The organism is Vibrio floridensis, from assembly GCF_021852965.1.
In the GTDB taxonomy this organism is placed as follows: domain Bacteria; phylum Pseudomonadota; class Gammaproteobacteria; order Enterobacterales; family Vibrionaceae; genus Vibrio; species Vibrio floridensis.
In genome coordinates this window covers 114,753-172,423 of the sequence record NZ_JAKGCY010000008.1, presented here as the reverse complement: position 1 = coordinate 172,423, position 57,671 = coordinate 114,753, and the positions used below count along the sequence as shown (strand labels likewise).

The 57,671-nt window shown below is 47.0% G+C and carries 50 protein-coding genes and 1 tRNA gene (2 of these 51 cut by a window edge); 28 read left to right on the top strand and 23 right to left on the bottom strand.

Annotation, left to right across the window (positions count from 1 at the left end):
* A protein-coding gene (locus LZU85_RS13795) for a diguanylate cyclase (protein WP_176299635.1) crosses the window boundary here: on the top strand, nucleotides 1-1,648 show its 3' portion. The gene continues 233 nt to the left of window position 1, outside the view; only the last 1,648 of its 1,881 coding nucleotides appear in the window; its start codon lies beyond the left edge, outside the window; its stop codon occupies nucleotides 1,646-1,648.
* A 479-nt stretch (nucleotides 1,649-2,127) separates the two neighbouring features.
* Here the strand turns inward: LZU85_RS13795 and LZU85_RS13790 are convergent, their stop codons facing one another.
* Nucleotides 2,128-2,793 (bottom strand): GntR family transcriptional regulator, encoded by a 666-nt coding sequence (locus tag LZU85_RS13790; RefSeq protein ID WP_176299634.1) that lies wholly within the window; start codon nucleotides 2,791-2,793, stop codon nucleotides 2,128-2,130.
* A 167-nt stretch (nucleotides 2,794-2,960) separates the two neighbouring features.
* A complete protein-coding gene (pykF, locus tag LZU85_RS13785; RefSeq protein WP_237287282.1) occupies nucleotides 2,961-4,373 on the bottom strand; it encodes a pyruvate kinase PykF in 1,413 nt (470 codons plus the stop codon).
* 427 nt (nucleotides 4,374-4,800) lie between these two features.
* Between pykF and LZU85_RS13780 the strand changes: the two genes are divergently transcribed.
* The gene (locus LZU85_RS13780) at nucleotides 4,801-5,562 is read left to right on the top strand and encodes a DeoR/GlpR family DNA-binding transcription regulator (RefSeq protein WP_176299632.1); all 762 of its coding nucleotides are present in this window, start codon (nucleotides 4,801-4,803) and stop codon (nucleotides 5,560-5,562) included.
* 69 nt (nucleotides 5,563-5,631) lie between these two features.
* A complete protein-coding gene (gene glmS, locus LZU85_RS13775) occupies nucleotides 5,632-7,461 on the top strand; it encodes a glutamine--fructose-6-phosphate transaminase (isomerizing) (protein WP_237287281.1) in 1,830 nt (609 codons plus the stop codon).
* Nucleotides 7,462-7,509: 48 nt separating this feature from the next.
* Here glmS and LZU85_RS13770 read toward each other — a convergent pair whose 3' ends face one another.
* Nucleotides 7,510-8,589 carry a TRAP transporter substrate-binding protein gene (locus tag LZU85_RS13770; protein ID WP_237287280.1) on the bottom strand — a complete coding sequence of 360 codons (1,080 nt, stop codon included), beginning with the start codon at nucleotides 8,587-8,589 and terminating at the stop codon, nucleotides 7,510-7,512.
* 262 nt (nucleotides 8,590-8,851) lie between these two features.
* A complete protein-coding gene (locus tag LZU85_RS13765) occupies nucleotides 8,852-10,609 on the bottom strand; it encodes a lysophospholipid acyltransferase family protein (protein WP_237287279.1) in 1,758 nt (585 codons plus the stop codon).
* Between the two features lie 400 nt (nucleotides 10,610-11,009).
* On the opposite strand from LZU85_RS13765, the gene LZU85_RS13760 reads away from it, so the two are divergent.
* The gene (locus LZU85_RS13760; RefSeq protein ID WP_237287278.1) at nucleotides 11,010-11,726 is read left to right on the top strand and encodes an SIMPL domain-containing protein; all 717 of its coding nucleotides are present in this window, start codon (nucleotides 11,010-11,012) and stop codon (nucleotides 11,724-11,726) included.
* A 113-nt stretch (nucleotides 11,727-11,839) separates the two neighbouring features.
* On the opposite strand, the gene LZU85_RS13755 is transcribed toward LZU85_RS13760, so the two are convergent.
* From LZU85_RS13755 to rpsU, 5 genes are all read right to left on the bottom strand, one after another.
* A tRNA-Ile gene (locus LZU85_RS13755) sits at nucleotides 11,840-11,915 on the bottom strand.
* A gap of 145 nt (nucleotides 11,916-12,060) precedes the next feature.
* Nucleotides 12,061-13,941 (bottom strand): RNA polymerase sigma factor RpoD, encoded by a 1,881-nt coding sequence (rpoD, locus tag LZU85_RS13750; protein WP_237287277.1) that lies wholly within the window; start codon nucleotides 13,939-13,941, stop codon nucleotides 12,061-12,063.
* A 99-nt stretch (nucleotides 13,942-14,040) separates the two neighbouring features.
* A complete protein-coding gene (dnaG, locus tag LZU85_RS13745; RefSeq protein ID WP_176298403.1) occupies nucleotides 14,041-15,804 on the bottom strand; it encodes a DNA primase in 1,764 nt (587 codons plus the stop codon).
* Between the two features lie 86 nt (nucleotides 15,805-15,890).
* Nucleotides 15,891-16,334, bottom strand: a complete 444-nt coding sequence (locus tag LZU85_RS13740; protein WP_176298404.1) for a GatB/YqeY domain-containing protein — start codon at nucleotides 16,332-16,334, stop codon at nucleotides 15,891-15,893.
* Nucleotides 16,335-16,364: 30 nt separating this feature from the next.
* A complete protein-coding gene (gene rpsU, locus LZU85_RS13735; protein WP_001145625.1) occupies nucleotides 16,365-16,580 on the bottom strand; it encodes a 30S ribosomal protein S21 in 216 nt (71 codons plus the stop codon).
* A gap of 228 nt (nucleotides 16,581-16,808) precedes the next feature.
* Between rpsU and tsaD the strand changes: the two genes are divergently transcribed.
* Nucleotides 16,809-17,828: a tRNA (adenosine(37)-N6)-threonylcarbamoyltransferase complex transferase subunit TsaD gene (gene tsaD / locus LZU85_RS13730; protein ID WP_176298405.1), complete on the top strand. Its 1,020-nt coding sequence runs from the start codon at nucleotides 16,809-16,811 to the stop codon at nucleotides 17,826-17,828.
* A gap of 121 nt (nucleotides 17,829-17,949) precedes the next feature.
* On the top strand, nucleotides 17,950-18,768 hold the full coding sequence (locus LZU85_RS13725) for an alpha/beta fold hydrolase (RefSeq protein ID WP_237287276.1): 819 nt from the start codon (nucleotides 17,950-17,952) through the stop codon (nucleotides 18,766-18,768).
* Between the two features lie 89 nt (nucleotides 18,769-18,857).
* Here LZU85_RS13725 and plsY read toward each other — a convergent pair whose 3' ends face one another.
* Nucleotides 18,858-19,469, bottom strand: coding sequence for a glycerol-3-phosphate 1-O-acyltransferase PlsY (gene plsY, locus LZU85_RS13720; RefSeq protein ID WP_011078709.1), 612 nt, complete (start codon nucleotides 19,467-19,469; stop codon nucleotides 18,858-18,860).
* A 123-nt stretch (nucleotides 19,470-19,592) separates the two neighbouring features.
* Here plsY and folB point away from each other — a divergent pair, with 123 nt between their 5' ends.
* Genes folB through LZU85_RS13705 form a run of 3 tightly spaced genes read left to right on the top strand, consistent with a single transcriptional unit; the run spans nucleotide 19,593 to nucleotide 21,250 of the window.
* Nucleotides 19,593-19,952: a bifunctional dihydroneopterin aldolase/7,8-dihydroneopterin epimerase gene (folB, locus tag LZU85_RS13715; protein ID WP_011078708.1), complete on the top strand. Its 360-nt coding sequence runs from the start codon at nucleotides 19,593-19,595 to the stop codon at nucleotides 19,950-19,952.
* On the top strand, nucleotides 19,949-20,431 hold the full coding sequence (folK, locus tag LZU85_RS13710; RefSeq protein WP_237287275.1) for a 2-amino-4-hydroxy-6-hydroxymethyldihydropteridine diphosphokinase: 483 nt from the start codon (nucleotides 19,949-19,951) through the stop codon (nucleotides 20,429-20,431). The genes folB and folK overlap by 4 nt, the downstream gene beginning before the upstream one ends.
* A gap of 15 nt (nucleotides 20,432-20,446) precedes the next feature.
* Nucleotides 20,447-21,250: an undecaprenyl-diphosphate phosphatase gene (locus LZU85_RS13705; RefSeq protein ID WP_011078706.1), complete on the top strand. Its 804-nt coding sequence runs from the start codon at nucleotides 20,447-20,449 to the stop codon at nucleotides 21,248-21,250.
* Between the two features lie 63 nt (nucleotides 21,251-21,313).
* On the opposite strand, the gene LZU85_RS13700 is transcribed toward LZU85_RS13705, so the two are convergent.
* The gene (locus tag LZU85_RS13700; RefSeq protein ID WP_176298495.1) at nucleotides 21,314-22,537 is read right to left on the bottom strand and encodes a multifunctional CCA addition/repair protein; all 1,224 of its coding nucleotides are present in this window, start codon (nucleotides 22,535-22,537) and stop codon (nucleotides 21,314-21,316) included.
* Between the two features lie 98 nt (nucleotides 22,538-22,635).
* Between LZU85_RS13700 and LZU85_RS13695 the strand changes: the two genes are divergently transcribed.
* Nucleotides 22,636-24,792 carry an AAA family ATPase gene (locus LZU85_RS13695; protein WP_237287274.1) on the top strand — a complete coding sequence of 719 codons (2,157 nt, stop codon included), beginning with the start codon at nucleotides 22,636-22,638 and terminating at the stop codon, nucleotides 24,790-24,792.
* Between the two features lie 70 nt (nucleotides 24,793-24,862).
* Here LZU85_RS13695 and LZU85_RS13690 read toward each other — a convergent pair whose 3' ends face one another.
* From LZU85_RS13690 to LZU85_RS13680, 3 genes are all read right to left on the bottom strand, one after another.
* Nucleotides 24,863-25,474 carry a TIGR04211 family SH3 domain-containing protein gene (locus tag LZU85_RS13690; RefSeq protein ID WP_176298409.1) on the bottom strand — a complete coding sequence of 204 codons (612 nt, stop codon included), beginning with the start codon at nucleotides 25,472-25,474 and terminating at the stop codon, nucleotides 24,863-24,865.
* Nucleotides 25,475-25,657: 183 nt separating this feature from the next.
* Nucleotides 25,658-26,917, bottom strand: coding sequence for an inorganic phosphate transporter (locus LZU85_RS13685; protein WP_176298410.1), 1,260 nt, complete (start codon nucleotides 26,915-26,917; stop codon nucleotides 25,658-25,660).
* A 136-nt stretch (nucleotides 26,918-27,053) separates the two neighbouring features.
* Nucleotides 27,054-27,734 (bottom strand): TIGR00153 family protein, encoded by a 681-nt coding sequence (locus tag LZU85_RS13680; protein ID WP_176298411.1) that lies wholly within the window; start codon nucleotides 27,732-27,734, stop codon nucleotides 27,054-27,056.
* Nucleotides 27,735-27,939: 205 nt separating this feature from the next.
* Between LZU85_RS13680 and LZU85_RS13675 the strand changes: the two genes are divergently transcribed.
* Nucleotides 27,940-29,457 (top strand): CYTH and CHAD domain-containing protein, encoded by a 1,518-nt coding sequence (locus LZU85_RS13675; RefSeq protein WP_176298412.1) that lies wholly within the window; start codon nucleotides 27,940-27,942, stop codon nucleotides 29,455-29,457.
* Nucleotides 29,458-29,490: 33 nt separating this feature from the next.
* On the opposite strand, the gene LZU85_RS13670 is transcribed toward LZU85_RS13675, so the two are convergent.
* Complete coding sequence (locus tag LZU85_RS13670) at nucleotides 29,491-30,243, bottom strand: potassium channel family protein (RefSeq protein ID WP_176298413.1); 753 nt, start codon at nucleotides 30,241-30,243, stop codon at nucleotides 29,491-29,493.
* A gap of 117 nt (nucleotides 30,244-30,360) precedes the next feature.
* Here LZU85_RS13670 and LZU85_RS13665 point away from each other — a divergent pair, with 117 nt between their 5' ends.
* The 3 genes from LZU85_RS13665 to hldE all read left to right on the top strand — a co-directional run bounded on the left by LZU85_RS13665 (nucleotide 30,361) and on the right by hldE (nucleotide 36,059).
* Nucleotides 30,361-31,617, top strand: a complete 1,257-nt coding sequence (locus LZU85_RS13665) for a methyl-accepting chemotaxis protein (RefSeq protein WP_176298414.1) — start codon at nucleotides 30,361-30,363, stop codon at nucleotides 31,615-31,617.
* Between the two features lie 105 nt (nucleotides 31,618-31,722).
* Nucleotides 31,723-34,575 carry a bifunctional [glutamate--ammonia ligase]-adenylyl-L-tyrosine phosphorylase/[glutamate--ammonia-ligase] adenylyltransferase gene (glnE, locus tag LZU85_RS13660; protein ID WP_237287273.1) on the top strand — a complete coding sequence of 951 codons (2,853 nt, stop codon included), beginning with the start codon at nucleotides 31,723-31,725 and terminating at the stop codon, nucleotides 34,573-34,575.
* A gap of 53 nt (nucleotides 34,576-34,628) precedes the next feature.
* Nucleotides 34,629-36,059: a bifunctional D-glycero-beta-D-manno-heptose-7-phosphate kinase/D-glycero-beta-D-manno-heptose 1-phosphate adenylyltransferase HldE gene (gene hldE / locus LZU85_RS13655; RefSeq protein ID WP_237287272.1), complete on the top strand. Its 1,431-nt coding sequence runs from the start codon at nucleotides 34,629-34,631 to the stop codon at nucleotides 36,057-36,059.
* A gap of 111 nt (nucleotides 36,060-36,170) precedes the next feature.
* Here hldE and tolC read toward each other — a convergent pair whose 3' ends face one another.
* On the bottom strand, nucleotides 36,171-37,493 hold the full coding sequence (gene tolC / locus LZU85_RS13650; protein WP_237287271.1) for an outer membrane channel protein TolC: 1,323 nt from the start codon (nucleotides 37,491-37,493) through the stop codon (nucleotides 36,171-36,173).
* 227 nt (nucleotides 37,494-37,720) lie between these two features.
* Here tolC and nudF point away from each other — a divergent pair, with 227 nt between their 5' ends.
* The 6 genes from nudF (at nucleotide 37,721) to parC (ending at nucleotide 44,646) form a co-directional block, all read left to right on the top strand.
* On the top strand, nucleotides 37,721-38,356 hold the full coding sequence (nudF, locus tag LZU85_RS13645) for an ADP-ribose diphosphatase (protein WP_176298418.1): 636 nt from the start codon (nucleotides 37,721-37,723) through the stop codon (nucleotides 38,354-38,356).
* Nucleotides 38,356-38,805 (top strand): DUF1249 family protein, encoded by a 450-nt coding sequence (locus LZU85_RS13640; RefSeq protein WP_011078693.1) that lies wholly within the window; start codon nucleotides 38,356-38,358, stop codon nucleotides 38,803-38,805. The genes nudF and LZU85_RS13640 overlap by 1 nt, the downstream gene beginning before the upstream one ends.
* 18 nt (nucleotides 38,806-38,823) lie before the next feature.
* On the top strand, nucleotides 38,824-39,648 hold the full coding sequence (gene cpdA, locus LZU85_RS13635; protein ID WP_176298419.1) for a 3',5'-cyclic-AMP phosphodiesterase: 825 nt from the start codon (nucleotides 38,824-38,826) through the stop codon (nucleotides 39,646-39,648).
* 1 nt (nucleotide 39,649) lies between these two features.
* Complete coding sequence (gene yqiA / locus LZU85_RS13630) at nucleotides 39,650-40,240, top strand: esterase YqiA (RefSeq protein ID WP_176298420.1); 591 nt, start codon at nucleotides 39,650-39,652, stop codon at nucleotides 40,238-40,240.
* Nucleotides 40,241-40,476: 236 nt separating this feature from the next.
* A complete protein-coding gene (gene parE / locus LZU85_RS13625) occupies nucleotides 40,477-42,357 on the top strand; it encodes a DNA topoisomerase IV subunit B (protein ID WP_011078690.1) in 1,881 nt (626 codons plus the stop codon).
* Nucleotides 42,358-42,360: 3 nt separating this feature from the next.
* Nucleotides 42,361-44,646, top strand: coding sequence for a DNA topoisomerase IV subunit A (parC, locus tag LZU85_RS13620; protein WP_011149492.1), 2,286 nt, complete (start codon nucleotides 42,361-42,363; stop codon nucleotides 44,644-44,646).
* Nucleotides 44,647-44,721: 75 nt separating this feature from the next.
* Here parC and degS read toward each other — a convergent pair whose 3' ends face one another.
* The 3 genes from degS to zapG all read right to left on the bottom strand — a co-directional run bounded on the left by degS (nucleotide 44,722) and on the right by zapG (nucleotide 47,894).
* On the bottom strand, nucleotides 44,722-45,789 hold the full coding sequence (degS, locus tag LZU85_RS13615) for an outer membrane-stress sensor serine endopeptidase DegS (RefSeq protein WP_011149493.1): 1,068 nt from the start codon (nucleotides 45,787-45,789) through the stop codon (nucleotides 44,722-44,724).
* 131 nt (nucleotides 45,790-45,920) lie between these two features.
* Entirely contained in the window at nucleotides 45,921-47,288 is a 1,368-nt protein-coding gene (locus LZU85_RS13610; protein WP_011078687.1) for a DegQ family serine endoprotease, read from the bottom strand.
* 156 nt (nucleotides 47,289-47,444) lie between these two features.
* The gene (zapG, locus tag LZU85_RS13605; protein ID WP_237287270.1) at nucleotides 47,445-47,894 is read right to left on the bottom strand and encodes a Z-ring associated protein ZapG; all 450 of its coding nucleotides are present in this window, start codon (nucleotides 47,892-47,894) and stop codon (nucleotides 47,445-47,447) included.
* Between the two features lie 159 nt (nucleotides 47,895-48,053).
* On the opposite strand from zapG, the gene zapE reads away from it, so the two are divergent.
* From zapE to sspB, 8 genes are all read left to right on the top strand, one after another.
* Entirely contained in the window at nucleotides 48,054-49,157 is a 1,104-nt protein-coding gene (gene zapE, locus LZU85_RS13600) for a cell division protein ZapE (RefSeq protein WP_237287269.1), read from the top strand.
* A gap of 253 nt (nucleotides 49,158-49,410) precedes the next feature.
* Complete coding sequence (gene rplM, locus LZU85_RS13595; protein WP_011078684.1) at nucleotides 49,411-49,839, top strand: 50S ribosomal protein L13; 429 nt, start codon at nucleotides 49,411-49,413, stop codon at nucleotides 49,837-49,839.
* Nucleotides 49,840-49,854: 15 nt separating this feature from the next.
* Nucleotides 49,855-50,247, top strand: coding sequence for a 30S ribosomal protein S9 (gene rpsI / locus LZU85_RS13590; protein ID WP_011078683.1), 393 nt, complete (start codon nucleotides 49,855-49,857; stop codon nucleotides 50,245-50,247).
* A 330-nt stretch (nucleotides 50,248-50,577) separates the two neighbouring features.
* Nucleotides 50,578-51,168 (top strand): ubiquinol-cytochrome c reductase iron-sulfur subunit, encoded by a 591-nt coding sequence (gene petA / locus LZU85_RS13585; RefSeq protein ID WP_176298425.1) that lies wholly within the window; start codon nucleotides 50,578-50,580, stop codon nucleotides 51,166-51,168.
* Entirely contained in the window at nucleotides 51,168-52,433 is a 1,266-nt protein-coding gene (locus LZU85_RS13580) for a cytochrome b (RefSeq protein ID WP_176298426.1), read from the top strand. Before petA ends, LZU85_RS13580 begins: the two co-directional genes overlap by 1 nt.
* Entirely contained in the window at nucleotides 52,430-53,167 is a 738-nt protein-coding gene (locus LZU85_RS13575) for a cytochrome c1 (protein ID WP_176298427.1), read from the top strand. Before LZU85_RS13580 ends, LZU85_RS13575 begins: the two co-directional genes overlap by 4 nt.
* Nucleotides 53,168-53,264: 97 nt before the next feature.
* A complete protein-coding gene (sspA, locus tag LZU85_RS13570; RefSeq protein WP_176298428.1) occupies nucleotides 53,265-53,900 on the top strand; it encodes a stringent starvation protein SspA in 636 nt (211 codons plus the stop codon).
* Nucleotide 53,901: 1 nt separating this feature from the next.
* Nucleotides 53,902-54,378, top strand: a complete 477-nt coding sequence (gene sspB / locus LZU85_RS13565) for a ClpXP protease specificity-enhancing factor (RefSeq protein ID WP_176298429.1) — start codon at nucleotides 53,902-53,904, stop codon at nucleotides 54,376-54,378.
* Between the two features lie 75 nt (nucleotides 54,379-54,453).
* Here the strand turns inward: sspB and LZU85_RS13560 are convergent, their stop codons facing one another.
* The 4 genes in view from LZU85_RS13560 to LZU85_RS13545 are tightly spaced (at most 3 nt apart) and all read right to left on the bottom strand, a layout consistent with a single transcriptional unit that may run on beyond the window.
* A complete protein-coding gene (locus LZU85_RS13560) occupies nucleotides 54,454-55,047 on the bottom strand; it encodes a BON domain-containing protein (RefSeq protein WP_237287268.1) in 594 nt (197 codons plus the stop codon).
* A 2-nt stretch (nucleotides 55,048-55,049) separates the two neighbouring features.
* Entirely contained in the window at nucleotides 55,050-55,640 is a 591-nt protein-coding gene (locus LZU85_RS13555; RefSeq protein WP_011078676.1) for a phosphoheptose isomerase, read from the bottom strand.
* 3 nt (nucleotides 55,641-55,643) lie between these two features.
* The gene (locus LZU85_RS13550; protein WP_176298431.1) at nucleotides 55,644-56,012 is read right to left on the bottom strand and encodes a YraN family protein; all 369 of its coding nucleotides are present in this window, start codon (nucleotides 56,010-56,012) and stop codon (nucleotides 55,644-55,646) included.
* A protein-coding gene (locus LZU85_RS13545) for a penicillin-binding protein activator (protein WP_237287267.1) crosses the window boundary here: on the bottom strand, nucleotides 55,999-57,671 show its 3' portion. The gene runs 139 nt beyond the window's last position; 1,673 of the gene's 1,812 nt are visible here — the last part of the coding sequence; its start codon lies off the right edge, out of view — the gene reads right to left on this strand; its stop codon occupies nucleotides 55,999-56,001. The genes LZU85_RS13550 and LZU85_RS13545 overlap by 14 nt, the downstream gene beginning before the upstream one ends.

Sequence of the window (57,671 nt, the reverse complement as noted above, 5' to 3'; positions counted from 1 at the left end):
CATCGTCGATCCCAATCCTCAATCGGAGCGGGCATTAATGTCTTTGTGGGAATCTGTGGTGGTTAACCAAAAGTGGTATACCGAAATCCGTCTGTTGGACATGGAAGGGATGGAGCAGCTGCGCCTCAACTACGATGTCAGTCGCAATTATTTTTTCCCAGCGGTGAAGAAGCAACATGATGCAAAAGAAGCTTATTTTATCTATGCCAAAACACTTGAAAATAGCGAAATCGGGGCGTGGGGAATCACGTTAGATACGCGAGACGAGCAGTTAATTAAACCTTATGTGCCAGTTATTTCTATGTTTACTCCGGTCACGATACGCGGTGAGCGCAAAGGATATTTGGCGCTAAATCTGAATGTGGATTACATCGCCGATCGGCTGAATTACTCACCCGTGAAAGATTTTAATATTGAGATCGTCAACGACCGCGGTTACTTCGTCATTAGTGAGGAAGAAGAAAAGCAGTTCGGTGACCTTTTGCCAGAGCGCGCAGCCTTTCGTTTTAGCGATCAATATCCGCAAGCTTGGCTGCAGTTTAGACACCAGAAAGCAGGTTACAGCTACGATGAGCAGGATTTAGTGGTTCATAACGGTGTCAGCTTTGGCCAAGATAGGGATCTCTACTTGCTGATCGATATGGATCAACAGCAGTTAATGGAACGCTCGAAAATTGCCGTGAATGATCTTACGCGTGAAGCACTCTTTGTGTTGTGTTTGATCCTAGTTGTCGCGCTGCCCTCTCTGACGATTGTACTGCACTATCGCCAGCGCAATTTAGAAAGTAAATTGGCCAGAGCGGCGTTGAATGGCATGACCGCCGTGATGATTTCAGACACTTCTCACCGGATTATTCTCGTGAATCATGAGTTCGAAATGATGTTTGGTCATCAGGGGGATGAGATTGAAGGGAAAAGCGCTCAACAACTGATCTTTTTGAATGACGAATTAGAAACCGTTATCAAAGCATGGAGTGCGTTGCAGAAGAATGAAGTATGGGAAGGGGAAATTCGTTGCCAAACCAAGCTCAACCACATCATCACGGTGATCATGCGTATTCAAGCAGTGAAAAACTCTCTCAACCAAGTGAGTTATTACATCACCTCGCTGGTGGACATCAGTGCGCGCAAAGAGCTTGAGGAACGCTTGAGAAACTTAAGTGAGCGTGATGAACTGACACAAATCTGGAACCGACGTAAGTTTGAACAGCAACTTGCTCAACATACCAGCTTGATCGAGCGTTATCCAGCGACCCCTATGGCATGCTTAGCCTTAGTCGATATCGATTATTTTAAGCGGGTCAATGATGAGCAGGGCCACGATGAAGGCGATCGAGTGATACGCGAAGTGGCTAAGATTCTTCAAAATGGCTTGAGAAACACCGATCTTTTAGCGCGCGTTGGTGGAGAGGAGTTTGCCATCATCATGCCCCACACCACCGTTTCTGCCGCGGAGGTGGTGTTAAATCGCCTTCGTGTCGCGGTGTCGATTTCCAAACAAGTCGATGTCACGATTAGCGTAGGTTACACCGAACTTACCTCCAACAGTACTCTCAGTTACAAATGTGCCGATATTGCTTTGTACGACTCTAAGAGCTCAGGCCGCAACAAAGTCTCCCTCTGCTACAACGATGAAGATCTCGCTTAATCCGCTACGATGGAATTGTAATGAGATATATACAGTTAGACTAAAGTCTAATATGTGAGCAAAATTGAACTAAAATGGTTATTAAGTAAACTGTCACCCCTAAGTGGTTTTGCTGTGATTGTTGTCATGTTTTGTGATGATAAACAGCAAGATCGGTTCAGTGCAGTTTGCCCTTGTCTTGAACGGAAACGTCGCGCGTTGCGTGTTTATAAGGAAATACTCAGTTCGGGCGCTAGAGGCAGAGTATGTTAAACCATTTTTTAGTTAGATTGACCATTGGAACCCTAGTGGTACTTGGATTTAAATTGAGCGCAATTTACTTCTTATTGTTGATCCTTTTGCTCAACACGCATCACAAAGAGTTCTTCGGTTGGTAGATGCAAACACATCAACTTGAAGCCGCAACTTCAAGTTGTTGGGTATCACTCAAATAAAAAATCGGGGAAAATCCCCGATTTTTTGTTTCTGTAAAATGAAAATTAAGCGGCCTGGTGGATAGCGGATTCAACCATTTTCATCGAGCTATTAAGATGACTGTCTAAAAGACGTACCGCTTCTTCGGTGTTTTTTGCCAAAGCAAATTTCATGATCATTTCATGCTCTTCAAGATCAAACAGAGAGTGATGATTACCTTGGTGTTGAGAGAGGGCAAAATAGCGGTAGCGTTTGATTTGGTTTATCAAATCACTAAAGAAAGCATACATGTTTTTTGCTTCAGCACCCGCAAGCAAAGTGGTAAAGAAATGTTGTTGACGTTCTTCCCATTCGCTCCAGCTGTCTGGGATCTCAATGTTCTTTGCACGAGAAAGTTTATGATAGGCTGTCAGCAGGTCTAGCTCCCAGCCCTCGCTACTGCAAGCGATTGCTTTTTTTAATAATACTGGTGATACAACACGAAGGCTTTCGTATAAGTCTCTCAGTTCATGTTCGCAGAATGGGGAAACCCAACACCCTTTTTGCGGTTCGAGCTTAACGTACTTAATCCATGATAGTTGAACCAATGCTTCTCTGATTGGTGATGCGCCAACGCCATATGTTTCTTTAAGATCTGCAACAACTAGTTTTTGACCCGGTTTGAGTTTGCCTTGAAGAATATCTTGGCAGATCATTTTGGCTACTTTGTCTGTTAGGGTTGGGCTAGGCACAAATTACCTCATAGATAACAATATATTATGCTTATTTTTCAGTACGTTTATTTTAACGGTATGCAGTTCTGGTTGATAATATAGCGTACTGATTGTTATCGCAAGCCATTTCATAAAAAAAGAGGGCCGAAGCCCTCTATTTATTATTTACAAATTGTAACGACTTTTTATAGTACGTGTACTGAAGCCGTGTTAGTTGTACCAGAAGCAACAAGAGCACCAGATACCATCACAACGATGTCGCCTTTGCTACCTAGGCCAGACTCAAGAGCAAGCTCTTTACCTGCTACGTAGAATGCATCCGTGTTGTCGATTGAATCAACAACAACAGGTGTAACGCCTTTAGTCAGGACAAGTTGAGCTGCTGTTTTCTTGTTGGTCGTTAGCGCAAGAATGTTTGCAGTTGGGAAGTACTTACGTACAGAACGTGCAGACTTACCACCTTCAGTGGCAACGATGATCAGTGGTGCTGCGAGTTTCTCAGCTGTGTCTACTGCACCTTTACATACCGCTTCAGTGATACGTAGGCGTGGGCTGTCTAGACGAGAACCTAGCTCTGCTTTTAGTACAGAATCAGTACGGTTAGCGATTTGCGCCATGATAGTTACCGCTTCTACAGGGTACTTACCTTTCGCTGTTTCACCAGAAAGCATAACTGCATCAGTACCGTCCATGATTGCGTTCGCAACGTCACCCGCCTCTGCACGAGTTGGACGTGGGTTCTTGATCATAGAATCTAGCATTTGAGTTGCAGTGATAACCACTTTACGGGCGCGGTTACATTTTTCGATCATCATCTTCTGTGCGAAAATAACTTCTTCTGCAGGGATTTCTACACCTAGGTCACCACGAGCAACCATGATACCGTCAGAAAGCTCTAGGATTTCGTCAAAGTTATCAACACCTTCTTGGTTTTCGATCTTGGAAATGATCTGGATGTTCGCGCCGCCGTTTGCTGCTAGAACTTCACGGATCTCTTTCACGTCAGATGCTTTACGGATGAAAGATGCTGCAACGAAGTCAACGCCTTGCTCACAACCAAATTTAAGGTCGTTTTTGTCTTTTTCAGATAGCGCAGGTAGGTTTACAGAAACACCTGGTAGGTTAACACCTTTGTTTTCGCCTAGAGCACCGTTGTTCAGTACTTTACACTTAACTTCAGTCGCAGTCGTTGCGATAACTTCCATCTCGATTAGACCATCATCAACAAGGATAGTGTTACCAGTAGAAAGGTCAGCAGCGAAACCTTGGTAAGTTACCGCTACGATGTCTTTGTTACCAACCACAGAAGTATCAGTGGTGAAAGTGAACTCTTGACCAGCTACTAGTTCAACGTCATCGCCGTTTTCTAGTTTAATAGTACGGATTTCAGGACCTTTGGTGTCTAGAAGGATAGCAAGTTGCTTACCTGTGTTTTCCATTACTTGGCGGAAGTTCGCGATACGAGTGCCGTGCTCTACGTAGTCACCGTGAGAGAAGTTCAGGCGCATTACGTTCATACCTGAGTTGACTAGCTCAGTCAGTTTTTCTACAGACTCAGTTTTTGGGCCAATCGTACATACGATTTTGGTCTTTTTCATGGAAGATACTCTCCGGTCAATATAGTTACAATTTGAAAGTCGGTGTTTGTAGCCTAATGTCTTTATGTGTCCCACTTTTTAGCTTCAGTGCGGGCTTATCAACAACAACTTAATGACATCAGGGTTGAAAGTCTTTCATCAAGTTTAGTCATTTTATGACCAACTCAATAATTCAAAATTCTCTATTTTTGTGACTTTCTCCACTTTATATGAAAAAAGTTGCAAAAAAATAACGGTCAATTCTGTAATAAATTTTCTTTTCGGAGGCGAATTCTACCACTGAATTCAGTCAATATCACTGTCTAAGAATTGTCTTAGGACAAGGTTTCAGCGCTATTTATTAATTTTTTGGATCGAAATAAATGGACTAAAAAGTTTCACTTCAACTATAATTTCTTTCAAGTCGAAACTTAAAGCTAGAAGTTAAATGTCAAAACGAAACACTCAGCTAAGAAGACACAGTATTTCTAAACTGGTTAATGAGAAAGGTGAAGTCAGCGTTGACGAGCTTGCTCATAAGTTTAATACCTCAGAGGTCACGATTCGAAAGGATTTAGCGTCATTAGAAAAGAATGGTCAATTGTTGCGCCGTTACGGTGGCGCGATTGCTATTCCCAAAGAAGTGATTCATGAAGAAATGAATCAAAATATTTCGAAACGAAAGATAAGGCTGGCAGAGAAAGCTGCTGAACTGATTCGAGATCACAACCGCATCGTGATCGACAGCGGTAGCACGACCGGGGCGCTTATTCAGCAACTCAACAGCAAACGTGGTTTGGTGGTGATGACCAACTCTTTGCACGTAGCTAACGCGTTGAACGAACTGGAAAGTGAACCTACGCTTTTAATGACGGGCGGAACTTGGGACAACCATTCTGAATCTTTCCAAGGCAAAGTGGCCGAATCGGTGTTGCGATCATACGACTTTGATCAGCTCTTCATCGGCGCAGATGGTGTCGACCTGACCCGTGGGACCACCACATTTAATGAACTGGTCGGCCTGAGCAAAGTGATGGCGGAAGTCTCGCGAGAAGTGATCGTCATGGTTGAGTCCGACAAGGTGGGGCGCAAAATCCCGAATCTCGAACTGGCGTGGGAAATGATCGATATTCTTATCACCAACAATGACTTGTTGCCAGAACACAAAGCCGAAATGGAAGCCAATGGCGTGCGCGTCATCTGTGCCTAATCTTTTTCCTCGTAACGACTTTTGCTTGCGAAGTACGAGGAAGCAAAAAAATAAAAATGGAGATAAAACATGTGTGGAATCGTTGGTGCCGTTGCACAGCGTGATGTTGCCGAGATCTTGGTTGAAGGTCTACGTCGTTTAGAATACCGCGGTTATGACTCTGCGGGTGTCGCAGTGGTTGATAGCCAATCCACTCTGACCCGAATTCGTCGCTTGGGTAAAGTACAAGAATTGGCGGATGCTGTGGATCAAGCCGAGGTTGTTGGCGGGACAGGGATCGCACACACGCGTTGGGCGACTCATGGAGAGCCTTCTGAGATAAACGCGCACCCACATCAGTCAGGCGACATTAGCGTGGTACACAACGGCATTATTGAAAACCATGAAACGCTACGCGAGTTGTTGCAATCTCGTGGCTATCTGTTTGAATCTCAAACGGATACCGAAGTGATTGCTCACTTGGTCGAGTGGGAATTGCGTACAGCAGCGTCATTACTTGAAGCCGTACAAAAAACCGTTAAACAGTTGGAAGGTGCTTACGGCACGGTTGTCTTGGATCGTAAAGATCCTTCTCGCTTGGTTGTTGCGCGTTCTGGTAGCCCGCTTGTGATTGGCTACGGTATGAAAGAGCACTTTATCGCCTCAGATCAACTTGCGCTGTTACCTGTTACCCGTCGCTTCGCCTTTTTAGAAGAGGGTGATGTGGCGGAAGTGACTCGTTTTGCGGTCTCTATCTTTGATGCTCAGGGCAACCCAGTTGAGCGTGAAATCAAAGAGTCGGAAGTTTCACACGACGCCGGTGATAAAGGCGAATACCGCCATTACATGTTGAAAGAGATTTACGAGCAGCCCGTGGCGATTCAGCGTACCCTTGAAGGGCGTTTAGCAAATGGTCAGGTGGTTTCTTCGGCATTTGGTGAGAATGCTGAAGCCTTGTTAAGTCAGGTTAAACATGTGCAAATCATAGCATGTGGTACCAGCTATCATGCTGGTTTAGTGGCTCGATACTGGCTTGAAGAGTGGGCCGGCGTGTCTTGCAATGTTGAGATCGCTTCGGAGTTTCGTTACCGCAAATCACACGTGTTTGAAAACTCGCTATTAGTGACAATTTCTCAGTCTGGTGAAACTGCAGATACCTTGGCAGCACTGCGTCTGGCGAAAGAAATGGGCTATATGGCGAGCTTAACCATTTGTAACGTACCTGGCTCATCATTGGTTCGCGAGTCGGATATGGCGTATATGATGAAGGCAGGTGCTGAGATCGGTGTCGCTTCAACCAAAGCTTTCACCGTGCAGTTGGCAGGGCTATTGATGCTGGCTGGGGCGATTGGCCGTCACAATGGTATGAGTAAAGAGCAACAAGCGAACTTGGTATCGTCTCTTCAGTCTCTCCCTGCCAAAATCGAACAGACACTTTCTATGGCTGAATCTATCGAAGAGCTTGCGGAAGATTTTGCCGATAAACACCACTCGCTATTTTTAGGTCGTGGTGAGCAATCTCCGATTGCGATGGAAGGGGCGTTAAAGCTAAAAGAGATTTCTTATATCCACGCGGAGGCCTACGCCGCTGGAGAGCTAAAGCATGGTCCTCTTGCTCTTATTGATGCCGAGATGCCAGTTATTGTGGTGGCCCCTAACAATGAACTGCTAGAAAAACTCAAATCGAACGTCGAGGAAGTGCGTGCAAGAGGCGGATTGATGTACGTATTCGCGGACGTTAATGCTTCGTTTGAAAGTGATGAAACAATGAAAGTGCTCAATGTGCCACATTGTGATCCTTTCATTGCACCGATTGTTTACACCTTACCACTTCAGTTGCTTTCTTACTATGTCGCGCTCATCAAGGGTACGGATGTGGATCAGCCTAGAAACTTGGCGAAAAGTGTTACGGTGGAGTAAGTTAGAATGTAAGGGCTGCATTGGCAGCCCTTACTGTATGGTTTATGGTTATTGGTTAGTATCCAAATACGCTTTGGCGGAGATCGACGTCCAAGCACGCACTTTCTTCAGGTAGTTTTCTTGTGAAGTGATGATCTCTTTCGCGAGCGGATCTTTGGCTGCCTCTTCCTCTAACAACTCATTGGTTGCTTGTCGCATGGCTTGTAACACCGCAGGCGGAAAATCACGCACTTTGATGTCTGGGTATTCGCTTTGCATGGTAGCCCAGCTATTGGCATTGGCATCGATCGCTTGGTTGTACATATCAAACGCCGCCACGCGGAAGGCGGTTTCTAAGATCACTTGCAGATCTTTGGGTAATGTCTCCCAGGTCTTCTTATTCACTAAAAACTGTGTTTCTGAGCCCGGCTCATGCCACGCGGTATAGTAGTAGGGCGCGATTTTGTGGAAACCCATACGCAAGTCAAACGCTGGACCCACCCACTCCAATGCGTCAATTGTGCCACGTTCGAGAGATGTGTAGAGTTCTCCCGGTGCAATATTGGTCGGTTTAGCGCCAACGCGTGCCAGCACTTCGCCCGCAAAACCGGGGATACGCATTTTCAGCCCCTTCAAATCTTCAACGGAATTGATCTCTTTCTTAAACCAGCCCCCCATTTGGATATCTGAGTTTCCGCCAGGAAATGAGAGCAAATTGTGCGGAGCATAAACTTTTTGCATCAGTTCCATGCCACCACCGTAATAGAACCACGCGTACTGCTCCGTGGTGATCATGCCAAAGGGCATAGAAGAGAAATAGAGCGTGTTGGGCACTTTCCCCTTCCAGTAATAAGAGCTGGAGTGGCCAAGATCATATTGACCAGACTTGACCATATCAAACACACCCAATGGTGCTTTGTGCTTGTTGGCTGAATCGATGCGAATCTGTAGACGACCGTTTGACATTTCTTCAGCGAGCTTAGCCATGTTTTTCGATGCGTCACCGAGTATCGGCGTATTCGGGCCCCAAGTTTCAGCCAGTTTTAAGCGATACACTTCTTCTGCAGCAAAAAGTGAAAAAGAGAGCAGGGCAGTGGAAGCGATAATCGCACGTTTCAGAAAAGAGCGGTTGGGCTTGATTGTCGGCATGACGTCCTCGTTTGTGTTGTTGTTTGCCAACAGATTCAAATTAGATGATTTTTTCGTCAATAGAATAAAAAACAGTCTAATGGACTGTGATAAGACGAATATCTGTCATAGTGAACAAAATATGCACGGAGTATCGGTGATTTAACGGTCTTGCTCAGTTGTTTGGCCGCCCGGCGTTCGTACTTTAAGAGGATTACTCTGATTGTAAAACTGCTGCTTAGGTCACGACATGGCAATGCATACGTGACCAAAAGCCATCAATTTATGCTTGATGAAGTGAGAGATAGTGCCGTGCTTTAGCTGGCGTCATGTATTTGCCTAGCGTTTTTTCAGGCACATCACGCAGATCCAACACAATCATGCCATCCAACGCATTGTTAAACGCAGGGTCGACATTAAAGCACACCAATTTGCCATTCAGCCCTAAGTATTGTCTTAGCAAAACGGGCACCCCTTTACCTTCATCAATACGAGAAATCACACGAGACAGCAGTTGCAAATCACCAAGTGCCGTGAGCATGCTGGTGTTCCATTTGGGATGATGATCGGCAATGGGATTAAGTGGTTTGACGAGCTCGGCGCTGGCAGCATCATAATGGTGCAGCGTCATGGATTGAGCGAGCAGTTGTCTTGCAGTGGGGCTGTAATCGTTGCTGATGCTGACCGGCCCAAACAAATGCGTGTATTGCGGATGTTGAGAGACAAAGGTAGCAATTCCCTTCCACAGGAGTAAAAGTGCATTCATGCTGCGCTGGTAGGGGGAGGTGATCACAGAGCGTCCCATCTCAATCGACTGGCCTAACTGGGTAAGAAAGGGGGCGTCATAGTCGAATAATGTGCGCGAATAGAGCCCATCCAATCCAGATCTTTCCAGCAGTTTGTCCACTAAACCGAGGCGATAAGCCCCAACCAGGTGCTGGTTTTCATCATCCCAGACAAACAGATGATGATAATGGTGATCAAAACGATCGATGTCGATCGCATAACCCGTCCCTTCCCCTACAGCGCGAAAATTGATCTCTCGCTGTCGGCCGATCTCATGCAGAATCGAAGGAATGTATTTGGCAGTGGTGCAATAGACACTAAAATTACCTTGGCGAAGCAATAAAGCATCTTCAGGGAGCATCGCCAGATCCAATAACCACTTTTGCTTTTCTAATGGCTCTGCAATCGCGGCAAGAGGGGGATTGGTGTCGTGATCCATTTCGTGGTGAACTGGTGGCTCAGCGCTGAGCAAATACGTGTTTAAACGCAAATAACTGACCAGCTGCTCATCCGTCAAATGTTGTACTTCTTTGAATTTGATTGGCTGACCAATGGCAATCGGAATTGCTTGCTGCTTCTTATTGAGCAGTTCACGCCCTAACATCAGCGTGCGCAAGAGAGGGTGAATCTTGCCTGCAAGATAAAAGCGTTGTGAGTTCTGCCCGTCGATAAACACAGGCAGCGCATGCGCTTTATGTCTGCGGATCAGAGCGCTGACAGAACGACTCCACTCTTTATCTTCCAAGCGTTTTTGCTTTCTATCAACAAGTTGTGATACCTCACCGGCAGGAAAAACTAAGAGTAACCCTCCTTGAGCGAGATGCTTGTTTGCATCGCGTAGCGCCTTTATGTTGGACTTTGCTGCTTGCTGGGAATCAAATACATCCACGCCAATAAAGAGCGTATCCAACTCAGGAACGGTTTTGAGATATTGGTTGGCAAGGATCTGAACATCCTCCCGTATCATCAGCAAGAGCTCAGCAAGAATCACCCCTTCAACGCAGCCTAACGGATGGTTGGCCACCACCACCGTTGGACCAATCTGTGGGACGTTCGCAAGCGAGCCTTTGACGAGCTGATAATCAATACCCAGAACTTCAAGGGTAAAGCGTAGAAAGGTTTGAGTATCGCATTGTAGTGGGCGCTGAGCATAAAACTTATCCAACTTGCTCAGCCCCGTCATCCATTCAGCAACATTCTCTCCAATGCCAAAAGGCGTTTTACGTGGAAGACGAAAAGGACTGTTGATTGCCATAAAGACCTCGAATCTGGGTTTCTGACCGCCATGCTAATCATGAGAGATGACAGTCAGGCTTCAGCAAGGTTGGTCTTTAATGATGCTTTTGTGACGCTTTGGTTCACGGATGAGTCGAGAGGTGCGTGCAACAACAAGTAAAATGATGGAAATAAATTATCTGCTGCTCACAAAATATACTAATTTTGCATCAAAATGTAAGTTTGGATGTTAAGTTGATACTGCGGGACAAAATAATATAACGCAAACGTCAATAAACCTTTGTTATGCTGCTCTGGAAAGCGGGAACCGAATTCGGTTCCCGTTTCTTTATCTAATTAGTGTCATGTCTCAGTACTGAAGCACTGACTGCGCTAAGTTGTATGATTTGAGAGTTTTGGTGATTTTGAAAGGTTAGGTTATGAGAGAAATGACAACCAAAGCCGCGTTGATTCTAGGTGCGTCCCTAATCGTCGGCTTAGGCGTATTGGGTTATCAAGTTCAACAAACGGCCATTCAATACAAAGCACTGGATCGCATTGTGACGGTCAAGGGATTATCGGAGAGAGAGTATCCTGCTGATACGGTCATTTGGCCGATTCGCTATACGGTTGCCAGCAATGATATTCAAGCACTGTTTGAGCAGGTAGATGCTCAAGCTGAGTTAATCACTGCATTTTTAGCTGAGCGCGAACTGTCTGATAGTGTGCAGTTTTCAGCACCATCGGTGATTGATAAGAAAGCTCAGCAATATGGGGGAGAAGCAAATGCGGAATATCGCTATCTCGCCATTCAAACCATCACGGTGTACAGCAATAAAGTTGATTCGGTACGTCAAGCCATCAGTCTCATTGGACAGCTGGGCAAGAAGGGGATTGTTTTCAACCAAGATGCTTACGACAACCCGATTGTCTACAGCTTCACTCGCTTAAACGAAATTAAGCCGGAAATGATAGAAGAAGCCACACATAACGCGAGAGAGGTGGCTGAGAAGTTTGCCAAAGATTCCAATAGTTCACTTGGAAAAATCCGCACGGCATCTCAAGGCCAGTTTTCTATCATGGATAGAGATAACAACACGCCACATATTAAACGCATTCGTCTAGTTTCGACGGTTCAATACTATCTTTCTGATTGACAGAGGGAAGTGGTCTAATGAACCAAAGCTTATCGGAAGTAATCGCAGAGCGGATATAGACAAGAACAGAAAAGACAAAGGCCCGTAGATTTCTCTACGAGCCTTCTAGAATTTGGTGGCCCCTCCCAGACTTGAACTGGGGACCAATCGATTATGAGTCGACTGCTCTAACCACTGAGCTAAGGGGCCAAATTGGAGCAAAGATTATAGGAGAACTCGCGCGGGGTGTCTAGACGTTGCTACGGCTAATTGCGCTTAGTTTTTATTCACTTAGCGAGATAAACAACAAAAAAGGTGAGCTAGAGCTCACCTTTTTGCTTGAGAAGAGTATGCGTTACTCGTCAAGGAAGCTGCGCAGAGTTTCTGATCGGCTTGGATGACGCAGTTTACGCAATGCTTTTGCTTCGATTTGACGAATACGCTCACGTGTTACGTCGAACTGTTTGCCCACTTCTTCTAGAGTGTGGTCGGTGTTCATATCGATACCAAAACGCATGCGCAGTACTTTTGCTTCACGAGGTGTTAGGCCTGCAAGAACATCTTTTGTCGCTGCTTTTAGGCTGGTGGCCGTGGCAGAATCAAGAGGTAGTTCTAGCGTGGTATCCTCGATGAAATCACCCAGATGCGAATCTTCGTCGTCACCGATTGGTGTCTCCATTGAGATTGGCTCTTTAGCAATTTTCAGTACTTTACGGATCTTGTCTTCTGGCATTTGCATGCGCTCTGCCAGCTCTTCCGGTAATGGTTCACGGCCCATCTCTTGTAGCATTTGACGAGAGATACGGTTTAGCTTGTTGATCGTTTCGATCATGTGAACCGGAATACGAATCGTGCGTGCTTGGTCTGCGATTGAACGTGTGATTGCCTGACGGATCCACCACGTTGCATAAGTCGAGAACTTGTAACCACGACGGTATTCGAATTTATCAACCGCTTTCATCAGACCGATGTTACCTTCTTGGATCAGATCCAAGAATTGTAGACCACGGTTGGTGTATTTCTTCGCGATAGAGATTACAAGACGCAAGTTCGCTTCAACCATCTCTTTCTTCGCTCGGCGAGCTTTCGCTTCACCGATAGACATACGGCGGCTGATGTCTTTGATGCTGTTCACAGTCAGCGACGTTTCTTCTTCAATGGCTCTTAGCTTAGAGATTGAACGACGAATGTCTTCTTCGTGCAGTTTGATCTTTTCTGCGTACGGCTTATCAGATGCTAGGATTTTATCTAACCATTCTTCGCTTGACTCGTTGCCAGTGAAGAGAGCAATGAAAGATTTCTTTGGCATCTTGGCGATTTCTACCGCAGATTTCATGATCAAACGTTCTTGTGTACGAACGCGATCCATGGCGGTGCGAAGTTCGTTAACCAAATGGTCAAACTGCTTCGGTGTTAGACGAAACTCTTTAAACACATCGAGCATCAGTTCATGTGCTTGAGCGGCATGAGCACTCTCTCGGCCATGTTCATTTGCTGCAAGCTGAAGGTTTTGATAGCTGTTGCGAAGCTGAGTGAATTTTTCTAGCGCTACTTCAGGATCGATGCCAGCATCGTCATCGGAGTCGCTGCTTGAATCGCCGTCGCCATCTTCGTCTTCATCTTCGTCGTCGTCGTCGATGTCAGTGCTATCTTCATCTTCCAAATCAGATTCAGCAAGCTCAGAGCCGATATGCGTTGCAGTTGGAGCAATCGTTTCATCTGCGTTTGGATCAACGAAGCCGCTAATCAGATCGGTTAGACGAAGCTCTTCTGCTTGAACCTTATCAAACTGTTCCAGAATATAAGGAATGGTTCCAGGGTATTCAGCAACAGACGACTGTACTTGGTTGATACCATCTTCAATTCGTTTAGCGATGTCGATTTCGCCTTCACGAGTTAGAAGTTCAACGGTACCCATTTCACGCATGTACATGCGTACTGGGTCTGTAGTGCGACCAATTTCGCTTTCTACGCTTGAAAGCGCAGCAGCGGCTGCTTCGGCAGCATCTTCGTCGGTAATGTTTGTTTCATCACTCAGTGCTAGGTCATCGGCATCAGGAGCAGTTTCTACTACTTTGATACCCATGTCGTTAATCATCTGAATGATATCTTCCACCTGTTCTGAATCTACGATTTCAGCAGGTAGGTGGTCATTTACTTCGGCGTAGGTCAGATAGCCTTGCTCTTTGCCACGGATGACAAGTAGTTTTAGCTGTGACTGCGGATTATGATCCATAGACGGTATCCAACTTCGTAATCTGGTGAAGGAATTAGTATGCGAAATGCAAACCACTAACTATAGCAAATAAAATTGTTGCTGACTAATTAAACAGGGTTACGCTTTTAAATCTAGCATGAGTGCCATAAGCTCCCTTCTTTCATCGGCTGATAAGCCGATGCTTCTATCTTTTGCCTGCAGGTTCTCAATTTGCTTTTCAACACACTGAGCAAGAATCTTGTCCAGCGAGTCTAAAAATATGTCTTCTTCATTGTCATCGTCGAGGGGGATTTCCCAACCTGCTAAACGAGACAGAAGTTGTTCATTCTGGCTGCCACGCCAGCTTTCTAGCAATTGGCCTGTGGTTATATTGGGGCGTGCTTGGCATCTTTCAAGCACTTCTATCAATAAACTCAAGCCGGGTATGGTTAAATGTTTGACCGGGGTTAAATCCGGCACCAGTTGCGAGAAACTTGGGCGCTGAATGAGTAGGGCGACCACTTCACGCATGGGTGTTCTTTTTAGCTCACGGTGAGGCTGTGGCTTTTTGTCCGTTTGGCCTTGGCGATTGATCAGTTGTTGCAGCTGTCGTTCATCTACTAAGCCTAAACGGCGGCCAAGTAATTCCCTCAAGTATAGACGCAAAGTGCCGCCAGGCACTTTATCGATCAGAGGAACTGCTAAGGTTGTGAGCTTCGCCATACCTTCTTTGCTGCTCATGTCAACTTGTTGAGCAAGTGAGCTGAACATGAACTCTGTCAGGGGCATGGCATTGGCCACTTGTTGCTCAAACTGCGCTTTACCAAATTGACGAATGTACGAATCGGGATCTTCGCCATCAGGTAAAAACATGAACTTCAATTGTCGGCCATCATTTAAGTAAGGCAATGCGTTTTCCATGGCACGCCAAGCCGCTTCTCTTCCTGCTCGGTCACCATCGTAACAACAGACGACGGTGCTGGTTTGACGGAACAGCACTTGTAGATGATCACCCGTGGTGGACGTTCCCAGCGAGGCGACGGAATAATCTACGCCATATTGGGCTAGCGCGACAACGTCCATATAGCCTTCGACCACTAAAATTTGAGGTGGCTCTCGATATGCCTGTAGGACTTCGTACAAGCCGTAAAGCTCTTTGCCTTTGTGGAAGATTGGGGTCTCGGGTGAGTTAAGATATTTTGGGGTGCCATCCCCAAGCACTCGCCCGCCAAATCCGATAACACGCCCACGGCGATCGCGAATGGGGAACATCACGCGGCCACGGAAGCGATCGTAGCGATTGCCCTTTTCGTTCTCGATCAACATACCACCGGCGACCAGCATCTCTTGTGCTTCAGGATGTTGACCAAAGTTTTTACGCACCAAATCCCATTCATCGGCAATATAACCAATGCCAAATTTCTGTACGATCTCGCCTGAAAGGCCACGATTTTTTAGATAATCGATGGCGATTTTGCCTGAGGAAAGCTTCAGTTGATTGCGATAAAACTGGCTAATGCTGGCCATTAAATCGTAGAGGCTGCGCTTTTGGCTACTGCTGGCTTGAGGAGCTTGGCTGAATTTAGTGTTGGTTGAGTGTTGTTCGCGCGGAACATCAAGACCAAGATAAGAGGCAAGTTCCTCAATGGCTTCCACAAACTCCAATCGTTCAAATTCCATCATAAAATCGATGGCATTGCCGTGTGCACCGCAACCAAAGCAATGGTAGAACTGTTTTTCTTGGCTAACGCTGAAAGAAGGCGTTTTTTCGTTGTGGAATGGGCAGCAAGCCCCGTAGTTCTTGCCTTTTTTCTTAAGTTTCACCCGTGCGTCGATGATGTCGACGATATCAAGTCGAGCAAGGAGGTCATCAATAAAACTGCGTGGGATGTGTCCTGCCATAAAACCTAATAAAAAAGAGAAGGGTAGATACAAACAAGCCGTGCGTTCCAGAGGATAGCACGGCTTGCTGCAAACAGGTGCGGGAATTAAGCCAGTTTAGCGCGAACTAAACCACTTACTTTACCCATATCTGCACGGCCTTGAATTTGCGGTTTCAGTACAGCCATTACTTTACCCATGTCTTGCATGCCTGCTGCTTCAGACTCAGCAATCGCACTGTCGATCAGCGCGGCTACTTCGTCTTCATTCAGCGGTTGAGGCATGAATTCTTCAAGTACTGTAATTTCTGTTTTTTCCGCATCAGCTAAGTCTTGACGACCTGCTGCTTCAAATTGCGTAACAGAGTCGCGACGTTGTTTAACCATTTTTGTCAGCACAGCAAGAATGTCATCATCGTTCAGAGTGATCTGTTCGTCGACTTCACGTTGCTTGATAGCTGACAGGGCTAAACGAATAGTGCCAAGGCGCTGTTTGTCCTTGGCTTTCATCGCTAGTTTTTGCTCTTCTTTGAGTTGTTCAATAAGAGCCATAACTAAATTCCTTAACCAGGAGCTCAGTTATTAGTACAGGCGAACGCGACGAGCGTTTTCGCGAGCTAGCTTCTTAGCGTGACGCTTTTGAGCTGCTGCTTTAGCGCGTTTGCGAACTGTAGTTGGTTTTTCGTAGTGCTCACGACGACGCACTTCAGAAAGGATACCTGCTTTTTCGCAAGAGCGCTTGAAACGACGTAGAGCAACGTCGAACGGTTCGTTTTCACGTACTTTAACTACTGGCATATGCCTTTCACCTCAGGGGTTATTCGTTAGCGCTGGTAAAAAATAGACAAATCACTAGCGATTGGTCTCTAACCAGCTTGATCAAAAATGGTGCGGAATTTTAATCCGATCCCTGCGCCTTTGTAAAGCCTTTTGTCGATTATTGTCTGTACAAAATTTGTTTGTCTGGGCTGCGCGAGGTAATATGTCGGCAAATTTTCTATTAGCACTGAGCATACAGAGAAAACTATGCGCATTCTCGGCATTGAAACCTCCTGTGATGAAACAGGAATCGCCATTTATGACGATGAAAAAGGCCTACTGGCCCATAAATTATATAGCCAAATTAAACTGCATGCCGATTACGGCGGTGTCGTGCCTGAGCTCGCTTCTCGTGACCACGTGAAGAAAACCATTCCTCTTATTAAAGAGGCGTTGAAAGAAGCCAATTTAACAGCAAAAGATATTGATGGTGTTGCTTACACGGCAGGGCCAGGGTTGGTTGGTGCACTTTTGGTGGGAGCAACGATTGGTCGAAGCCTCGCTTACGCTTGGGGAGTGCCAGCTGTTCCGGTTCATCATATGGAAGGTCACTTGCTCGCACCTATGCTTGAAGACAACCCACCGCCGTTTCCATTTGTGGCGGTATTGGTCTCGGGTGGTCACTCAATGATGGTGGAAGTGAAAGGCATTGGTGAGTACAAAATCCTAGGCGAATCCATTGATGATGCGGCGGGTGAAGCATTCGATAAGACGGCGAAGCTCATGGGCCTAGATTATCCAGGTGGTCCATTGCTGTCTAAATTGGCCGAAAAAGGGACGCCGGGTCGCTTTAAGTTTCCGCGTCCGATGACCAATGTCCCCGGTTTGGACATGAGCTTTTCTGGTTTGAAAACCTTTACCGCGAATACCATTGCGGCGAATGGTGATGATGAACAAACACGTGCCGATATTGCGTACGCATTTGAAGAGGCCGTCTGTGCCACATTGGCGATCAAATGTAAGCGCGCGCTAGAGCAAACGGGCATGAAACGTATTGTGATTGCGGGTGGGGTGAGTGCCAACCGTCGTCTTCGTGCTGAGCTAGAAAAACTGGCGCATAAAGTGGGCGGGGATGTCTATTATCCACGTACCGAGTTTTGTACGGATAATGGTGCAATGATCGCGTATGCGGGTATGCAGCGTTTGAAGAACAATGAAGTGTCAGATCTTTCGGTAGAGGCCCGACCTCGCTGGCCAATTGATCAATTGACGCCAGTGATGAAATAAACTCAGTATAATTACGGTCGCTTAGGCGGCCGTTTTTTTTAATTTGCTGCTTTGTATTCAACATGGAACTGGATGGCATCTTGTGTTGCCTGCGTAGGTTCTGCTGATTTTAGGAAAAATAATGAAAACATTCGTCATCGATGGCAAAAGCATGGCTTATCAAGATGTGGGTCAAGGTCCGGTCTTGTTATTTGGTCATAGCTATTTGTGGGATAGCCAGATGTGGGCGCCACAAATTGAATTTTTAAGTCAGTCTTATCGTTGTATTGTGCCGGATTTGTGGGCGCATGGGGAATCTGAGTCCGCACCAACTCATTGCAATTCATTGGTGGATTACGCTCAACACCTGCTCGCGTTGATGGATCATCTACACATTGAGATGTTTTCTATTGTCGGTTTATCCGTTGGTGGGATGTGTGGAGCAGAACTGGTTTCACAAGCACCGGCACGAGTGACTTCTTTAGTCATGATGGACACTTTCATTGGTCTAGAGCCAGAAGTGACCCATCAGAAATACTTTGCCATGTTGGATGCCATCGCGCAAAGCCAAATGGTTCCAGCACCGATTGTGGAAGCGGTGGTGCCGCTGTTTTTTGCCAACGATGCGAAAGAGCAAAACCCGCAATTGGTTTCGGATTTCGAACAACGCTTAACATCACTTTCCGGTGAGCGTGCGGTGGAAGTGGCGAGAGTTGGGCGTATGGTGTTTGGTCGTCGCGATGTGATTGAGGATGCGGAAAAATTTGCTTTGCCAACCTTGATCGCCGTTGGTCAGCAGGACAAACCTCGTCCAGTGTTTGAATCTTACTTGATGCACGATGTGATCACAGGCAGTCAATTGGTGGAAATTCCCAACGCTGGCCACATCAGTAACTTAGAGCAGGTTGAGTTTGTTAACCAAATGCTTGAGACGTTTCTCGCGGCAGTTTACGCCAAGTAAGCGAACGAAAATGGCCTCATGAGAGGCCATTTTCTATTCCTTTGACGTTTATCGTCGTCTCGTATTTCGCTTGTCGTCTCTTATTTTGCTTACTGTGACTTGGGCATTTGCAGTTTTTTCTCACCGATCTTGGGTTCTTCACCAGTAAATAAACGGCGGATATTTTGGTGATGTCTTAACACAATCAAGCAGCAGAGCATGCCTACGGGCAAGGTGTACTGGGGTTTGATCATCCAAGTGTACATCGGGGCAAGTAAAACGGTGACCAAAGCGGCCAATGAAGAGTAGCGGAAGAGTATCGCGACCAATAGCCATGTCGCCATGATCATCCCTGTCAAATCTAAACCGATAGGTGCTATGGCTCCCAGCGCTGTCGCCACTCCTTTACCACCTTGGAAATGAAAGAACAATGGGTACATATGACCAAGGCAGGCCGCAATGGCTATCACGCCAAGCAGTACGGGTTCAATGCCGAGGTAGTAACCACTCCAAACCGGAATGGTCCCTTTGAGCATATCGCACAGCAGTACGGCCGCGGCGGCACCTTTGCCACCGATGCGCAACACGTTGGTGGCACCAGGGTTGTTTGAACCCACACCTCGAGGATCGGGCAATCTCAGCACACGACAAATCAGCACCGCACTGGAAATTGATCCCAGCAGGTAGGCGATGATGGTCATTGTCACTGCCATTGCGTCCATGTGAGTCCCTAAATGATTGGAAAGTAATGCTCATTTTTCGCGTAGTTGCTATCATAGCGCGATTGCAAAAATAATACGATGAATTTACCCCATTCGGGTATCCGACCTCTATAAGGACAAATTATGGCGCTGGATAAAGTGTTTATTGAACAGTTGGAAGTGATTACCACCATTGGTGTCTACGACTGGGAACAGCAAATTAAGCAAAAATTGGTGTTGGATATCGAAATGGCGCACGACAATCGTCCTGCAGGAAAAAGTGATGATGTGGCCGATGCGTTGGATTATGCGCAAGTGAGCGAGGCGGTATTGAATCACATTGAAAACGGTCGTTTCTTACTGGTGGAACGCGTCGCGGAAGAAGTGGCAGAGCTCATCATGACTCAATTTTCAGTGCCTTGGATTCGCATTCGCTTGGCTAAGCCGGGAGCCGTTCCACAAGCTCGCGCTGTGGGTGTGGTGATTGAGCGAGGCCAAGCATGAACACCGTCTATATCGGCGTAGGCAGTAATATTGAGCGAGAAAAGCACGCACGAGCCGCTTGGCAAGAGCTCACTTTGCTTGGCGAAGCCTTACAAGCCTCACCGATATATGAATGTGCCGCTGTTGGTTTCGACAGCCATGCCTTTTTCAATTTTGTCATTCGTCTCAATACGTCTATGACGTTAGAGGAATTGGCTTCTCAGCTCCGCCAAATCGAACTGCGATGGGGCCGAGAAGAAAATGCGGCGAAGTATCAGGATCGAACACTGGATCTTGATATTGTGCTGTTCGGCGAATGCATTTCGAGCCAAAAGCCTGAACTGCCTCGCAGTGATATCTTTAAATATCCCTTTGTCATACAACCGCTTTATGATTTGCAGCCGGATCTGGTGATTCCAGGAGATGGCCGTACCGTGGAAGAGATTTGGCAAACTGCACGCGATCTCGACACATTGAAAGTGGTTGATTTTTCATTATAAAAAACTGAGTAAACCATGAGTTATTTTGAAGCGTTTGTGTTGGCTTTGATTCAAGGCCTGACCGAGTTTTTGCCGATTTCCAGTTCGGCGCATTTGATCCTGCCTTCCGCCATTCTTGGCTGGGAAGATCAAGGTTTAGCTTTTGATGTGGCGGTGCATGTCGGTACCTTAGCCGCTGTGGTGATCTATTTCCGTAAAGAGGTGATCACGCTCTTCGCTGCTTTGTTCGCGTCGATTTTTAAAGGCGAACGAAGTAAAGAAGCCAAGTTGGCGTGGATGATTGTGATTGCGACGATCCCAGCCTGTATCTTTGGCTTGGTGATGAAAGATGTCATCGAAGTTTATCTGCGTAGTGCCTATGTGATTGCCACAACGACCATTATTTTTGGTCTGTTGCTTTGGTGGGTCGATAAGAATGCCTCTTTGCTGGATGATGAATACCAAGCGGGTTGGAAGAAAGCCTTGTTTATTGGTATTGCGCAAGCATTGGCGATGATTCCCGGCACTTCTCGCTCTGGGGCGACCATTACCGCTGCGCTTTACTTGGGCTTTACTCGTGAAGCGGCTGCGCGCTTTTCTTTCCTGATGTCGATTCCCATCATTACGCTGGCGGGATCTTATCTTGGCTTGAAATTAGTGACCAGTGGCGAGCCCGTTCATGTCGGCTTTTTGCTAACCGGTATTGTCACTTCCTTTATTAGTGCCTATCTGTGTATTCACCTGTTCTTGAAGATGATTTCACGTATGGGCATGACGCCGTTTGTGATCTATCGATTGATCTTAGGTGTCGGCTTATTTGCTTACCTGTTAATGGCTTAATCTCGAGCTGCTTGATCGCACAATCACTATAGCGCCCACAGGAAACTGTGGGCGTTATGTTTTTTAAGCGTTGAGCAGCGCCGTTTTTACCGCTTCAGTGCGCCTTCTTTCCTGTTCATCACGAATGGCTGGCCCTTTGAACCCATCTTGAATGATCGATTGCACCTCGACAGAGAGCGCGGCTTGATACGCTAACTGGATCCGTTCTGCTTGAGGGTAAGGGTGATCTTGCAGACCTTGGCGACCCGCATGATCGGCTTGGCAACAAAGGAGGATATCGTTTAACCGCTCCGCTTTGCGCCACACATCCAGTTTGTTGAAGATTTTGACCATGGTTTGCGGCTTGAGCTCGGCTGCGCGATGGATGTTGGAGTGCTGCTCACACACCATTAAAGCCAGATCGCGAAACTCATTCGGTACGCGCACGCGTTCACACAACTGTTTAATCAACTTAAGACCGGTGTGGCAATGCATTTTGTGGCTTGGCCATTCGCTTGGCGGTGTCACGCCTTTGCCTAAGTCGTGCACTTGGGCTGCAAAGCGCACCACTGCAGACGAGCTCAGCTTCGCCGCTTGTTCTGCGACCAACAAGGTGTGTATGCCTGTGTCGATCTCTGGGTGCCATTTTTCAGGCTGAGGGACACCAAACAAAGCATCGATTTCGGGAAGTACCACGGCCAAAGCACCACACTGACGCAAGACAGCAAGAAACTGCTGTGGCGCAGGCGTGAGTAGCGATTTGTGCCATTCTTGCCAAACTCGCTCGGCGGTCAGTGCAGACAGCTCGCCAGAAGCGACAATGGATTGCATCAACTGCAAGGTTTCATCGGCCACGCGAAACCCGAGTGGTGCCAGTTTGGCCGCAAAGCGAGCCACTCGCAACACGCGCAGAGGATCTTCGACAAAGGCTTCTGACACATGGCGCAAAATACGATCCTGCAGATCTTGCTGTCCACCATACGGGTCATAAAGCGCGCCCTGGCTATCCATGGCAATGGCGTTGATGGTCAGGTCGCGTCTGAGGAGATCCTCTTCTAAAGTCACATCTGGGGAGAAAAAGCACTCAAAGCCTTTGTAGCCTTGGCCTGTTTTTCGCTCGGTGCGAGCCAGCGCGTACTCTTGTTTGGTTTTGGGGTGCAAGAAAACTGGAAAATCTTTCCCGACAGGAGAGTACCCAGCATTGAGCATTTGTTCCGCGGTTGCACCGACGACAACCCAATCTTGATCGTAGACGGGAATACCCAATAACTTGTCTCTTACCGCTCCACCCACTAAGTAAACTTCCACGCGTGTGACCTCGAATATTTGCTTATCTGACTGGACATTGTAGCAAGCAATGGTACTTTGCTCTCTATTCAATTGACGTATTTGCCTTTGGTCTGTGTATGTATAAGGATTTTTTTGGTTTCTCTGAGCTGCCTTTCTCGATAGTGCCCAATTCCCGCTATCTCTATTTAAGTCAGCGCCATCGTGAAGCCATCACACATTTACAGGCTGGCCTCAGGGATGGGGGCGGTTTTGCCATGCTGACTGGGGAAGTGGGGACGGGGAAAACCACAGTCGCAAAATCAATGTTGGCCAACCTTGACGGCCAAACCTGTGCCGCTTTGCTGCTCAACCCAACCTTTTCCAGTGTCGAACTGCTTGAAGCCATTTGTGATGAGTTTGGCTTGAGCTACGCGGCCAACGCTTCTCTTAAACAGCTCAACCAACGCATTTATCAGTTTTTGTTGGAAAATCATCAGCAAAATATCCAAACCTTGTTGGTGATTGATGAAGCACAACATTTGGCGGCGGATGTATTGGAGCAGTTGCGTTTATTGACCAATCTGGAAACGGAAACACGCAAGCTGTTAAAAGTGTTGTTGGTGGGGCAACCTGAACTGCAACAATTACTGCAGACCACACAATTGCGGCAACTTGCTCAGCGCATTACAGGCCGTTATCACTTATTGCCACTGAATCCCCAAGAAACCGCAGACTACATTGCGTTTCGTATTCATACCGCAGGGGGAAGTCGTACCCTGTTTGATCACGCCAGCGCCAAAGTGATTGCTCAGTATAGTCATGGTATTCCCCGCCTGATTAACTTGATTTGCGATAAAGCGTTGCAATTGAGCTATCACCAAGGCGACAAAAAAATCACAAAAGCGACGGTCGAGCGAGCTTGCCAAAATGTGATGGCATTTCAGGCTGAGATTTATCAGCAAGCCTCAAACCGTTCGTCTTTCCCTTGGGGAAAAGTCTCTGTAGCCGCGGCTTGCGTTGCCGGAGTGTTGGCCATTGCCAGCTATTGGCCTTTGATCACAGCTGGCAATGTCGCTTCCACTGCGCCTCAGATCGAGCTAGACAGGCCTGCAACCGAGTTGCCTATACCGCCTTCAGTGCCAGACATCTTGGTGAATGATGCAGAGTGGCTCGGTGAGCCTGCTGTCGCGCGTATGACCACTCGAGCGCAAGGATTAGAAGCGCTTTACAAACTATGGGGATATCGAGCAACGCGCATCGATACCTTGTGTGAACAGCCATCCACCTCGATTTTCCAGTGCCAAGTCCGACAACTTAACTGGCAAGAGTTGCAGCAAACGCCACACCCTTTGTTGTTGACGCTGCAGCATGAAGGGCAACTGGCTTACGTTGTCTTGCTGGAAGTCAACTCAGAGCGCGTCGTTCTGCTTACGGGCGAGCAACGTCTCACCTTCACGGTTTCACAATTGATGTCGTTATGGCGGGGAGAAGTCACCGATCTATGGCCTATGCCTCTGAGAGAGACATTGCGCCTGGGTATGCACGGCGAGGCCATTGAAGTTTTGGACCAATTGCTCGCCAAAGCACTCAACGATGAACCGTTAAAGACGACGCAGTTTAATGCTGAGCTGATGCAGCGAGTGGAATGGTTTCAACGTTGGCAAGCGATGACCGAGGATGGTATCGCCGGTCAGCGTACTTTGGCGCGTTTGCAGCACATGGTCTCATTGTCCGAGCCGTGGCGAGAGTTCTCCAAGGCTGAGAAGCAAGGCGAAGAGCAGGCGATGCGCTATCCTGAGTTTCCCTCGCTCGCACCGCTTCCCAGAACATACCCATTGGCGGAAACTGGCGACGCTATCGACGTGGCCGATCAAACAAGCCCCACTTTGGTCGCGAGCCCATCAATACCGAGTGAAGAAAAGAAAACAGCGGACGAGCGACTGTTTGAAAACCTCGACCTGTCAGGCTTATCGCCAGAACTGGCGCAAAAAGTCGAAAATGCCTTGCTGGTGGAGACACAAACCGACCACTCCCCGCAAGCGGAGTCAACGGTTTCAAGGCTCGAGCTGAGTGGAGAAAAATGGCATGGGCGCTTGCCGCCACTCAATTTGCAGACACACATGTATTCGAGCGATCCGAAACGTCGCTGGTTGAAGATTAATGGTGCGGAGTTCCATCAAGGTGATTGGATTGATAACCAGATTCAACTGGTGGAGATTTCAGCGCAGTCGGTGATTATCGAGTTCCAAGGAGAGCAGATCGAAATTCCAGCGCTCTATGAATGGAAAGGCTAAAGACAGCAATAAAGGATCATCAGCCTAAGAGTGAGAGAAAACGGGCCGCGAATGCGGCCCGTTTTGATGTTTATGCCCAGCCTGAGTTTGACTTCTTACGGCGTGGGATCATGTAAGGCAGAATTAAGCCGAACAGAAGGCCAATACCAGCCACACCACCACCGTACATGAAGTATTTCAACAGTAGGTCGTCTTTTTGTGTGTCGAGTTTTGCACGCAGTTGGCGATTTTCCGTTTGTACAGAAGCAAGTTGATCACTGATTTCGCTGTATTTCTTCTCTAGATCTGAAATTTGTTGGTTGCGAGTGTCAAGGGAGTCCACCAAGCCGGCCTTTTCGGTATCGGCATTTTGGCGCGCATTCGCCAATTGAGATTTCACCTCTTTCAGTTCTTTCTCAAGTCGAGGAAGGCGCACAGCCATACTTTCTTGGCGTGTGATGAATTTTGCTTGAACCCAGCCCTTGCGGCCTCGCTCATCGACCACTTCGCTATAGCCAGTTTCGCTGTTGGTTTGAAGGAGTTTTACTTTTGTACCCGCGTCAACGCTACCAATAATACGAAACGTGTTATTTGGGCCTGAGTGCATGTAGGTAAACAGTTCATCTGCGATGTAGCGGTCTTGGGCGAAAACGGATGGTACAGCCAGAATAGTCAGTAACACCGTGACGATGAGTTTTTTCACAATAAATCCCTTAACGATTTAATCAGAGTCGGCGATAAAAATTCGGATTAACGAATAGTAAAAACTTTCCCTGACGCATGCAACAAAGAAGGGAGGCAGAGCCTCCCTTAATGTGCGTTTGAGTCAAATATGACAAGGCGCTTACACAATCGCGGCGCGCCTTACATTCTCATGACGAGAAAATTAACCGAAGATCGCTTGCATTGCGTAGTAGAACACCACGGCAAGTAGTGCACCTGCAGGCAGGGTGACAACCCAAGAAGCAACGATATTACGAACCACGCCTAGGTTGAGTGCTGCGATACCGCGTGCAAAACCAACACCCAATACCGCACCCACAAGTGTTTGTGTGGTCGAAATTGGTAGACCAGTACCAGAAGCTAGTACAACGGTTGATGCAGTAGCAAGCTGAGCAGCAAAACCACGACTTGGAGTCAGTTCAGTGATACCTGTACCCACCGTCGCCATTACTTTGTGGCCCATGGTCGCAAGACCAACAACAATACCAAAACCACCAAGAGGAAGAATCCACCAAGCGATGGTGCTTTTCGCGGTCACTTCGCCCATGTGCTCAACGGTAGATACAACGGCAGATAGTGGACCGATCGCGTTTGCTACGTCGTTTGAGCCGTGTGCGAATGCCATTGCACAAGCGGTGATGACCATGAGCACGCTGAAGATGCTTTCCACGCCGGCGAAACCATGATCGTCTTCGCGGTTAGCGAATTTCTTCTGGATGTAGATGTAACCGCCTAGCATGATCAGGCCAGAGACACCGGCAGACCATAGCCAAGCTTCCGTATTACTTAGGTGTAGACCTACGTGCTTTAACCCTTTTTTGATGGTCACCAGTGCGATTACCATGGTGGTAATAAACATATACACAGGGACGAAACGCTTGGCGTTCATCAATGGTTTTTCTGTATCAAAAATCAGTCGTTGTGCGCTGACGAAGATGACGTAAGCGAAGAAACCAGAGATCAGTGGTGTAATGATCCAACTGCCCACGATGCCTTTTACGCTGCCCCAATCTACCGCTTCAGTACCCACAGAAACGCAAGCGAAACCGATGATCGCACCGATGATAGAGTGCGTAGTTGATACCGGCCAACCCATGTAAGAAGCCAATAGTAGCCATGTACCCGCTGCTAGGAGCGCAGACATCATACCGAAGACAAGAACATCAGGCTGGTCAGCGAAGAGCGATGTTTCGATAACACCTTTACGGATAGTGTCAGTTACTTCACCACCTGCAAGATATGCACCCGCAAATTCGAAGATCATCGCAATGATGATCGCTTGTTTTACGGTTAGTGCTTTTGAGCCTACCGATGTGCCCATCGCATTAGCAACGTCATTCGCGCCAATACCAATTGCCATCATAAAACCAAAAGCTGCTGCAACAATAATCAGGACAGTGCCGTAGTTTGCAAGGATATCCATCGTAATACCTAGTTGATTTATAACAAGCGGAGCAATATCGCACAGGCGTTATCCTGTCTTAGCCGGAGAACTGTGTTATTGGCCAAAACAGGATGCGTAGATAATGCTCTTCGTTATTTTTTGTTGACTTAAAAATTTAAGATCGAGATAGCATCACTTCCAGACGCGCACCGACGCGCTGTGCCTGGTCTGCAATGCCGCCTACCCATTCAAGAATCTTGTACAAGAACATGACATCGATAGGGTTCATCTCCGACTCAATGGCCATTAGCTGCTGACGCAGACCGATTTGCATAGTATCGGTATCATCCTCGATCACATCCAATTGATGGATCATTTCTGCGACCAGCGTGACTTCACGCCCTTTGAATCCAGTTTCAAGAAGCTCATCAAGCTCATTGATCACGTTTTGCGCTTGGTTAGCCGCATCAAGACAACGTTGAACATAAGCAATGAAATTTGGTTGGAGTGCAACAGGAATCATCAGCTTACGACCGTAAACACGGCCTGCAATGTCCTTTGCTAAGTTGGCGAGTTTGTCTTGCTGAGTCAGTAGCTCAAGCATGTCAGTGCGATCGACTGGCAGGAACAAACCGCGAGGAAGTTTCAGACGAATTTCACGTTTTAGAACATCCGCTTCTTTCTCAAGATGAGAGATTTGAGCGCGGATTTCTGCTGCTTTTTCCCAATCACCCTCTGAACAAACTTCAAAGAACTTGATTAGGTGTCCGCAACATTCGTTGACACAAACTACGTGACGCTGCAAAGGCTTGATAGGGGACTTTGCAAATAACCCCATAATTGTATTCATTGGCATGGTCATTCAACCTAATAAATATAACCTTAAAAGAACATACACCATTTCATGGTGAAATGTTGAGCGATGGCTATAAAGGCGCGCATGTTAACGCATTAAATCCATCATTAAAACTGTTTTAGATCATCATTAGTGCGATATTTCTTTCTTGCCCCTCGAGAATTTAGGCAATATCCTGTCCCTGTCTGCTTGATAAGGTATAACTATGGAAACCGAGATAGAACTGAAGTTTTTTGTTTCTCCTGAATTTTCAGAAACTTTGCGCGAAAAAATCGCCGAAACCAAAGTACTTCAGCACAGTTGTCGCGATTTAGGAAACACCTATTTTGATACGCCAGACAACTGGCTTCGCCAACACGATACAGGCTTACGGATACGCCGCTTTGATGATGTTTTCGTGCAAACAGTCAAAACGGCAGGACGCGTGGTTGCTGGTTTACATCAACGGCCTGAATATAACGCTGAACATACCTGCAATACACCGAATCTTCATTTACATCCTGGTGATATTTGGCCACAAGGTAAAGATATCGACACCTTGCAATCGGAATTGATGGCGCTGTTTTCCACCAACTTTACACGCGAACAATGGCTGATTGGTATGCCCGATGGTAGCCAAGTCGAAGTGGCGTTCGACCAAGGAATGGTGAGCGCAGAGGATAAGCAAGATCCCATCTGTGAGGTGGAGTTAGAACTGAAATCAGGCCAAACTGATGCTTTATTTACCCTTGCTCGTCATTTATGTGAGTCTGGCGGCATGCGTTTAGGCAATTTAAGTAAAGCTGCGAAAGGTTATCGCTTGGCTTTAGGTTACCAAGGCGACGAAGTGAAACCATTGAGCCTAGTGGATACGGGCAAAATGGATAATGCCGAATATTGTCTTATTAACTCGCTCGAGCATGCCCTTTCCCATTGGCACTATCACGAGCAAATTTATGTGGAACGCGAATCGGTGGAAGCGTTGCACGAAATCAGTCACGCCATCGGTTTTATTCGCCAAACCTTAGCCATTTATGGTGGCGTGGTGCCACGACGTGCCAGTGCCATTCTGCGTCAAGAGCTTAAATGGCTAGAAGAAGAACTTGCGTGGTTGTCAGAGCACGCGCACTTAACGGAGTTGTTAGACGACAAAGGTAACGTGCTGCGTAAGTTGGATGCGCGCAAGTTCTTAGTGGCGGAACTTACGCAACAGTTTGAGCAGTTGCCGAATCGTGAAGAAGTGTTGTCGTTATTTACCGGGGCTCGTTATACCGGATTGCTGCTCGATCTGAGTCGTTGGATCTTAACTCGCGGGTGGCAGCCATTTTTGGACGATAAAGCGCGAGAGAAAATGGCCAGTGCGATTCGAGACTTCTCTGTGCAGCAGTTGGATCGTACATGGGCAGAACTCATGGAATCCTTTCCGTCTGAGCGAAAGATGTCTGCGCAAGAGTACATTGATCAGCGCTACCGTTTGATGCGCAATCTCTATACAGGAGTAGGTTTTGCCAGCTTGTATGATGCGGAAGAGCGCAATAGCTTTCGCATGCCTTGGGCGGATTTGATCCATGGTATTGACGATCTCTTAATGCTGCGTCATTTACTCCCGCTAGTGGATAAGCTCGAAGGTGAAGAAAAAGATCAACTGGAGCGCTGGTTGGTTCGTCAGGAGCGCTCGATGTTGCATGCGATGGATCAAACACGCGCTATTGGCGTGGAAGCCGATCCATACTGGCGTCATTAATGATGAATTGAGATAAGAATAGGGCGATACGCCCTATTTTTTTTGATCCTCTTCGAGCCGTTTCAGCCGCTCTAAAATTTCATGCTGTTGCTCAAGGAGGGTTTCCAACATCTTCTCTTTATTAATGGAGCGATTAGTTTGCTGCTGGCTCGGTGTGGTCAGAATCGAGGTGATCAAACCGGAAATCATACCAAAAAGGCCAACACCGCTCATGATGATCACCACCGCCAGTAACTTCCCCCCCTCTGTCACAGGATAATGATCGCCGTAACCCACGGTCGAAATTGTCACAAATGCCCACCAAAGGGCGTCTGTTCCGGTTTGAATATTTGACGCTGGGTTTTTCCCTTCAATAAACAGCATCATGCCAGAGCCGACGGTCACCAAGACCACAAGTAAGAGTAAAATCGTTGCAATGGTGGTCTCTTTTCGGTTTTCCTTGAGCTGATGAAGAACAAAGCGCGAAGAGCGCAAAACCAGAATTACGCGTAAAATATGAAATAAACGAGCAAAACGAAGTGGCTCAATCATAGGTAAACTGGCGAGAATATCGATCCAATGTGTTTTGAGGTATTGACGCTTATCTGCGGTGCGGATCAAATCTACGCTGAGCTGAATGAGAAAAATACTACAGATTATGAAATCAAGACCGATAAGAACTTGTCGGGTTTCTGCGTCTAACGGAAAAAACAGTAAGCCAGAGATCACAAATAGCGCCATAAAAGACAAGATTAGTGATAACAGACTCATCGGTTTGGTGTTCTCTTTGATATCATTACTATTCATACGGGGCTCGAAATAAATGGCTAGGTTGAGCGTTTAAAGCAACAACGCATCATAGCAAGGTGCCCAAAGGCGACATCTTCCTGATACGACTATAAAAGAACTGGTGGAGAAACAACAATGGAAAAGCTGGCTTTTAAGCCCTGGGAAAGGGCGATCTCTGACATTCGCCTCGTTCCTAAAATGATTTTGCTGATGGTGTTTAGTACTGTTTTGATTGTTGGTAAACAACTTTGGGACGCGAGCACCTTCTACCAAGCTTTGTTGGCAGCAACGCAAAACGAGCAACTCGCGCAACAGCATTACGATGAGTACTTGGTGCAAGTGGCATGGCAAACGGGTTTGCTGATCATTGTGTTTGTGGTGCTGCTCATGGCCGCCGCAAGCGTGATGCTACGTCAAACTCGCTATTTAAATGACGCGATCAAATTGATGGCGCAAAGAAATCTTTCGGTGCCTTTTGGTATGGCTTGTAAAGACGAATACGGTGATGTGGCGCGTGAGCTAGAAAAAACGCGCCAGCAGTTACACGATATGATTCAGATGCAGATCAGCGCCTCTGATGAACTGTCGGGCCTAACCGAGGTGATGACGCTGAGCATGTCGGAAACCAAAGAGTCCGCGCAAGAAGAGTTCAATGAGATTGATCAACTGGCGACGGCGATGAGCGAAATGACCTCGACGGTGCAAACTGTGGCCGATCATGCCAACAATGCGTCGAGTTTGACTGAGCAAGCTTCACAGCAAGCGAAAAAAGGTCAACAGCTCTTGCAAGGTACCGTATCAAAAATGAGTCAGCTTTCATCAGACATCTCCTCTTCCGCACAAGCGGTCAACCAAGTGGAAGAACGAGTTGGTGCGATTGGTAGTGTGGTTGGTACCATTCAAGGCATCTCAGAGCAAACCAACTTGCTGGCGCTCAACGCCGCGATTGAAGCCGCGCGTGCCGGTGAGGCTGGCCGTGGTTTTGCGGTGGTTGCGGATGAAGTGCGTAATTTGGCTCAGCGCACCCAGACGGCAACGGTAGAGATTCAAGACATGATCTCTCAATTGCAAACCAGTGCCAGCAGTGCTGTTGACCTCATGGAAAAGAGTGTGGTGCAAGCGGCGGAAGGCGTTGAGCTAGTGTCCAACGCGGGTAACGAGTTAGATGGCATTGTCAGTCAGGTAACCAGCATCAATGAGATGAACTTCCAAATCGCCACCGCGGCTGGCCAGCAGAGCAGTGTTGCCGCGGAAATGGATCAGAATCTCTCTAACGTACGCGAACTGGTTGAAGCTTCCGTGGTAGTGGTCAGTGAGCTGCTGGAAACCTCGGAAATGATGCAAAGCAATGCAGAAGCGTTGGATAAGAAAATCAAATCCTTCAAAGTCTAAGGCTTTAGTCACAATGAAACGCCCACATTACTCATGTGGGCGTTTTTTATTGCAGCAAGTCTGATATAAATAGGAACAACCGCTCAACAAGAACAAGGAAGAAAAATGTCGCTGCCATCCCCTTTGATCCCCGTCGCTGAACTGGCAATGCAAAATGCCCAGCAGTCTGGTTATCTTGAACACTGGCCGCAAGCACGAGTCGAGCAATTTAAACGAATTGCAGGCCTCAGTAGGTTTATCGTTGAGGCGCTACAACGTGATGCGCAACTCGCGGAGCAACTGCCAGAGATGCTAGCGCATCCGAGTCGACAAGAGCACTACCGTACGCAGCTTGCGGAGCGACTTGCCCAATGCACGGATGAACAAGCAGGGCATCGCATTTTACGTCAGTTCCGCAATCGAGAGATGGTTTACATCGCGTGGCAAGATTTCACTCAAGCGTGGAGCCTTGAAGAATCCTTAAGCCATCTTTCTGAGTTGGCAGAAGCGATGATCTTTGAAACCTATCAGTGGCAATATCAGTTGTGCTGCAAGGAATGGGGTACCCCGATGAATGCGCAAGGGGAAGCACAACCGATGTTAATCATTGGGATGGGGAAACTGGGAGGTGGCGAACTTAATTTCTCCTCCGACATCGATTTGATTTTTACCTACCCAGAGAATGGTGAGACACAAGGTGCACGACGCAGCATCGCCAATGCACAATTTTTTACTCGTCTTGGACAGCGTATTATCAAAGCTCTTGATCAACAAACTTTCGATGGTTTCTGTTATCGCGTCGATATGCGCTTACGCCCGTTTGGCGAAAGTGGACCATTAGTGATGAGTTATGCGGCGTTGGAAGATTACTACCAAGAGCAGGGGCGTGATTGGGAGCGCTACGCGATGATCAAAGCGCGGGTGATGGGGCGCGAAATGTACCCCGAATACCAAGAGCTGAGGCAGATGCTCAGACCGTTTGTTTTTCGCCGCTATATCGACTTCAGTGCCATTCAATCTCTGCGTCGGATGAAATCGATGATCAGCAGTGAAGTACGTCGTCGTGGTTTAAGCAACAACATCAAACTGGGGGCGGGGGGCATTCGTGAAATCGAATTCATCGCTCAAGTCTTTCAGTTGATTCGTGGAGGACGTGAACCTTCTTTGCGTAAACGGGGGTTACTGGTCACACTCGAAGCCGTCAGACAATTGCAGCTTCTTGAATCCGAGCAAGTCACCCAACTCGTGGATGCATACAAATACTTAAGGAAACTTGAGAACCTGCTGCAAGCGATGGCAGACAAGCAAACCCAAACCCTACCCGATGCAGAGCTGGAACAGCTCGCTTTAGCGGTAGCGATGGGCTATTCGCAGTGGCAAACCTTGTTGGCGGATGTTCAGCGGCACATGAGCAATGTTCATGCGGTATTTGCCACCTTAATTGGTGATGAAGAAGACGAAGTGAGTCCAGTAGCGCGTCACTTCAATGAGCTTTGGGATATGTCACATAATCCAGAAGTGATTGAGCAGATTCTTCAGAACGATTTAGCATGCGAAAATGTCACGATCATGTCAGCACAAATTATTCAGTTTAAAGCTGATTTGGCGAAGAAAACCTTAGGGCCTCGTGGGCGAGAAGTACTCAATCGACTGATGCCGAAGCTTTTCTCAGCTATCTTTGCTGATGTCGATGCGCAATTTGGCCTACCGCGAGTTTTGCATTTGCTGTACAGCATTGCCACTCGAACCACGTATCTAGAACTGCTTGATGAGCATCCTGCCGCATTAACCCAGCTTGTGCGTTTGTGTACGGCAAGCCCGATGATTTCTGAGCAGCTTGCGCGTTATCCTATTTTGTTGGATGAACTTATTGACCCACAGCAGTTGTACAACCCCATTGCACTTGATGCCTATCGCACCGAATTACGTGATTTTCTGGCGCGGATCCCTGAAGACGACGTTGAGCAGCAGATGGACGCGCTGCGTCAGTTTAAACAGATTTGTAGTTTGAGAATTGCTGCTGCAGACATCGCTGGCGTCTTACCCGTGATGAAAGTGAGTGATCACTTAACCTACTTGGCAGAAGCGATTGTTGAAGCCGTTGTGCATCAATCTTGGCAACAGGTGGCTGAAAAATATGGCGAACCCACGCACCTTAAAGATCGCGAGGGCAAAGGTTTTGCGGTGGTCGGTTATGGCAAAGTGGGCGGTTGGGAGCTGGGATACAATTCCGATTTGGATGTGGTATTCCTGCATGATTGCCCAGCGAATGTCTATACCGATGGTAAAAAAGAGATCGATGGGCGTCAGTTTTACCTGCGCTTGGCGCAGCGCATTATCCACCTGTTCTCAACGCGAACGGCGTCGGGCATTTTGTATGAAGTCGATACACGCTTACGCCCTTCTGGTGCTTCTGGGTTGTTGGTTTGCCCCGTTGATGCTTTTGAAGAATATCAGCATAACGATGCCTGGACGTGGGAGCATCAAGCGTTAGTGCGGGCTCGCATGATTTATGGCGATGAGCGTCTTGCCAGCGAGTTTCACCGAGTGCGCCACCAAGTACTGGCCAAACCTCGCGAGCAAGCTAGATTGCAAAAAGAGGTGGTAGAGATGCGTGCCAAAATGCGTGAGCACCTTGGCGGGAAAAAATCTGATCGCTTTATGCTTAAGCAAGATAAAGGTGGCATTACGGATATTGAATTTTTGGCTCAGTACTTAGTGTTGAATTACAGTGCAGAAAAGCCCAAGCTGACTAAGTGGAGTGATAACGTCCGTATTTTCGAAACCTTGATCGCTCAAGGGGTAATGGAAGAAGCACAAGCAATGCTTCTGGTACAAGCCTACACCACCATGCGTGATGAAATACATCATCGCAATCTGCTCAATTTGGACGCGGATGTGGCGTTGGATAAGTTTATGCCATTGCGTCAAGCGGTCAGCAAAGCTTGGCAAGAGTGGCTTGAATCCTCAACTATTTAGACCCGATTAAGGCTGTGTTACACTCAGCGCAGAAAAAATATTGGAGACTTAGAATGAAACCAATCCTACCTGATTACAGCAATGCAGGTGTTCTGATCATTGGCGATGTGATGCTCGATCGATACTGGTATGGGCCAACAAGCAGAATCTCACCAGAGGCACCGGTCGCGGTTGTAAAAGTCGAGAACAATGAAGAGCGTCCAGGTGGAGCGGCAAACGTAGCAATGAACATTGCGTCATTGGGTGGCCATGCACATATTGTGGGTTTGACGGGGGCTGACGAACAAGCGAAAGTGCTGGCGGAAACACTGAGCTCGTTGCAGGTAAGTTGTGATTTTGTGGCGCTCCCTGAATACCCAACCATCACTAAGCTGCGTGTGATGAGTCGCGGTCAACAATTGATTCGCTTAGACTTTGAAGACAAATTTGAAGGCACCGATCCTGAGTTAATTTTAACTCGTATGGAGCGCGCTTTACCCAATGTGCAAGCGGTGATTCTGTCGGATTATGCTAAAGGTGCATTGGAGCATGTTGAGCTGCTTATCGAGAAAGCACGTTCGGCTAACGTTCCAGTCTTTATTGATCCTAAAGGCACCAATTTTGAACCTTATCGTGGTGCCACCTTGCTCACACCAAACATGTCTGAGTTTGAGGCGGTAGTTGGTAAAGTGACATCCGACGATGATTTAGTCGAGAAGGCATTAGGCTTGATTGAAAAATACGAACTGGGCGCACTGCTGGTGACTCGTAGTGAGCATGGCATGACGTTAGTTCGTCCGAATCAAAAGCCGTTCCACCTGCCAACATTGGCGAAAGAGGTGTATGACGTCACAGGGGCTGGCGATACGGTAATATCTGTCTTGGCGGCTTCGGTTGCAGCCGGTAAACCGCTTGATGAAGCATGTGCGTTGGCTAATGCGGCGGCGGGCGTCGTAGTCGGTAAGCTAGGTACTTCAACATTATCGACCATCGAATTAGCAGAAGCCATTCATGGCAGCCGCGATACCGATTTCGGTGTGATTGCCGAAGCGGCACTGATTGATGCGGTGAAAGCGGCGCAAGCTAAAGGCGAGAAAGTGGTCATGACTAATGGCTGCTTCGACATCCTTCATGCAGGCCATGTTTCTTACTTAAATAACGCAGCGAAGTTGGGTGACCGCCTGATTGTCGCCGTGAATACCGATGAGTCGGTGAAGCGCCTGAAAGGTCCTGGCCGCCCTGTGAATCCAACCGATCGTCGTATGGCCGTGCTCGCGGGCTTAGGCGCTGTGGATTGGGTGGTGCCGTTTAGTGAAGACACGCCACAACGTCTAATTTCAGAAGTGCTTCCGGATCTGTTGGTTAAAGGCGGCGATTACAAGCCAGAAGATATCGCTGGTGGCAAAGAAGTGATTGCCGCGGGTGGTGAAGTCAAAGTACTGAACTTTGAAGATGGCTGTTCAACCACAGAGATCATTGATGCAATTAAAGGTGGACGCGGTTAATCACATCGCTTTTCAATGAGCGGTTCACATCATCAAATGAGACAAAAAAGGGTGACATTGCTGTCACCCTTTTCTTTATGCGTGTGTCTCTTTATGCGTTTGTGGCTTCGATTACTTTTTCGCAATCAAACCGGCATCAACATCGAGTACATCTTGCTCGCTCAGTGTACCCACCGCCTGACGAAGTTGCAGTACACTCAAGATGTAGTTGTAGCGTGCATTCGATAGGTTTTTGTTGGCATCGTAAAGACGACGAGTGGCATCAAGGACATCCACGATAGTACGAGTGCCGACATCAAAGCCAGCTTCGGTTGCTTCTAATGCTGAACGCGCAGAAACGACAGATTGCTCATACGCACGCAGTGCACCAATCGATGCATTGATGTTGTTGTTTTGCGCGCGAACTTCTTTCACCACACTACGGTAAGTGGCTTCAAGATCTTGACTGGCCGCGACGTAGTTAAACTCTGCTTGTTTGGTTTGTGAGCTAGTATTACCACCGGTGTAGAGTGGTACGACTAAGTTTACACCAACATTGAAGTTGTTAGTCGTTCCGTCATTTGTGCTGCTGCTCACGTCTGCGTAGTTGTAGCCACCGTCCAAGGTTAATGACGGTAGGTGGCCAGAGCTAGCCAAGGAAATCGTGTCTTTGGCAATGTCTTTGTTAATACGTGCCGATAGAAGGCTCAAGTTTTTCTCTTGCGCTTCTTCAATCAGTGCTTCAGCGGACGCGTTTGAATGGCTTGCTGAGAAACGTTTGGTGTCTAACACGTTCAGGTTTTTATGCTCTTGACCTGTGATTTCACGCAGAGTCTCGTAACTGTTGGTTAGGCTGTTTTCGGCCAGAACTTCGTCTGCCAATACGCCATCGTATTGCGCTTGGGCGTCATGCACGTCAGTAATGGCCGACAGGCCGACTTCAAAGCGTTGTTTGGTTTGTTCTAGCTGACGAGCAACCGCCGCTTTTTCTGCACGGACAAATTCCAAGTTGTCTTGTGCTTTTAGCACTTCAAAGTACGCTTGCGCGGTTCTTAAGATCAACCCCTGTTGCGTCGCTGCGTATGAAGCATCCGCTTGACGAGCCGTTTTCTCCGCGTTGTCTAGCGTGATCCAAGACGAACGTTGGTACAGTTCCTGAGAAAAGTTAATCCCCGCAGTTAACGCATTTTGGTCGTTATCGATCGTTGCTCCAGCATCAAGATCCGTATCACCGCGTCTTAAGTTGTACCCAGCGGTTAAGTTGATTTGCGGTAGCAAAGTACTACGGCTAGAAGTGACCGCTTCAAATGCGGCGTCACGTTTAGCTTGGACGCTCAATAACTGTGGATCGTTTTGCTTTGCCAGATCGTAGATCTCTGCCAAGGAATCAGCCCACACAGATGAACTCAGGCTACCTAGCGCTGCACCAATAAGTAGTGGAAGCAGTTTTTTCATTTTCCATTCTCGCCATGTATAGTTTGATTAATTCTCAAGAGTTTAACTCAAGTTGCTGGATATTTGCCCTAAATTCTGCACTTTTTATTTTTAGCTGTCCAGTTGTGCAATAAATAAAAAATTAAAGCCAAAAAATATTAGAACAATTATATAAAAAGTTGAGCAATGTCCTTTGAGTCATGTTTAAACAGTGAGTAAACTACAAGATTCACTCAGTGAGGTGCGAAATGCAACAGGATGACAAACAACACGCTGTTTTTACTCCAGAAGATGTAGAGGTTCTCTCAAAAGAGCCACTCTTTCAGGGATTCTTCAAGATGATCAAGTACCGCTTCCGTCATAAGTTATTTGCCGGTGGGTGGAGCAATGTGATCGAACGTGAAATGTTTGAACGTGGTCATGCTGCTGCAATGCTTCCTTATGATCCTATTCGTGATCTAGTGGTGATGATTGAGCAGATTCGAGTTGGGGCACTGGAGCACAAGCAACCGTGGCAGCTTGAAATTGTCGCAGGCATGATCGACCGTGATGAATCGGCTGAAGCGGTTGTGCGTCGAGAATCAATCGAAGAAGCTGGGTTAGACGTTGGCCAGATTGAATCGGTAGTCTCATATTACCCATCGGCTGGTGGTTGCTCTGAAAAGTTGGATGTCTTCGTGGGTGAAGTGGATGCCTCTAAAGCGCATGGCATTCATGGTTTAGACTATGAAGATGAAGATATCCGTGTGCATGTGATGACACGTGAGCAAGCCTACGATTTGGTCAAACAAGGCAAAATCGAGAATGGTGCCTCAATTATCGCCTTACAATGGTTAGAGTTAAATCACTTGCAGTTAAAGTCACAGTGGTTGGAGATTGAGTGATGGGTTTAGCAGCAGCAAAACAACCTTATTATGTTGATTTGGCAGGGTTAATGAGAACCTATGAAACCAATTATGCCAAATTAAACGCTTTGCTGCCGTTCAACGCCGAAGTGGGTGATGTTCGCTGTTATCAAGTTGTAAACATGATCTACCAAATGACAGTGAAAGAGGTCACAAAATACACCACCATAGTGGAGATATGTCAGAGTGATGACATACCGTTATTTCCTTTACCTACGATGTCTGTCAGGCTTTATCACGATGCCAGAGTCGCGGAAGTGCTCTCGAGTGGTGAGCATGTTCGATTCAAAGCGAAATACGACTACCCAAATGAAAAGTTGATGCAGAAAGATGAAAAGCATCAATTGAATGCGTTTCTTGGCGAGTGGCTGACCTTTTGTTTAAAAAGCGGTATTAGCCGAACCCCAATAACATTTAAAGAAGAATAACAGAGTCAGGTTTTCATTTTGCAACATACATCCAGTGATACGCTCAGCGAGAACAGTATTAAGCTGTTACAGATTACGGATACTCATCTCTTTGCATCAGATGAGGGCAGTTTGCTGAGTGTTAAAACACTCCAAAGTTTTCAGGCCGTTGTCGAGCAAGTGATGGCGCGCCATGTTGAGTTTGACTATCTATTAGCAACCGGTGACATTTCTCAAGACCATAGTGCGGCCTCCTACCAGCGTTTTGCTGACGGAATTGCGCCACTAGAGAAAGCCTGTTTTTGGTTGCCAGGTAACCACGACTATAAACCCAATATGTCGAGTGTTTTACCTTCCCCCCAAATTACTACGCCGGAGCAGGTGGCGCTTAATCCTCATTGGCAACTGATTTTGCTGGATTCCCAAGTCGTCGGTGTGCCACATGGTCGCCTCAGTGATCAACAGTTGTCGATGCTGGAGCATTATTTACAGGCGTCGCCAGAGAAAAACACCTTAATTTTACTTCACCACCATCCACTGCTGGTCGGCAGTGCTTGGTTAGATCAGCATACCTTGAAAGATGCAGAGGCGTTTTGGCAAATTGTTGAACGTTTTCCGATGGTGAAAGGTATTGTGTGTGGTCATGTTCATCAGGATATGAATGTGATGCATAAAGGCATCCGTGTGATGGCAACCCCATCGACATGTGTTCAGTTCAAACCGCAATCTGACGATTTTGCGCTCGACACGGTTTCGCCCGGTTGGCGCGAATTAACACTGCATGCCAATGGTGAGATCACCACTCAAGTGCAACGCCTAGCTTCAGGCAGTTTTTTACCTGATTTTACCTCAAGTGGTTACTGATATGAGCCATCCTAAGCCTTCACTGCTGCTGTACATTCATGGTTTTAACAGCTCGCCATTGTCAATGAAAGCCAATCTGATGCGTGAATATTGCGAGCAACACCGACCCGACATCAAGGTTGTGGTGCCACAGTTACCGAGTTTTCCGCAAGCGGCTGCAGAGTGTTTGCTAGAGATCGTTCAACAACATAAAACCACTCATCGTATTGGTTTGGTGGGGAGCTCGCTCGGTGGTTATTTGTCAACTTGGCTCAATGCCGAGTTTGGCTTTCGCGCCGTGGTTGTCAATCCGGCGGTGAAGCCATATGAGCTGCTGGCTGACTATCTAGGGCCACAAACTAACCCATATACGCATGAAAGCTATACACTCGAAGCGCGTCATATTGACGAATTGAAAGCGCTTGAGGTAAAAGAGGTCGCGAATCCAGAATCTTTCTGGCTATTGCAGCAAACCGAAGATGAAGTGCTGGACTTCCGTCAGGCAGTGGAAAAGTACGCAGGTTCTGCACAAACGGTAGAAGAGGGAGGCGATCATAGTTTTGTTGGCTTTGAACGCTATCCAGAGCGAATCATTCACTTTCTTGGTTTATAACGCTACCACTCAGAGACAGGATTAGGAGGGGCTCATAATTTTACCTCTGATATCCAACCGTTTCTTGACATAGTCGCACTGCTTTCCGACTATGTTTCTCCGAATACAGCTACCGTGAAACGCACAGAGTCACGCTCTGTGAGTAACAGGGTAGCTTTTTCGTTGTCGCCAGTTGGTGCAAAAGTGCGACCAACTAGGCTCAGACAACAGGTAAACATTGAGAACGATTCCGTATTATGACTGAACAATATAATGCTGGTGCCATTGAAGTACTGAATGGTTTAGAGCCAGTACGTCGCCGACCAGGGATGTATACGGATACAGCGCGCCCGAACCATTTGGGCCAAGAAGTCATCGATAACAGTGTCGATGAAGCGCTGGCCGGACATGCCTCCAAAGTACAAGTCATCCTACATGCAGACCAATCACTGGAAGTGATCGATGATGGTCGAGGCATGCCAGTCGATATCCACCCAGAAGAGAAAGTCTCGGGCGTTGAGCTGATCCTATGTAAGCTGCACGCTGGTGGTAAATTCTCCAACAAAAACTATCAGTTTTCTGGTGGTTTGCACGGCGTAGGTATTTCGGTGGTGAACGCCCTGTCTAAAAGGGTTGAAGTGACAGTACGTCGAGATGGTCAGGTTTACGAAATCGCTTTTGAACATGGTGACAAAGTGTCGGATCTCACCGTGACGGGGACGTGTGGTCGTCGTAATCGCGGTACAAGCGTGCACTTCTGGCCAGACACCAAATACTTTGATTCGCCAAATTTCTCGGTCACACGTTTAGTGAATAACTTGCGCGCGAAGGCGGTTCTTTGCCCAGGTTTGGAAATTACTTTCAGTGACCGTGTGAATGGTAAAGAGCATCAGTGGCTCTACCAAGATGGTTTGAAAGACTATTTGATTGAAGGTGTGAAGGGCTACACCTTACTCCCTGAAGAACCATTTACAGGCCAATTCTCGGCAGAAACGGAAGCCGCGGACTGGGCGGTGATCTGGCAGCCAGAAGGCGGTGAGATGATCACCGAAAGCTACGTTAACCTGATCCCAACCGCACAAGGCGGTACGCATGTGAACGGTTTGCGCCAAGGCTTGTTGGATGCGATGCGAGAGTTCTGTGAGTTCCGCAACTTACTGCCGCGTGGCGTGAAGTTAACGGGCGAAGACGTTTTCGACCGCTGTTCTTACGTGTTGTCGGTGAAGATGCAAGATCCGCAGTTTGCCGGCCAAACCAAAGAGCGCCTTTCTTCTCGTCAAACCGCGGCGTTTGTCTCTGGGGTAGTAAAAGACACCTTTAGCTTGTGGTTAAATGAAAAGCCACAACTTGCTGAGCAACTTGCGGAAGTGTGTATTGCGAACGCTCACCGCCGTATGCGTGCGAGCAAGAAGGTCGTGCGTAAAAAGATTGCATCAGGCCCTGCTTTGCCAGGTAAGTTGACCGATTGCTCCGTGCAAGACTTAGCTCGTACTGAAATCTTCTTCGTGGAAGGGGATTCGGCAGGCGGCAGTGCCAAGCAAGCGCGTGATCGTGAATTCCAAGCCGTAATGCCGCTGCGGGGTAAAATCTTAAATACTTGGGAAGTCTCTGCCGATCAAGTATTGGCGTCTCAAGAAGTACACGATATTTCTGTGGCGCTAGGGATTGATCCAGATAGCGACAATCTTGAAGGGCTGCGTTACGGCAAAATCTGTATCCTCGCCGATGCGGACTCGGATGGTCTGCACATTGCGACACTCTTGTGTGCGCTATTCACACGTCATTTCCGCGCGCTAGTTGAAGCCGGTCATATCTACGTAGCAATGCCACCACTGTATCGTATCGACTGTGGCAAAGAGGTGTTCTATGCGCTGGATGATGCAGAAAAAGATGGCGTATTAGAGCGCCTAAGCCAGAAGCGCGCCAAAATCAACGTGCAACGATTCAAAGGTCTGGGTGAGATGAACCCACTGCAGTTGCGTGAAACCACGATGGATCCCAACACGCGTCGTCTGGTGCAACTGACCATTGATGACTCCGATGCGACCATGGAAATGATGGACATGCTGCTGGGTAAGAAACGCGCAGATGACCGTCGTAGCTGGTTACAAAACAACGGCGATATGGCAGAGGTTTAATAGATGTCTACAGAAATTACTTATGATGGCGTCGAACAATTGCCAATGCGCAAGTTCACCGAAGATGCTTATCTAAACTACTCGATGTACGTCATTATGGATCGTGCGTTGCCTTATATTGGTGACGGTCTGAAACCGGTTCAACGACGTATTATCTACGCGATGTCGGAGCTTGGGCTTTCGGCGGCGGCAAAATACAAAAAATCAGCGCGCACCGTGGGCGACGTGTTGGGTAAGTACCATCCGCACGGCGACTCTGCGTGTTATGAAGCGATGGTTCTGATGGCACAGCCATTCTCATACCGCTATCCGTTGGTGGACGGTCAAGGTAACTGGGGTGCGCCGGATGATCCGAAATCCTTCGCTGCGATGCGTTATACCGAAGCCAAATTGTCGAAATTTGCCGATGTGCTTCTGGGAGAGCTTGGTCAAGGCACGGTCGAGTGGCAGCCTAACTTTGATGGCACGATGAAAGAGCCAAAAATGCTGCCCGCACGTTTGCCTCACATTCTTCTCAATGGCGTGACAGGGATTGCGGTGGGTATGGCGACCGATATTCCCCCTCATAACGTACGTGAAGTTGCGGATGCCACCATTCATTTGATTGATAATCCAGCTGCGCCGCTGATGGATTTAATGCAGTACGTCAAAGGGCCTGATTTCCCGACAGAAGCAGAGATCATTACCCCAAGTAGCGATCTGGAAAAAATGTATCGCAGTGGCCGTGGCAGCGTAAAAATGCGCGCGGTTTGGTGCAAAGAGGGCAGTGACATCGTTATCACGGCTCTCCCGCATCAAGTCTCAGGGGCCAAGCTGCTTGAGCAAATTGCGGCGCAAATGCGCGCGAAAAAATTGCCAATGGTGGAAGACTTGCGTGATGAGTCTGACCATGAAAACCCAACTCGTATTGTGATTGTACCGCGCTCAAATCGCGTTGATTGCGACCAGTTGATGAACCACTTGTTTGCGTCCACTGATTTGGAGAAGAGCTATCGTGTTAACTTAAACATGATTGGTCTCGACAACCGTCCACAAGTGAAAGGCTTGGTGCAGATTTTGACGGAATGGATCACTTTCCGTCGCGAAACGGTACGTTCACGCTTGCAATACCGTCTTGATAAAGTGCTGGCTCGCTTGCACATCTTGGAAGGTTTGTTGATCGCGTATCTCAACATCGATGAGGTGATTGAGATCATTCGTACTGAAGACGATCCTAAAGCGGTATTGATGGCCAGATTTGGCATTACCGATATTCAAGCCGATGCGATTTTGGATACCAAGCTTCGTCACTTAGCTAAATTGGAAGAGATGAAGATCCGCGGTGAGCAAGATGAGCTGGAAAAAGAACGTAAGAAACTGGAAGAGTTACTGGGTTCTGAGCGCCGTCTGAATACCTTGCTGAAAAAAGAGATCCGTGCCGATGCCGAGAAATTTGGTGATGATCGCCGTTCTCCGCTAGTGGTTCGTGAAGAAGCGAAAGCACTGACTGAACGTGACCTGATGCCGAATGAAGCGATTACGGTTGTCTTGTCAGAGAAAGGTTGGATTCGTCACGCCAAAGGTCATGAAGTGGATTGTCAGGGGCTGAGCTACAAAGCGGGTGACAGCTATCTGGCACATGCGTGTGGTAAGAGTAACCAGCAAGCGGTACTGCTTGGTTCAGATGGTCGCAGTTACTCATTAGAATCGCACACACTGCCTTCGGCTCGCGGTCAAGGTGAGCCGATTACAGGCCGCCTCAACATCACGCCAGGAAGCAGTATTCGTCAAGTGATCATGGGTGAAGAAGAACAGCTATGGCTGATTGGCTCTGATGCGGGTTACGGCTTCGTGTGTAAAGGCAGTGATTTGTTGTCGAAAAACCGCAGTGGTAAAGCACTGGTATCGTTGCCTGAAAACGCAGAAGTGATGACCCCATCGGCGGTATTGGATTTGGACAATGACGATATTCTTGCCATTACCAACCAAGGCCGTATGTTGATGTTCCCAATTAAAGACTTGCCGCAACTGGGTAAGGGTAAAGGGAATAAGATCATCAATATTCCAGCCGCGAAAGCCAAAGCGAAAGAAGAGATCCTGTCGCATTTGATTGCTCTGCCAAAAGGCGCTTCACTGACGCTGTACGCAGGCAAACGTAAGTTGGGCTTGAAGCCTGCCGATTTGGATAACTTCCGTGGAGAGCGAGGCCGTCGAGGTGGTTTGCTGCCACGCGGCTTGCAGCGTGTTACTCGTATTGAGCTTGAGCAAAGTGACTCATCGGATAGCTCAGAAACGGCTACTGACGCGTAATAGAAGCAGAAAAAGAACCCCAAGCCTAGGCTTGGGGTTCTTTTTATCACTCGGATTGCATCGTTTGGATTGAGATTAGATTTCTCGGTTATCTTCCGCAATCGTCACTTTGAGAGTCATCTCTTGTCCTTTGCGGATGATACCGACATCGACGGTTGTCCCCGGACGTAGGTCGGTCACAATATCCATCACACTCTGACGACCTTGGATCTTCTTGTCATCAATACTTAAGATAATGTCTTGTGCTTCAAAACCGGCGTTTGCTGCCGGGCCGTTGGGATCGACGCCCAATACGACGATACCACCAATATGTTCATTGCCAAGCAAACGTGCAGTCACCGCATTAATGTCTTGCCCATCAATACCAATATAACCTCGGATCACTCGGCCATCGGCAATGATCTTTTCCATGATTTTATTTGCCAGAGGGAAAGGGATGGCGAAAGAAATACCATAAGTTTCCAGATCGGTGGCTTGCTGAAAAGAGGCGGTGTTGATACCAACCAGCTCGCCTTTGGTATTGACTAAAGCACCACCTGAGTTGCCTTCGTTGATCGCGGCATCGGTCTGAATAAAAGCTTGTCTGCCATCGGCACTGATGGAAGAGCGGCCAGTGGCCGAAATAATGCCAAAGGTGGTGGTTTGCCCGAGGTTATAGGGATTACCTATCGCCAACACCACATCGCCAACTTTGGCTTTGTAGTTTGAATTTAATGGAATGACAGGTAAGTTGCTGCCTTCTATGCGCAAAATGGCGATGTCAGTGCGACGATCTTTGCCCACCAATTGCGCTGCGGCGACTCGGCCATCTTGCAACGCCACAACGATTTGATCGGCTTGGGCGACCACATGGTAGTTGGTAATGATATAGCCTTTTTCACTGACGATGACACCAGAACCCAACCCTTGCGTTGACAGCTTGCTACGGTCGTTTTCAACGTATTTTCGGCTGTAAATATTGACCACCGCAGGCGCAGCATTTCTCACTGCCTGATTAAATGAGATTTGCAGAGAACTGGCATCTTGTGGTGATACATCCAGCGTGGTGGTAATCACATTACTACGAAGAGAGGGAACAGCGAGTAACACCAGCAAAGCTGTCACCAGCCCTAAAACGACGGAACGCATAAGAAAGTTGAGCATGCCCTCTCCACAGAAGTCACAAAGTTAGAACAGAAAGCAGAGAATAGCATTACCTGATTGAATAATAAAAGGGCAGCCCACTTTAGGACTGCCCTTTGCATGCTCGATCATCATTGAGGTGATACGTTTACTTAGCGAATGACTAAGTAGATAGTGCGCTCACCACGTTGGATATTGAGCGCAAGCACGCCAGTTTGTTTTTCAACAATGGCACGGAAATCGGCGAGATTTTTCACTCGCTGACGGTTGACACCGATAATGATGTCGTCTTTTTGTAACTGGTATTGTGCCGCTGGCGAGTTATCTGCCACGTTGATCACTTTAACCCCAGCAATGCGATCGTCTGACGTGGTATTCGCCAACTCAGCACCAGCAAGGCCTTCGTGCATTTTATCGGCTTTGGCCTTGGTTTGTTGCGACTCACCCAAAGTGACATCAAAGCGCTTATCCTTACCATCACGCACCACGCCAAGCTCGATTTCTTTGCCAGCCCCGAGTGTTGCAATTTTGGCTCTTAGCTCAGAGAAGGTATCGATTTTCTTACCATTGAGAGACACAATGATGTCGCCTGCCTTGATGCCGGCTTTATCTGCGGCGGAGTCAGGAACCACTTGGCTGACAAATGCACCTTTGCTCGAGTTATAGCCCAGCGCCTCAGCCAGTTCAGAGGTGATTTCACCACCTTGAACGCCTAACATGCCACGTTTGACTTCACCAAATTCCAAAATTTGGTCAGTTAAGTTCTTCATCATATTCGATGGAATGGCGAAGCCAATACCGACGTTGCCGCCATTAGGGCCGAGAATCGCCGTATTGATGCCGATGAGCTCACCATTGAGGTTGACGAGCGCACCACCGGAGTTGCCGCTGTTAATTGCCGCGTCGGTTTGAATAAAGTTTTCGAAGTTTTCAATGTTTAAACCACTACGACCTAAGGCTGAAACAATGCCGGACGTCACTGTCTGTCCCAAACCAAATGGGTTACCAATGGCGACGCTGAAATCACCCACACGTAACTTGTCGGAATCGGCGAGCTTAATCTCGGTTAAGTCTTTAGCGCCATCGACTTTGAGCAGAGCGACATCGGACATCTCATCGCCACCAATTAACTCGGCATCGTATTCACGACCATCGTGAAGCTGAATTCGTATTTCATCAGCGCCTTTGATGACGTGGTAGTTCGTCACGATATAGCCTTTATTGGCATTAATGATGACACCAGAACCTAAACCACGGAATGGACGTTCACGAACTTGTTCTGTTGGGAAATCAGGCCCAAAAAAGAACTGAAATTGATCGGGAATACGCGAGCGTTCTACCTGTTTACCTTCAACCGCGATACTGACGACCGCTGGGGTAACACGTTCGAGCATTGGCGCTAAGCTCGGCAACTCCTGTCCACTGACGCTAAAAGGCAGTGCGGCGGTTGCTGGAAGAGGGGCAAGGGCTGAGCTTAAGCTCAAAGACAATGCAGTCAAAACAAGCAAAGGTTTTTTCATCCAATAACTCCTATAAATACCAGTCTATTGCAAAGGACAGAGACTCAAACAAAATAGGTTTACTTCCTATCAATATTGTCGTCTTAAACAGTTTTCAATAGACAGTGATGTGAGTTAGGACTCAAAAACCTTTGAAAAGTTCATCAATGAGAAAAATTAGGATGCTTTTGCAGTGATGACTTCTGGTGCATCCAGGATGACTTTTTTCTGATCATTGAATAGCCCAGTTGCGCCGTTAGCGTAATCTTTTGGCTGTTCAGTGACTTCATCCGTTACATTTTCTTCAGTGTTATTTTCTTTAGCCAACAGTGCCACTTTATCAAATGGGTTGTCTTGTGTTGGTAGGTTCGGTAGAAGCTCGGCAGAAGTTTTCGCCATATGTTGATATAGCTTGCTGTAATCTTTACCGAGCGTATCGAGTAGCTCAGCGGTTTGTGAGAAGTGATCAATCAGCTCTTGGCGTTGTTGCTCTAGTTCATACTTTGCTACATCAAGCTCTTTTTTGATGTTCTTCTGTTTTTTGTATTCTGGTGTGGTAAGTCGTGACACGACAACACCAACAATTGCTCCGACAAGCAAGCCCACAATGGCATACATCCAAGGCATAACAGCTCCTTATAATGGTTTTAACATGTTATTTACTGCTTAGTTACACGTATTGCGTCACCATGTTACTATGGGAGCAGTAGTCAATAAAGCAAAATAGCAACGACACAATCTCAAGTTTGATAACGGGATTTTATGCCCTGTTTTGGTATGAGAACAATGAGCCCATTAGAAAAATACGAACACGACCTCGCGCATAACGGATTTCAGAAAGACGCTGCTCAGTACAATGCGGTGCGAGCACTAGATAGGCTTTTTCATCAATATCTCGATTATTGCGCCCAGCCTCAACCGCAACAAACGCGTTGGCAAAAATTATTAGGTAAACAGCCGCCAGCTAAATTGCCACCTCAAGGACTCTATTTTTGGGGTGGTGTTGGGCGTGGAAAAACGTATCTGATGGATACTTTTTTTGAGGCTTTGCCAACTCAACGCAAAATGCGAGTCCATTTTCATCGCTTTATGTATCGAGTTCACGACGAGCTGAAACGGTTAGGCGATGTAGAAAATCCACTGGAAAAAGTGGCTGACGTGTTTAAGGAAGAGGCGGATATTGTCTGCTTTGATGAATTTTTTGTTTCGGATATTACCGATGCAATGATTCTCGGCACGCTGATGCAAGCGATGTTTAGGCGTCAAATGATACTGGTGGCGACGTCGAACATTGTACCGCAAGAGCTATATCGCAATGGATTACAGAGAGCCCGCTTTCTGCCAGCTATCGCTTTGATTGAACAACATTGTGAAGTGCTCAATGTGGATAGTGGCATTGACTATCGCCTACGAACGTTAGAACAAGCAGAGATCTATCATTATCCATTGGATGAACAGGCAAACCTCAATCTAAATCTCTACTATCAGCAGTTAGTTGGAGAGGGCAAAGCCAAATTACACAGTGTTGACATCAATCATCGTCAAATAGCCGTTATAGAGGCCAGTGATGGGGTGCTGCATGCTACGTTCGCCCAGCTGTGCCAAACCGCACGCAGTCAAAATGACTATATTGAATTGTCCAAAATCTATCACACGGTATTGTTGGCGGATGTACCACAAATGGACAATAAGATCGATGATGCTGCGCGACGATTTATCGCCCTCGTGGATGAATTCTACGAACGACACGTTAAATTGATTATTTCCGCGGAAGTCGCACTAGAGCAGCTCTATCTGCAAGGGCAATTGGGGTTTGAGTTTAAACGCTGTCAATCTCGTTTAGTGGAAATGCAAAGTCATGAGTACTTAGCGAGAGAGCATCTTGCTTAGATTCTTAGTCGATGTGACCTAGCGCGGAGAAAAAATTAGTGATTGAGTGCAAAAAAAGGTGATTTTTTCTTCGCCCTTCTCTATAATCCTGCGACCCACCGTTACTGCAGACCTAATTTATCGAAGTTATTCGAGATATAAGGTCGAGAGTGCCAACCGCTCGAAGGGGTGATGACTGGGCTCTTAGACAGTGTGGGAGCACAGCGGTGTGTTCCTTTAAAGTTTAAATTTGAATTAACGGGTTATTATTAGCATGAAAACTTTCGTTGCTAAACCAGAAACTGTAAAACGCGACTGGTACGTTGTAGACGCTGAAGGTAAAACTCTTGGCCGTCTAGCAAGTGAAATTGCATCTCGCCTACGTGGCAAACACAAAGCTGAGTACACTCCACACGTTGACACTGGTGATTACATCATCGTTATCAACGCGGAGAAAGTTACTGTAACTGGTAACAAAGCTGCAGCAAAAACTTACTACCGTCACACTGAATTCCCTGGTGGTATTAAGTCAATCACTTTTGACAAGCTGATTGTTCGTAAGCCAGAAATGGTCATTGAGCTAGCGGTTAAAGGTATGCTACCACGTGGTCCTCTAGGCCGTGCTATGTACCGTAAGCTAAAAGTTTACGCTGGCGCTGAGCACAACCATGTTGCTCAACAACCAAAAGTACTAGACATCTAATTGGGGATATCGGAAATGGCAGAGAATCAATACTACGGCACTGGCCGTCGCAAAAGCTCAGCTGCTCGTGTTTTCATCAAACCAGGCAGCGGCAACATCGTAATCAACAAGCGTGCGCTTGAAGAGTACTTCGGTCGTCCAACTTCTTGCATGGTTGTTAAACAACCTCTTGAATTGGTAGACATGGTTGAGAAGCTAGACCTATACATCACTGTTAAAGGTGGTGGTATTTCTGGTCAAGCTGGCGCAATCCGTCACGGCATCACTCGTGCTCTTATGGAATACGATGAATCTCTACGTCCTGCTCTACGTGCAGCTGGCTACGTTACTCGCGACGCTCGTTGCGTTGAACGTAAGAAAGTTGGTCTACGTAAAGCACGTCGTCGTCCACAATTCTCTAAGCGTTAATTTTTCGATTTCGGAAAATTTTCGTTCCAGAATTATTTCTGGGCGTTGTGGTTCAAAGCTCGGCTATATGCCGAGCTTTTTGTTTATTTATAGCTACTTATTTCCTTTCTTTGTTACATCTCACATCAAACATTTAGAATTTTGCCGCTTTTGTGACGCCGTGAGCGATTCGCCTCACAAATGTTACAAAAAGGTAGCTTTATCTTGTCAAAAAGTAGGGTTTTATTTATCATTTCTCGTCAATAAATAGAACTAGATTCATATTTTGTTAGCCATGCTCTATAAGCGGAATAATCACGATCCAAAAGGAGCAAATGGGAGAATGTTTGGATGAGCAACGCGCCTTTAAATAACGGTCGCAGGCGTTTTCTAACCGCCACAACAGCAGTTGTTGGTGGATTAGGGGCAGCTGCCGTCGCCGTTCCTTTTATCAAATCATGGAATCCGAGTGCCAAAGCGAAAGCGGCTGGTGCGCCGGTGGAAGTGGATGTTAGTAAAATTGAAGCCGGACAGATGATTCGTGTGGAATGGCAAGGTAAGCCTGTATGGGTTGTCCGCCGTACCCAAGAAGTTATCGACAACCTCAAAACGATTGGTGATCAGTTACGCGATCCACAATCTGAGATGGAACAACAGCCAACTTATGCTCAAAATGAGTTCCGCTCAATTAAAACTGAGTTTTTTGTTGCGGTCGGTTTCTGTACACACTTAGGTTGTTCGCCAACCTATCTACCTGATTCTTTTGCTGAACAAGTTCAGGGCGTGAAGTCGGGCTTTTTCTGCCCATGTCACGGTTCTAAGTTCGATATGGCCGGTCGCGTATTCCAAGGCGTTCCTGCTCCACTGAACTTAGTGGTACCTAAACATATGTATTTAAGCGATACCAAGATCCTTATCGGTGTTGACGAGGGGGATGCCTAATGCAAGCACTATTAGACTGGGTTGAAAAACGTATCCCTGCGATGAATGCTTACAAAAAGCATTTGTCCGAATACCCAATGCCAAAGAACTTCAACTTTTGGTACCTTTTTGGTTCTTTAGCAATGCTCGTACTGGTTAACCAAATCCTAACGGGTATTTGGTTAACGATGAACTATGTTCCTTCTGGTGAAGGTGCATTTGCTTCTATCGAATACATCATGCGTGATGTGGAATACGGCTGGTTGTTGCGTTACATGCACTCTACAGGCGCTTCTGCATTCTTCGTGGTGGTTTATTTGCATATGTTCCGTGGTTTAATCTACGGTTCGTACCAGAAGCCTCGTGAGCTACTGTGGATCTTCGGTATGTTGATCTTCTTAGTGCTGATGGCGGAAGCGTTCATGGGTTATCTACTACCTTGGGGACAAATGTCTTACTGGGGTGCACAGGTAATCATTTCCTTGTTTGGTGCGATTCCGGTCATCGGTGATGATTTAACCTTGTGGATCCGTGGTGACTACATCATCTCGGGTGCAACGCTGAACCGTTTCTTTGCTCTGCACGTCATTGCTTTACCTATCGTGTTGCTGCTGTTGATTGTGTTGCACATTCTGGCGTTGCATGAAGTGGGTTCTAACAACCCAGACGGTATTGAAACTAAGTTGCCGAAAGGTTCAATGGGATCAGATTACAAGTCGCAGTTTAAGTTCCACGAGTACTACTCAAACAAATACGACATCATTGATTCGATTCCTTTCCACCCTTATGGAACGGTAAAAGATATGGTGGGTGTAGCGGGCTTCCTGTTCTTGTTCTGCTATGTCTTGTTCTTTAACCCAGAGATGGGTGGGTACTTCCTAGAGCCGCCTAACTTTGAAGCTGCAAACCCGCTGAAAACACCTGAGCACATTGCACCAGTTTGGTACTTTACGCCTTTCTATGCGATTTTGCGTGCCGTTCCAGATAAGCTGTTGGGTGTTGTAGCGATGGGACTATCGATTGTGTTCCTATTCTTACTGCCATGGTTTGATCGTTGTAAAGTACGTTCTTACCGTTACCGTAGCAAAATTCATTTGATTAACATTATCCAGTTTACGATCAGCTTTATTGCATTGGGTATTCTTGGTGCGCTTCCAGCAACACCAACTTACACGCTACTAGCTCAGATCTTTAGCTTGGGTTATTTCATGTTCTTTATTCTTCTGTACGTATACAGCAAGAATGAAGCAACGAAGCCACTACCAGAGAGGGTGACATTCAAATGAAGAAATGGATTGTAATTCTATTTGCTATGTTGCCATCACTGGCGATGGCAGCTGGAGCGGGTGTTCCGTTGGACAAAGCAAACGTTGATTTGTCAGACAAAGCCTCGCTACAAAATGGTGCCAAGTTGTTCATGAACTACTGTTTTGCTTGTCACTCGACGCAGTATCAACGTTATGAGCGTGTGGCGGATGATCTTGGTATCCCAGCCGATCTCATGAAAGAAAATCTGATGTTTAACCCAGAGAGCAAAATTGGCGATCTGATGGTGAACGCTATGCCACCAAAACAAGCTGCGGCTTGGTTTGGTGCTCCGCCACCAGATTTGACTCTGGTAGCTCGTGTTCGTGGTGCCGATTGGTTGTACACTTACTTGCGTACTTTCTATGTTGACCCATCACGTCCATTTGGTGTGAACAACTTAGTTTTCCCGAGCGTTGGTATGCCACATGTCTTGGAAGAACTTCAAGGTATTCCTAACCCAGTTTACGGCACGAAAGTGGTCGATGGTAAGGAGCTCCAAGTCGTTGTTGGTGTGGAAAGCGATGGTTCGGGTGAACTGAGCAAAGGTGAATACGACAAAGCGGTTTTAGACTTGGTCAGTTTCCTAGTTTACTCCGGTGATCCAGTCAAACTTGAACGTCACGCATTGGGTTGGTGGGTTATGGCTTTCTTGGTGTTGTTCACTATTGTGGTGGTACTACTTAAGAAAGAGTATTGGCGTGATGTGCATTAATTGTGCTATCATACCGCGCTAATTCCCAATTTTTTTGAATAAACAATGGAGGCTTAGCCTCCATTGTTTTTATTATTGTAAGTGTACTGGAGGGCCCATGGCTTTAGCTGCCAATAAACGTTCTGTAATGACTCTATTCTCAAGTGCATCAGACTTGTACAGCCATCAAGTGCGTATCGTTCTCGCAGAGAAGGGTGTAAGTGTTGAGGTTGAGTTGGTCGATGAAACCAACTTACCAGCAGAGCTGATCGAGCTAAATCCTTATAAATCAGTACCAACACTGGTGGACCGTGAGCTGGCACTCTATGATTCTAAGATCATTATGGAGTACCTTGACGAGCGTTTTCCTCATCCACCGTTGATGCCTGTTTATCCGGTAGCCCGTGGTAATAGTCGTCTGATGATGTATCGCGTTGAACGTAACTGGTACTCACTGGCCGAGAAAATTGTTAAAGGCAACGCAGAAGAGTCAGAAAAAGCGCGCAATAAACTGCGTAATGATCTTCTGACGCTATCACCAATCTTTGCTGAGTTTGAATACTTCATGAGCGAAGAATTTAGTTTGGTGGACTGCTATTTGGCTCCTTTATTATGGCGCTTGCCTTTACTGGGCATTGATCTTGTTGGTCCTGGTTCTAAAGAGATCAAAGCGTACATGAACAAAGTGTTTGAGCGTGATTCATTCCTAGCTTCTTTGACCGAGTCTGAGCGCGAGATGCGTTTGGTTCGTTAAGATGGAAATTGCTCAAATGACCGCTCGCCGACCGTATATGCTTCGAGCATTTTACGATTGGCTGGTGGATAATGATTTAACACCTCACCTTGTTGTACAAGCGACATTAGCTGGTGTTCGTGTTCCTCAAGAGTTTATTCAAGATGGGCAGATCATTCTGAACATTGCACCACGTGCAGTAGGTAATCTTGAGTTAGGCAATGAAACGATCAGTTTCAATGCTCGATTTGGTGGTCGCCCACATTCGGTGATTGTGCCTCTCTATGCTGTGCTGGCGATTTATGCGAGAGAGAATGGCGCAGGTACTATGTTTGAACCCGAAGAAGCTTATACAGGCATTCATGGTGTAGAACAGGAAGACGATGGCATCTGGATGGAGGAAGAACTTTCTTCATCGCAGGAGCACGATTCTGCTCTTGATGAAGAGCCTGAGCCACCAAGACCAAAAGGTCGACCAAGCTTAAGAGTGGTTAAATAACGATAAACGTTAAATAATAAAAAAGCAGCGAAAGCTGCTTTTTTTGTGCCTGATAGTGAGCCATGTCGATATTGATTATTGACTGACACTACTCGCTGGTGTTGAGCTTTCACCATACTGGAATGCTCGAACAACCTGCTTAACCCCGGAAATATTGCGTGCAATCTCGGTCGCTTTCTCTGCTTGTTGACTATTTACATAGCCAAATAGGAACACATCGGCATCTTCAGTAATGACTTTGATCTTCACGCTGTTTAAAGATTCATCGGTAAGCAAGGCTGATTTCACCTTAGTCGTGATCCAACTGTCATTACTGATTTGTGATACGTTGAGCGGTGCTTTTACTTTGACCTGATTGTGAAGCACTTGAACACCTTTAATGCTACGAGCTTGCTGTTCAAATCCCGATCGTTCCTCCACTGTGGAGGCTTGTCCCATCAGCACCACCGTACCATTGTAAGAGCTTGCGACGATTCGCACTTTGCCACGATAAGGCGCTTTATTGCCAATGGCCGCAATTTCAAACTCGATGTTGTTATCTAACCAAATCTCTTTGGTTGTTCGGGTGTCAGTCACAATAGTCGCTGTTGTCGCTGCCCCTGCAATAAAGAGCCCTGCACAACCTGAAAGACCCACAGTTGCCAATATAATAAGAACGTAGCGTAGCATTTCTACTCCTCGTGAGCTGGGAAAAGCACCTGGTCAATTAAGTCACATAAACAGTGTAATGTGACCATATGAACTTCGTGAATACGCGCCGTGCGGTGGGAAGGAATGCGGATTTCAACGTCATTCTCACCCAGTAATCCAGCCATTTCCCCACCATCTTTGCCTGTAAGAGCGATAATCGTCATATCACGAGTAACCGCTGCTTCCATCGCTTTAATGATGTTTTTGCTATTGCCACTAGTTGATATTGCCAGCAAGATGTCACCCGGCTGGCCGAAAGCACGAACTTGCTTAGAAAAGATTTCTTGATAGTGGTAATCGTTGGCTACAGCAGTCAAGGTGGTGTTGTCGGCCGTTAGCGCCATCGCTGGCAGGCTAGGACGCTCCGTCTCAAAACGGTTGAGTAGGCATGAAACAAACTGTTGGACGTTCGCTGCCGAGCCGCCATTGCCACAACACAGAATCTTGTGACCATTAAGCAAGGTTGCCACCATCGCTTGTGCGGCGTGGGTGATGGCATCAGGCAGGGCCTCTGCGGCGGCGATTTGAATCTGAATACTTTCGGTAAAGCTGTCTTTAATGCTGTCGAGCATTGATTATCCTTGAGTGATTGCATTGGCGATCCAGTTGATGTCCTTTCCATGTTCATGGATTGCCACAACATCAAACCGCACCGCAGTGTTACAGGCATTATATCCGTGTTTGGCTAGCCAGAGATAAGCCGTTTTGATCATTTTATTGGCTTTCGCTCGGCTCACCATCTCCGCCGCATTGCCATAAAAGCTATTTTTTCGATATTTAACTTCAACAAACACAATGGTTTGTGCTTCTTTGAATATCAGATCTATTTCGCCAACCTTGGTTGAAAAGTTAGCTTCAATAAATCTTAGCCCTTGGCGTTGTAAGTACTCTTTTGCCAAGGACTCGTATTGGTTGCCGATGGCGCGTCGGCTAAAGAGCCCCATGCTCTTTCCAGCTGATTTCGCGATGAACGACGCATTGATCATCAATCGTCAGTATGCCAGTTTGCCCATTGACGGCATGATTTGGGACCACTTTCATTTGAGGGAGTTCTGCCATCAGTTTATAAGCGTCCATCCCCAGTGCTTGCAGGCGCTTTTGGAAGTTTGATTGTTCTGGCCACAGCTGTTCCATCTGATTTTCTAGCGATGGATTGGCATCTAATAGCATAGGAATATCACTGTAGATAATGCCAGTTAGGTCTTCATACTGTTTTTCACCACTGTTGCTCATGGAGTTGGAGAAGAGCTTCGGTGGTTTTGCATCTGGGTTTACCGCCACTTCAATAAATGGCTTGATGAGGGTGAGCTCAGAGCTGCGAGCGGCGATGTAAACGGAGTCAATGTCACGACGACTGCGGGGCTGCGTTTCCATTGGCAACTTCATTAGCCCTTCCATTTGCGCGATGCGTTGCTGACTCTCTTGTAGGCCAAACACGGAGTTTACGTCTCGTTGAAGTTGGCGTTTGTCGCCAAAATAACTGACCGCAACTTTGTTGGTGCTATACTTCTTCCATTCGGCTTCAAAGGCGCTGACCACTCGTTGCCCTAAGTTACCTTGCGGCGCAAAAATTAGCGGGTACTTATAGCCATTGGCAAATAGATGCTTAGCTGCTTGAGCGACTTCTTGTTCTGGTGATAGGGCAAGATAGCAAACACCACTACCGTTTTGCAGAGCATCTGGAATATTGAGTGCTAACGATGGAATCGTCACCTGACCATTCTCATCACTCAATTCGCTTTGTAGCACTTCGATGACGTCTTTGCGTAAAGGACCGACAATGAAGTCGATTTGCTCATTAAGCAGTTGCTGCTTGAGTTGGTGCGGTTGATATAAATTGGTATCGATGACTTTCAATGTCGCTTCTGGATCGCGATCTTTGTCATTCATCATGGCAAAAATGAAACCATCGCGAATTAATTGTGCCTGTTTAGCAAACTTACCACTTAACGGAAGCAGTAGCGCAGTGTGAACAGGTTGGATGATTTCCAAATCCAGAATGCTCTGTATTTCCTCGGGAGTATATAGCGCCGCGGGATGAGTCGGATTTTCCGCAAACCAATGTTCTAACGTGTTTTTCAATTGAGGGACATTGGCAGACATGGTTTTCATGTAGATCGACAATTGCAACCAGCCGTCCAACACTTCTTCGTTAGTCTCTGGATGCAGTTTCGTGATTTCATACTGTGAGAAGCCACTAAAATTTGCCCAGACTTGCTGAGCAATCTCGGCTTGTTGAGATTCGTCAACATATTGCGCCAAGCTAACGAGTTGGCGGTTTGCCTCAAAAAATTGCTCCATCGCAGCGTAAGCAGACGCTCTTAGGCTGTAATAATCTTTCCACTGCTCGTTGGGCAGTTTCCACCAAGTTTTGAAGTTGAGTAACTCAATGACGTTTTCTGGTTGGTCCAACTTCAAATGATAGCCAGCACGGGTTAGTTGCCATTCCGCCTGCTGAACTTCGGATAGCGGCATTCTTGCTAATCGTTTGATCAACAGATCAGATTGAGCCAGTTCGTCATTTTGCAGTGCAGCTTTTGCGGCCATAATTAACCAATCTGCCTGTAAGCTGCCTTCGCTACTGTCTGCGTTGATCATGTAGT

Bases quoted from the DNA above. Each gene is read 5' to 3' on its own strand.
- pykF (WP_237287282.1), bottom strand. From the start codon at position 4,373: ATGAAAAAGACCAAAATCGTATGTACGATTGGCCCAAAAACTGAGTCT.
- LZU85_RS13780 (WP_176299632.1), top strand. From the start codon at position 4,801: ATGTCAAAACGAAACACTCAGCTAAGAAGACACAGTATTTCTAAACTG.
- glmS (WP_237287281.1), top strand. From the start codon at position 5,632: ATGTGTGGAATCGTTGGTGCCGTTGCACAGCGTGATGTTGCCGAGATC.
- LZU85_RS13770 (WP_237287280.1), bottom strand. From the start codon at position 8,589: ATGCCGACAATCAAGCCCAACCGCTCTTTTCTGAAACGTGCGATTATC.
- LZU85_RS13765 (WP_237287279.1), bottom strand. From the start codon at position 10,609: ATGGCAATCAACAGTCCTTTTCGTCTTCCACGTAAAACGCCTTTTGGC.
- LZU85_RS13760 (WP_237287278.1), top strand. From the start codon at position 11,010: ATGAGAGAAATGACAACCAAAGCCGCGTTGATTCTAGGTGCGTCCCTA.
- rpoD (WP_237287277.1), bottom strand. From the start codon at position 13,941: ATGGATCATAATCCGCAGTCACAGCTAAAACTACTTGTCATCCGTGGC.
- dnaG (WP_176298403.1), bottom strand. From the start codon at position 15,804: ATGGCAGGACACATCCCACGCAGTTTTATTGATGACCTCCTTGCTCGA.
- LZU85_RS13740 (WP_176298404.1), bottom strand. From the start codon at position 16,334: ATGGCTCTTATTGAACAACTCAAAGAAGAGCAAAAACTAGCGATGAAA.
- rpsU (WP_001145625.1), bottom strand. From the start codon at position 16,580: ATGCCAGTAGTTAAAGTACGTGAAAACGAACCGTTCGACGTTGCTCTA.
- tsaD (WP_176298405.1), top strand. From the start codon at position 16,809: ATGCGCATTCTCGGCATTGAAACCTCCTGTGATGAAACAGGAATCGCC.
- LZU85_RS13725 (WP_237287276.1), top strand. From the start codon at position 17,950: ATGAAAACATTCGTCATCGATGGCAAAAGCATGGCTTATCAAGATGTG.
- plsY (WP_011078709.1), bottom strand. From the start codon at position 19,469: ATGGACGCAATGGCAGTGACAATGACCATCATCGCCTACCTGCTGGGA.
- folB (WP_011078708.1), top strand. From the start codon at position 19,593: ATGGCGCTGGATAAAGTGTTTATTGAACAGTTGGAAGTGATTACCACC.
- folK (WP_237287275.1), top strand. From the start codon at position 19,949: ATGAACACCGTCTATATCGGCGTAGGCAGTAATATTGAGCGAGAAAAG.
- LZU85_RS13705 (WP_011078706.1), top strand. From the start codon at position 20,447: ATGAGTTATTTTGAAGCGTTTGTGTTGGCTTTGATTCAAGGCCTGACC.
- LZU85_RS13695 (WP_237287274.1), top strand. From the start codon at position 22,636: ATGTATAAGGATTTTTTTGGTTTCTCTGAGCTGCCTTTCTCGATAGTG.
- LZU85_RS13685 (WP_176298410.1), bottom strand. From the start codon at position 26,917: ATGGATATCCTTGCAAACTACGGCACTGTCCTGATTATTGTTGCAGCA.
- LZU85_RS13680 (WP_176298411.1), bottom strand. From the start codon at position 27,734: ATGCCAATGAATACAATTATGGGGTTATTTGCAAAGTCCCCTATCAAG.
- LZU85_RS13675 (WP_176298412.1), top strand. From the start codon at position 27,940: ATGGAAACCGAGATAGAACTGAAGTTTTTTGTTTCTCCTGAATTTTCA.
- LZU85_RS13670 (WP_176298413.1), bottom strand. From the start codon at position 30,243: ATGAATAGTAATGATATCAAAGAGAACACCAAACCGATGAGTCTGTTA.
- LZU85_RS13665 (WP_176298414.1), top strand. From the start codon at position 30,361: ATGGAAAAGCTGGCTTTTAAGCCCTGGGAAAGGGCGATCTCTGACATT.
- glnE (WP_237287273.1), top strand. From the start codon at position 31,723: ATGTCGCTGCCATCCCCTTTGATCCCCGTCGCTGAACTGGCAATGCAA.
- hldE (WP_237287272.1), top strand. From the start codon at position 34,629: ATGAAACCAATCCTACCTGATTACAGCAATGCAGGTGTTCTGATCATT.
- tolC (WP_237287271.1), bottom strand. From the start codon at position 37,493: ATGAAAAAACTGCTTCCACTACTTATTGGTGCAGCGCTAGGTAGCCTG.
- nudF (WP_176298418.1), top strand. From the start codon at position 37,721: ATGCAACAGGATGACAAACAACACGCTGTTTTTACTCCAGAAGATGTA.
- LZU85_RS13640 (WP_011078693.1), top strand. From the start codon at position 38,356: ATGGGTTTAGCAGCAGCAAAACAACCTTATTATGTTGATTTGGCAGGG.
- yqiA (WP_176298420.1), top strand. From the start codon at position 39,650: ATGAGCCATCCTAAGCCTTCACTGCTGCTGTACATTCATGGTTTTAAC.
- parE (WP_011078690.1), top strand. From the start codon at position 40,477: ATGACTGAACAATATAATGCTGGTGCCATTGAAGTACTGAATGGTTTA.
- parC (WP_011149492.1), top strand. From the start codon at position 42,361: ATGTCTACAGAAATTACTTATGATGGCGTCGAACAATTGCCAATGCGC.
- degS (WP_011149493.1), bottom strand. From the start codon at position 45,789: ATGCTCAACTTTCTTATGCGTTCCGTCGTTTTAGGGCTGGTGACAGCT.
- LZU85_RS13610 (WP_011078687.1), bottom strand. From the start codon at position 47,288: ATGAAAAAACCTTTGCTTGTTTTGACTGCATTGTCTTTGAGCTTAAGC.
- zapG (WP_237287270.1), bottom strand. From the start codon at position 47,894: ATGCCTTGGATGTATGCCATTGTGGGCTTGCTTGTCGGAGCAATTGTT.
- zapE (WP_237287269.1), top strand. From the start codon at position 48,054: ATGAGCCCATTAGAAAAATACGAACACGACCTCGCGCATAACGGATTT.
- rplM (WP_011078684.1), top strand. From the start codon at position 49,411: ATGAAAACTTTCGTTGCTAAACCAGAAACTGTAAAACGCGACTGGTAC.
- rpsI (WP_011078683.1), top strand. From the start codon at position 49,855: ATGGCAGAGAATCAATACTACGGCACTGGCCGTCGCAAAAGCTCAGCT.
- petA (WP_176298425.1), top strand. From the start codon at position 50,578: ATGAGCAACGCGCCTTTAAATAACGGTCGCAGGCGTTTTCTAACCGCC.
- LZU85_RS13580 (WP_176298426.1), top strand. From the start codon at position 51,168: ATGCAAGCACTATTAGACTGGGTTGAAAAACGTATCCCTGCGATGAAT.
- LZU85_RS13575 (WP_176298427.1), top strand. From the start codon at position 52,430: ATGAAGAAATGGATTGTAATTCTATTTGCTATGTTGCCATCACTGGCG.
- sspA (WP_176298428.1), top strand. From the start codon at position 53,265: ATGGCTTTAGCTGCCAATAAACGTTCTGTAATGACTCTATTCTCAAGT.
- sspB (WP_176298429.1), top strand. From the start codon at position 53,902: ATGGAAATTGCTCAAATGACCGCTCGCCGACCGTATATGCTTCGAGCA.
- LZU85_RS13560 (WP_237287268.1), bottom strand. From the start codon at position 55,047: ATGCTACGCTACGTTCTTATTATATTGGCAACTGTGGGTCTTTCAGGT.
- LZU85_RS13555 (WP_011078676.1), bottom strand. From the start codon at position 55,640: ATGCTCGACAGCATTAAAGACAGCTTTACCGAAAGTATTCAGATTCAA.
- LZU85_RS13550 (WP_176298431.1), bottom strand. From the start codon at position 56,012: ATGGGGCTCTTTAGCCGACGCGCCATCGGCAACCAATACGAGTCCTTG.